The sequence below is a fragment of the Priestia sp. TRM10 genome, assembly GCF_057808375.1.
Window position 1 is genome coordinate 746,536 of the sequence record NZ_JBJZOT010000015.1, and the last position, 57,671, is coordinate 804,206.

Here is a 57,671-nt window from a genome sequence, read left to right on the forward strand (position 1 = left end):
GCTTTCTCGTAATAAGAGATGAGCTGTTTTTCTTAGAAGCTCCCCCGCTCATTGATCCCCCCGGATTTACAACGTCTCCTTCTAATGTTACAAATCGATAGCGATGTGAAACAAGACGAGCAAGCTCATTAGCTCCTCGTAAATCTTTGGTCACAATGACGGTCCCAAGCAAGTTTGAAACAATGTTTTCATACTTTTGCTCATATGAAATGAGATCACGGGCTACTCCAACGAAAGAAGGAGATCCTTGCATGGTTTCAATAACAGACTGAGGAATACTTTTTCCTTTAATCGTAGAAAGAGGTAAAAATGTGGCACGACCGCTACCTCGCTTCTTTAAATAAGCAATCGCTTTTCTTGCTTGTTCTTCTGCTGAAACAACTATATGCTGCATTGCCCCGCCAAGCGCTGTTTCAAGCGCTATTTCTACCTCTTTTGGAACTGTAATAAGCTCTGCCACTGCCCCTTCAATTCCTGTTAAGGCGCTTTCGCGGGCTTTTAACACTTCTTTTACGCCTTGAAAATAGCCTGTGTACCCATCTTGCATATCTTCCATCATGCTGCGTTTTGACTTTGTTTGTTCAACATATTGATATGCTTGATATAGAAGCGATTCTTTTTTTCTATATTTTTCTGTTAAAGCTTCAACATCTCGTTTTAATGTTAGGTTTTCATTAACTGCTTTATCAAATTCCTCTTTCGCAGCAGAAACTTCTCCATCAAGCCTTTTATGCTCCCCTTCAAGTTTCTGATGTTCGCTAAATAGCTCTTTGTTCGCTTCTTTTAAACGATTTTGTCTTTCACTATTTTGCTCGATTTGTTTCACTAAAAACTGACGTTCATTGCGAAGTGCCGTTTCTTGCTGTGCTTTTTCGAAATAGTCACTTTTCAAATTTTCGAGCTTTTCATCCAGATCTTCACTATAACTTTCAAAAAGAGACTGCTTTTCTGAAAGCTCTTTTTTTAGTCTATAAACATTTTGTTCATATGTTTTGAGAAGTTCTGATGCTTCCTCTTTACTTTTAGCTAAGAAGGCTACTTGTTCCTCAAGGTGTTCTGTACTTTCCTCAAGCTCGCTTTGCGTTTTTGAAGCATGTTTCTTCCTTTCAATAAGCACTTGCTTTCGCCCTTGAATTTTCTCAAGCTCTTCACTAACGTTTAATAAAACCGTTTGCAACTCTTCTAGGGATTGCTCTAGCGCATTCATATTTTTCTGAGCTTCATCAATATGACTTTCTTTCTTAGCAATAGACTCACTTAACGTTCTAGAAAGTTCTTTATGATGATCATGTTCAAGCTTTAATTTCTCCCATTTTTTATGAAGTTCTTCAATTTCATAAACAGTCAAAGAGATGTCGTAATTTTTTAGCTCCGCCTTTTTCTCTAAATAGTCTTTCGCCATAGAAGCTTGTATTTTTAAAGGTTCAAGGCCTGACTCAATCTCATATAAAATGTCGCTCACCCGGTTTAAATTATCCTGTGTTTCAACAAGCTTAAGCTCTGCTTTCTTCTTGCGTAGCTTATACTTTAAAACACCTGCTGCTTCCTCAAAAATCTTTCTTCGTTCATCAGATTTTGAGCTGAGCACTTCCTCAACGCGCCCTTGGCCAATGATAGAAAATGATTCCCGCCCTAGACCGGAGTCCATAAATAGATCAATAATGTCTTTTAAACGACAGTGCTGATTATTAATAAAGAATTCACTTTCTCCTGAGCGAAAGACACGTCTTGTAATGCTTACCTCGTGATACTCAATAGGAAGAAACTGTTCGCTGTTCTCAAGCGTTAACGTTACTTCCGCTACGTTTAATGCTTTTCTCGTATCACTGCCAGCAAAAATAACATCTTCCATCTTTGAACCGCGCAAAGAGCGGGCAGATTGTTCTCCAAGCACCCATCTAATGCTATCTGTGATATTGCTTTTTCCGCTTCCATTCGGTCCGACTACAGCTGTCATTCCTTGAACAAAATCAACAGAAATTTTGTCGGCAAAAGACTTAAATCCCGCCACGTCTAGTCGTTTGAGGAACATCTTACTTCCTCCTTACTTTTGTTAAAGTTGTATATCATAGATTTATTGTTCTTTCAAAAGTGTTAAAGCAGTAATAGCTACTTGTGCAGCTTTTTGCTCTGCTTCTTTTTTTGATCTACCAACACCAGTACCAAGTTCTGATCCGTTTAGAAGCACTCGTGAAATAAACTCGCGGTTATGTGCTGGGCCTTTTTCTTGAAGAATTTGATATTGTAAAAGCCCTTGACTGTCACGCTGAACAAGCTCTTGCAGCTGACTTTTAAAATCCATTGCATACGTAAAATTACCATCGTCAATTTTAGGAAATACGGTTTGGGCTAGCAATTTTTCGACCACTTCAAGCCCTTGATCAAGATAAAGAGCACCGATAAATGCTTCAAACACGTCGGCTAAAAGAGCAGGTCTTTGGCGTCCACCTGTCATCTCTTCTCCTTTTCCAAGCAAAACGTAATTGCCAAACTGAAGCTCGTTTGCAAACTTCACAAGAGATGGTTCACATACAACAGCAGCACGAAGCTTCGTAAGTTCCCCTTCGCTCATTGCTGGATATTTGTTAAATAAAAATTTTGATACTGTTAGTTCAAGAACAGCATCACCTAAAAATTCCAAGCGTTCATTATCTTCATACGGTTTTTTGCGATGTTCATTTACATATGAAGAATGAGTAAATGCTTGTGTTAACAGTTTTTCGTTGTCAAATAAAATACCCATTTTCTCTTGAAGTTCCTGAAACTGTTTTTTAATTTTTTCTTGTAATTTTTGATTTTTAGGGTAATAACGATGTCTTGCCATAAATACCTCCAATGGTTTCTTCCGTTTTCAAATTTCCATCTCTTTCTCCAGAAAGGGAGGTTTTCGTCATAATAAGTTGTCTCCAATTGTACTGAAGCCCTTTCACATCTTTAAATTTTCGCAGTAAATCAAAAACTTAAAGGTATGATGGAGAAGATGTTCGATAAAAGTAGAGAAAGCCCCGTTATATAAACGGGACTCTTCTAAAAGTAAGGACAGCTTATTGCTTGTTCTGTATGTAAGTAACAGCGTCACCAACTGTCGCAATTTTCTCAGCATCTTCATCTGAAATTTCTAATTCGAACTCATCTTCAAGTTCCATAACTAGTTCAACTACGTCAAGGGAATCAGCGCCAAGGTCCTCTTTGAAAGAAGCCTCAAGTTTCACTTCCTCTTCCTTTACGCCAAGGCGATCAACGATGATACTCGTTACGCGCTCTAATACGTCTGACATACTATCACCTCCCCTCAAGTCATTATAGTGGATTCCTCAACAAATTACTAGAACTTCAGAAAGAAAATTCAAAAGCTCTTTTACATTACCATTCCGCCATCAACATGGAGTGTTTGGCCTGTCATATATTTGCTTCCTTCTGATGCTAGGAATGCAACAACTTTGGCAACATCTGCAACTTCACCAAATTTTGCAAGTGGTACTTGTGATAGAATACCGTTTTTCACTTCTTCAGAAAGCTCATCTGTCATATCTGTTGCAATGAAGCCCGGTGCAATAGCGTTAACCGTAATTCCTCGAGCTGCTAATTCCTGCGCACTCGTTTTTGTTAATCCGATTACGCCTGCCTTTGCAGCTACGTAGTTCGCTTGTCCAGCATTTCCGCTTACACCTACAATAGAAGAAATATTAATAATGCGTCCGCTGCGCTGCTTCATCATCTGGCGAGAAACAGCTTTTGTGCATAGAAATACTCCTTTTAAGTTTGTCGCAATTACGCTATCCCATTCATCTTCTTTCATTCTCATTAATAAATTATCACGTGTAATGCCCGCATTGTTCACAAGAATATCTAAAGAACCAAATGTTTCAATCACTTCTTTGATCATAGCTTGAACTTCTTCGCTGTTAGCTACGTCTGCTTTGATTTTGATAGCTTCGCCACCCATAGCTTTGATTTCTTCAACTACTTCTTGAGCTTTTCCTTCGCTTCCTGCATAGTTTACAGCAACTTTTGCTCCTAATGAAGCAAGTTCAAGCGCTGTTGCACGACCAATACCGCGTGAGCCACCTGTAACAAGAGCTACTTTATCTTTTAACATCCTCATTCACCATCTTTCAAAGATTGAACTGTTTTTTGTAATGATTCCATATCGTATACCGCATGAACGGTTGCACGACGATTCACTTTTTTCACTAATCCAGACAGTACTTTTCCTGCCCCAATTTCAATAAATGTATCAACACCGTCATTCAGCATTCTTTCAACTGATTCATGGAAGCGAACAGGTGAATAAAGCTGTTCAACTAGACGCTCGCTAATTTCTTTCGCCTCTGTCATTGGTTCTGCTGTTACATTTGCTACAACAGGAACGCTCGCATTTGAAATTGTAATGTTAGCTAACACATTTTTAAATTCTTCTGCTGCTGGCTTCATAAGAGCAGAATGGAATGGACCGCTTACGTTAAGAGGCAATACACGTTTTGCTCCGCGCTCTTTTGCAAGTGCTCCTGCTCTTTCAACTCCTGCAACAGTACCTGAAATAACAATTTGTCCTGGACAGTTAATATTTGCAAGTTGTACAACATCACCATTCTCGCTAATCTCAGCTGTTACTTTTTCAAGTTCTTCTGCATCAAGGCCAAGCACAGCTGCCATTGTTCCTTCACCAGCTGGAACTGCTTTATTCATCAATTGACCACGTGTATGAACCGTTTTTACTCCGTCAATGTACGAAATAGAGCCTGCTGCAACAAGTGCACTGTATTCTCCTAGACTATGTCCTGCTACATAGTCTGGCTTGATCCCTTCTTTTGTTAACTCATTTAAAAGCACTGCGCTTGCTGTTAATAAAGCAGGCTGTGCGTGATATGTTAATGTTAGGTCTTCTGCTGGTCCTTCAAACATTAAGTTTGATAGTGAGAAGCCAAGCGCCTCATTTCCTTCATCAATCATCTTTTTCACGTCTTCTGATGCCGCGTATACATCTTGTAACATCCCAACAGCTTGTGAGCCTTGTCCTGGAAAAACAAATGCAATTTTGCTCATGCTTATTCCTTCCTTTCACTTTCTATGGTTTGTTCTTGTTTTTTATTCTGCGCAGCGATTTGCTCAGCGATTGTTTTAGGCACGCTTTGTTCTACCATTAATACCGCTTGTCTCACAGCATTAAAAATAGCGTTATCGTCTGAAGAACCGTGAGCTTTAATAACAGGTGCCTTAAGTCCAAAAAGACCTGCTCCACCATACTCTGTATAGTCCATCTGCGTTTTAAGCTTTTTTAATTGCGGCTTTAGAATCCCTGCTGCGACCTTACTCTTAAATGAACTTGTTAGCGTCTCTTTCAGCATTGAAAATATAGAAAGTGCTGTTCCTTCAATCGATTTTAACGCAATGTTTCCTGTAAAACCATCTGTTACAACAACATCTGCAACACCTTCTAATAAGTCTCTTCCCTCAACGTTTCCAATGAAGTTAATATCGGCATCTTGAAGAAGTGGAAATGTTTGTTTTGTTAAGTCGCTCCCTTTTTTCTCCTCTGTTCCTACATTTAACAGCCCAACGCGAGGAGATTCCATACCAAATACACTTTTAGCATAAATGCTTCCCATAATAGCATATTGAAGAAGATGATTTGGCTTTGCATCTGGATTTGCGCCTGCATCCAATAGTAAAAATCCATTTCCTGTACGAGTCGGTAGTGTTGGAGCTAAAGCTGGACGTTCAATCCCTTGAATGCGTCCGATAATAAATAAACCTGCTGCCATAAGAGCACCTGTATTTCCTGCTGAAATACAAGCATCTGCTTCCCCGTCCGCAATTTGTTGAGCAGCGAGCACCATTGAAGCCTTTTTCTTACGACGCACTGCCCGAACAGGTTCGTCCGTTGCTTCAATAACTTCTTCCGTATGTAAAACTGTTATTCGTTCTTTATTCTTCAAGTGTGGATGAATAAGGTTTTCATCCCCAACTAAAATGATATGTAAATCAGGGAAATGAGCAATTGCTCGCTCTGCTCCTTCAATTATCGCTTTTGGGGCATGATCACCGCCCATAGCATCAATTGTGATTTTCATTGTGATCCCCCTCTCCTGCTCTATTTGAATGATACATCTCAAATAGACCGGAAAATACTAGCGTTTGTCCAACGTAGCTTAATACTTCAACAGTTGTTCGTTCTTTTTTTGCACTTTTTTCTTTCACTTTTGCTTTCGCTACAACACGTTCCGCTAGCTTAACAGGCTGGTGGAACTGAATGGATGAATTAGCCGTCAACGCCAATTCATCATTGATAACAGCAACAGCAAGTGAATTGGCCTGTGCAAAAAGGTGGTGACCACGTGCAATATGATTACGCTTAAAAACGTGTTCTTCTTTTACATCAAAAATAGAAATCGCTGATTGATCAAGATTCAAGTCAATCACTTCACCAATAACCTCTTCAATTGGTAAAGAACGGACTTTATTTTCTAGCTGTGTTGAGGCAACATGCCGAATACGTTCACGAAGTTCAGGAATCGACAATTCCAAGCGATCTAACCGAATGGTTTGTACGCTAACAGAGAAACGTTCAGCTAACTCTTCATCCGTTACAAACGGGTTTTGATCAATTGTTTCTTGTAACTGCTTTTTCCGTTCCTTTTTATTTAATCTCATGCTCCACCATCCGCTTTTTAATACTAGGTACTAATAGCAGTATATAATCAAATGATAGGCTTTGCAACCTTTTTTCCATGAAGAAAAGAGCTGTTCGTCTTGAACAGCTCTGGCTTTATTCTATTAATCTAGCTTTTCTGTTGTTAAAGCACCCGTTTCTTCAAGATGCGTTAACAACGGAGTGAATTCCTTATCTCTCCAAAGTTGTTCACTATTAACAATCTTTGTGGCATCATCACGAGCCGTTTCAAGCGCTCTATAATCATGCACCATATCAGCAACTTTAAAATCAGGAAGACCGCTTTGTTTCTTTCCAAAAAAGTCACCAGGACCGCGAAGTTCTAAGTCTTTCTCAGAAAGAACAAATCCATCGTTCGTTTCCGTCATAATCTTCATTCTTTCTTTCCCAACTTCTGATTTTGGATCCGCAAGCAATACACAGTATGACTGCTCACTTCCCCTTCCGACACGGCCGCGAAGCTGATGAAGCTGAGAAAGACCAAATCGTTCTGCATCATAAATAACCATCATTGTGGCATTCGGAACGTTTACTCCTACTTCAACAACAGTTGTTGAAACTAAAATTTGAGTCTTATTTTCGCTAAACTCTCGCATCACTTCATCTTTTTCATCTGGATGAAGCTTTCCGTGCATAAGACCTACATTCCATTTATCCTCAAAGTATTGCTGAAGTGTTGCATGAACGTCAATAGCATTTTGTACATCGAGCTTTTCTGACTCTTCAATGAGCGGGCAAATTACATATGCCTGTCTTCCTTTCACAAGCTCTTTTTGCACGAACTGCAAAATTCTTTCAAGCATATCATGCTTTACCCAATACGTTTCAATCGCTTTTCTTCCTGCAGGCATCTCGTCAATAACAGAGACGTCCATTTCTCCAAAAGCCGTAATTGCAAGCGTTCTAGGAATTGGAGTTGCTGTCATAAATAAAACGTCTGGAAATTCACCTTTTTCGCGCAATGTTCGACGCTGGTTTACACCAAATCGATGCTGCTCATCTGTAATAACAAGCCCAAGCTTTTTAAACATTACTTCACCTTGAATAAGAGCATGCGTTCCAACTAAAACATCCACTTCGCCGCTTTCTACCTTTTCTAAGAGCTCACGACGACGTTTTCCTTTTACAGAGCTTGTTAAAAGTTCCACTGTAATACCAACACGACCTAAGAGTTCTTTTAACGATGAAACATGCTGTTCAGCTAATATTTCAGTTGGTACCATAAGCGCCCCTTGATAACCTGCTTTTACCGTACCAAAAAGTGCAATAGCTGCTACAACTGTTTTTCCTGATCCAACATCCCCTTGAAGAAGTCTGTTCATTCTATACGGCGACTTCATATCAGCAAATATTTCATTTACAACACGCTTTTGTGCTCCTGTTAAGGGAAACGGCAGCTGTTTTGTAAACTCTACAATATCCTTTGCTTGAATATGTTGACTCATCCCTTTTGTACCTTCTCGTTCTCTTTTTCTAAGCACCTGCATTTTTAGTTGAAAGAGAAGAAACTCCTCGTATACAAAGCGCCGTCTTGCATATTTAAGTTCCTCGTGCGTTTTCGGAAGATGAATCACTTTCAATGCCTCTTTACGCTCTAGGAGACGATATTTGTCTAAAAGGGATTTTGGTAAAAGCTCAGCTACTTCTTCACCATATTCGCTAAGCGCTTGACGAATAAAACGTCGAAGTGCCTTAACGGTTAAGTTTCCTTTTACAGAGTAGACAGGCTCAATTTCTTGTTGAGCTTTAAATGGGCCAACTTTCAATTCTTTTAATGAGATTGTTTGACGATTTTTATCCCATTTTCCCGTTACTGTTACCGTTTCATTTAGCTGTAATTTATTTTTCAAAAAACCGCGATTGAACGCGGTTACGTTTACTGCATATCTTCCGACAAGCATGCGAAAAGTTAACCGTGACTTTTTCTTTCCATAAAACATCACATTTGGGGGACCATGTACTATCCCTTCTACTGTTACCGTTTCTTCATGTTTAACTTCCGCTAAATCACGAAGACGGTAATCTTCATAACGATACGGAAAATATTCAATAAGATCACCTACAGATAGAATACCAAGCGAATTTAGCGATGCATTCGTTTCTGCTCCGATCCCTTTTAAAGCTGTAATAGATAATTGCTGTAATTTATTCACTTTTCGTAAGCGAACTACCAAAGATCTTTTCCTGAAGTTTGCGACCTGTTGGTGTTGCCGCCAACCCTCCTTGCGCAGTTTCTTTTAGCGCGACAGGCATTGTTTGACCTATTTTGAACATAGCTTCAATGACCTCATCACAAGGAATTCGGCTTGTAATTCCAGCAAGCGCCATATCCGCTGCCACCATCGCGTTGCTAGCTCCCATTGCATTTCGTTTAACACACGGTACTTCAACTAGACCTGCAACAGGGTCACATACTAAGCCTAACATATTTTTCAGTGTAATCGCCATTGCTTCAGCTGATTGTTGGGGTGTTCCACCTGCCATCTCTACAATAGCAGCAGCTGCCATCCCACTTGCAGAACCAACCTCTGCTTGACAGCCTCCTGCAGCTCCTGAAATAGAAGCATTGTTAGCCACAACAAATCCGAATGCACCTGCTGTAAGAAGAAACTCAACCATTTCTTCTCGAGAGGGATGGAGCTTGTTTTGAACAGCAAAAAGTGTACCAGGAACAACCCCTGCACTTCCTGCCGTTGGTGTTGCACAAATTGTTCCCATTGCAGCATTCACTTCATTTGTCGCAACAGCCTTACTCACAGCATCAAGCAAAAGGTCCCCTGAAAGTGATTTCCCTGTTTTAATATAATTCTGTAGGAGAACAGCGTCTCCTCCAGTTAAACCTGTGACAGATTGAACACCATTTAAGCCACGCTCAACTGCTTCTTCCATTACTGTTAAATTGCGACTCATCTTCTCTAAAATTTCTTCTTTTGTTAATCCTGTTACTTCACATTCTTGTTCAAGCATAATGTGTGAAATCTTTTTACCTTGTGTTTCGGCAAGCTCCACTAATTCTGCTACATTACGAAACATATCGTTTCCCCCATCTCTTTAATCTATCATTCTTGTAACTTGTAACACGTTTGGAAGTCCTTTAATTTCTTCAATCACTTCATCATTAATATTTTCATCTGTTTCAATAGCCATTAGCGCCACTTTTCCTTTTTCTTTGCGCGATACTTCCATATGGCCAATATTGACATGATATTTAGTAAGTAAATTTGTAACTCCTGCAATGGAACCGTAACGATCGTTGTGCACAACAAGAATAGCAGGGTTCATTCCAGATAAATTGAGTTTAAAACCGTTTAGCTCTACAATTTGAATTGTTCCGCCACCGATTGAAATCCCCACAATCTCCATTTCCTTCTCACCTGCTTTTAAAAATAAGCGAGCGGTGTTTGGATGATCGCTAAGTGCTTCTTCTTCAATAAACGTAACATCCATTTTAGCTGCTTTAGCCAAGTTTAAGCTCAGCGGAATACGAGTATCTGACGTATCAAAATCAAGCAAACCGCCAACAAGTGCTACATCTGTTCCATGGCCTTTATATGTTTCAGCAAAAGAACCGTATAACGAAATGATAACGCTCTCAGGTTGAACCCCAAAAATTGTTCGCGCTACTCTTCCAATGCGGGCTGCTCCTGCCGTATGGGAACTAGATGGACCAATCATAACAGGACCAATAATATCGAATACAGATTTAAATCTCATAAACTCTCTCCTCTGCATACTGAAGTTTTTTTATTTCTCAAAAAGAGACAGCATATAGTACTATATGCTGTCTACTTGCTTCTCTACGCTGCTTCATGTCTTGTTCCGCGGACTTCCTCTTCACGTGTAATTTTAAAGTTTTTAAATACGTATGAACCGAGAAATCCACATATAATGCCAATTGCTCCGCAGATCAACACGCAAATCGTTACTTTAATAGGGTCATTAAATCCATACATGACAACAAGTCCTGCGACAACGGTTGCAGTTCCTGTTGCATTATTAATAAGGCCAAACATGGCAACAACAGCCCCTGATATAGCTCCTCCAACAAAATTTGTTACATAAATAGGAATCGGATTTGCAGCAACAAGGTCTGCCTGTGTTAATGGTTCAATGGTCATCGCAATAGTTGTTCTTTTTGAACCAAACTTAAGGCGATCAAACAGTACATAATTTAAAAAAGCTGACCCAACAATAGCAACCGCTGAAATTCCCATTGGGAGACCAACTAGTCCAAGCATGGCTGTTAGGGCCATTGAGCTTAAAGGAGAAGTTGCTACAACTGTAATAATTCCCCCTAATATAACCCCCATCAAAAGAGGACTTGATGATGTTACTTGGTCAATAATGCCACCAATTTTAAGAAGCGTAGCGTCTACTAATGGGGTAACCTCTACTGCAATAAACCGAGCAAGCGGTGCAGCAATAATAACTGAACCTAATAAATCAAGTCCAGCCGGAAAACGTTTTTCAATTACTTTTACTAAAAAAGCAATCATATATCCAGCAAAAAAGCCTGGAAGAAGTCCCATTTCAGCACAAGCTACGCCCATCATTAAAGAATATACGGGAGAAACGCCAAGAGCCAAACAAACAAGTGAAGCGGCGGCTACTCCTGCCATTCCGTCTGCAAGATGTCCTAGCTCACCAAGAAACGAAATTCCAAAAATATCGCCGCCAATATATTTTTGAAAAGCTTCTAGTAAATACGATGTTACCGCTGCATTTGCTAAAGCACCCATTGCTTTCATTCCATAAGGCGCTTTATAGCTAAATGCCGTAAAAAACACCAGAACAATAATCAGTAACATTGTTCCAATTAAAATATCCATAGTAATCCCTCTCTAAGCTGAAAATAAAATTACTATACTATATATAACAAACTTAGCCAAGACTCGTAAATGATTATGCACTTAAAAAAGGGTTATGCAAGCAACAATAATGTACCTCAGATACGCTGACACTACAACCCTTATTACACTTTTTTAGCAAAAAAATTTTTCCACACAAATAAAAGTACTCAACAAAAATGTTGAGTACCCTTTCTATTCCACGGCTACAATATAATGGTATACAGGCTGCTTTCCTTCATGAATTTCAAACTCTGCATCTTCAAAGTTTTCTGTGACATGTTGCTCAAGCTTTTTAATGTCTTCCTCATTTACATCTGCTCCGTAAAGAACAGTTACAATTTCATCATCTTCGTCAATCATTTTAGCTAACAAAAGCTGAAGAGCTTCTAAAGAGCTATGTGCTTTTGTCACAATCTCCCCCTCAGAAATACCAATAAAATCATCCTTTTTCACTTCAATCCCGTCAATTGTCGTGTCACGAACCGCATATGTGACCTGTCCTGATTTTACATTTTCTAAAGCACTTGTCATTTCTTGTTGATTTTGAGCTAAATTACGCTCACCATTAAAAGAGAGCAGTGCTGTCATTCCTTGTGGTACTGTTTTAGAGGGAACAACAACTACATCCTTTCCTACGACCTCTGCTGCTTGTTCAGCTGTCATCACAATATTGCTATTGTTTGGTAAGATAATGACTTTTTTAGCATTTGTATCTTCAATCGCTTTAACAAGGTCTTCCGTACTTGGATTCATTGTTTGTCCACCTTGAAGTACTACTGTTGCGCCAATGCTCTCTAGAAGAGCTGACACTCCTTGTCCCATTGCAACCGTTACAATCCCGTACTCTTTTTGTTTCTTTGGTAAAGAAGGCTTTTCTGTTTTTTGAACAATCGTGCTGTGCTGTTCGCGCATATTCTCGATTTTTAGATTAATCAAGCTTCCATAGCGCTGTCCGTATGTAAGAACTTCACCAGGCTGTTCAGCGTGAATATGAACTTTCACAAGATCATCATCTGCTACAACAAGAAGAGAATCTCCAAATTCACTTAAATCATTGCGAAATGCTTCTTCAGAGAATGGAGACGAGGCTAGCTTATTATCATCAAATTTCACCATAAATTCTGTACAGTAGCCAAACTTAATATCTTCCGTATTCATATGTCCTTGTGCACTTTTATGGTGCTCAGCATTCACAAGTTCGTTCATAGATGGCTGAACTTCCGTCACATTTGGCAAGTTTTTTCCTTCAAGCGAAGCTAAAAATCCTTCATAAATAATGACAAGACCTTGTCCACCACTATCAACAACCCCTACTTCCTTTAGGACAGGAAGTAGATCTGGAGTTCGTTTTAAAGAAGCTTTTGCTTCTTCTAAAATAGCCTTCATTACAAGCGTTACATCTTTTTCCGTCTTTGCAATATTAAGCGCGTTTTCGGCTGCTTCTTTTGCAACTGTTAATATTGTTCCTTCAATTGGTTTCATGACTGCCTTATAAGCTGTCTCAACTCCAGCTTGAAATGCAGCAGCAAATTCTTCGCTATCTACCACTGTTTTTCCTTCAATTGATTTTGCGAATCCTCGGAAAAGCTGAGATAAGATAACACCTGAATTCCCTCTTGCCCCCATCAATAAGCCACGAGCAAGAAGTTGTCCAACTTCGCCGATATTTTCAGTTTCTTTTGTGCCAACTTCCTTAGCTCCTGAACTCATAGATAAGTTCATGTTTGTTCCTGTATCACCATCTGGCACAGGAAATACGTTCAGAGCATCCACAAACTCTACATTATTTTGTAGATTTTGAGCACCACTCTGAATCATCCTTGCAAAATGCTTTCCGTCTAACGTTGTTATTGACACAACATTTCCTCCTAACTTACACGTTAACTACTCGAACGCCTTGAACATAAATATTAACAGACTCTACTGTTAAACCTACTGTTTGTTCTAGCGTATATTTCACCTTTGTTTGAACATTATGAGCGATTTCAGAAATTTTAGTTCCATAGCTCACAATAATGTACATATCAATATGAATTTCATCTTCGAGCTGTCTTACAACAACACCTCTTGTAAAGTTTTCTTTTCTTAAGATCTCGGAAATCCCATCTTTGATTTGATTTTTAGATGCCATTCCAATAATACCGTAACAATCTACAGCAGCCCCACCAGCAATCGTTGCGACAACATCTGTTGAAATATCAATTTGACCATACTGTGTTTTCATTTCAATGGACATAGTATTGGGTCTCCCTTCTTCCGTTAGATTAACGCTATTTTACTATACCTGAAGTCTTTTTGAAAGTTTAACTCCTATTGTGTTATTAATCGCTTTCTTTATCATTTCGTCAACTTAGACTTATTTCCTGTTTTTATAGACTGTCAAGGAAATTTTCTTGAAAGGTTAAGCTCGCACTATTGCATTATAAAAGTACGTATGGTAAAGTAATATAGTATTTTTGATAATTGTCAATGATGTTAGTTATGTAAGGAGGAACTCAATATGGCTCGTAAATGTGTAATCACTGGTCGTAAAACTCGTACAGGTAATGCACGTTCTCACGCTATGAATGCTAATAAGCGTACTTGGGGTGCTAACCTTCAAAAAGTTCGTATTTTAGTTGACGGTAAACCAAAGCGTGTTTACGTTTCTGCTCGTGCTCTTAAATCTGGTAAAGTTGAGCGCGTTTAATAAAAAAAGCACCATATAATGGTGCTTTTTTTATTCCCCTTTTTTCATCGAATTGAGCATCGCCTTCACAATTCCTCCAAGAAACTTCGGAAGTTTGATTGTATAAAATTTCATTTTTTCCCCTCCTACTCGTCACCGCGAGACGAAATAAGATTCAACAACCGTATATTCTATTCATTATGAGCTTTATTATGACACTAGCTAAGCAACTTAATCATTGCTTCTTATCATCATTAATATGCCCTTTGTAAACGAAAAAGTACCGTTTTGTTGAATAAGTTCGTTGCTAATACAAAGCGTCGAACCAACGGGAACACATCTTTTATGTAATGGATACTTAAAACCCTTTAATGTCAGGTTTTCAACCTCAAGGGAAAAAGGGACAAATGAAATATATTTATAGAGGGAATGAGCTTTAATGTTATATGTTCCTTCCTTATACATTGTTAAAGTATTTTGTTTATCAATAAGACGAACACGTACATTCTTCTGAAGAGCTTTATAAATAAGGCTAATTCCACCAAACATATGATCAAGACGACCACCTGTTGCTCCGTATATATCAATTTCTTCAATTTCTTGGTTAAGAGCCCAATTTACCGCAATTTCTAAATCTGTTTCATCTTTTTCAGCTGGATACACTTTTAATTCGGGAAAAACATCTTGAATATGTTTAAGCTCCAGCTCTGTTAATGAATCAAAATCTCCGAACGCTTGGATAGGCATGATGCCTTGCTCCATTAATGTATATACACCGCGGTCAACACCAATCCATTTTGTTTCACTGTCTTGAAGGGGCGGTATTGTTGACTGTGGAGCTCCTGCTAATATATTAATTTTCATGTTAACTCCCCTTTCTTTATAAAAAAAGACCAAACAAAAGTTTGATCTTTTAGTAACTCTCCCGAAGTGCATTGATAGCTCCTGCACGATCTTCTTCATTATAAATCGCAGAACCAGCTACGAGAACATTTGCTCCTGCCTCTCTACAAAGCTTTGCAGTTTGTGTATTTACTCCGCCATCAACTTCAATTTCAATATCTAAACCACGAATTTCAATCAGTTGGGCAATCTGCTCAATTTTCGGAAGAACGCTCTTAATAAATGTTTGGCCTCCAAATCCAGGATTCACCGTCATTAAAAGAACAAGATCAATTTCTTCAAGAATATGCTTAATAGAATCAATTGGTGTTGCAGGGTTTAGTACAACACCAGCTTTTACTCCTTGTTCTTTAATAAGGCTAATTGTACGATGCAAGTGTGGACATGCTTCTACATGAACAGAAATAATGTCAGCACCTGCTCTTGCAAAGGCAGGAATGTACTGATCTGGATTTTCAATCATTAAATGAACATCAAGCGGCAAGCTTGTAATTGGACGAATTGCTTCAACAACAAGCGGACCAATCGTAATATTAGGAACAAATTTCCCGTCCATAACGTCAACATGGATATAGTCAGCTCCCGCTGTTTCCACTTCTTTAATTTCTTTTCCTAACTCACTAAAATTAGCAGATAAAATAGAAGGTGCAATTTTCATTATTCTAATACCTCGGCTTTCTCTGTTTAATTTCATCTAAAAAGTTTAAATAGTGGTCGTAGCGATAAGACGGAATCTCTCCATTTTCTACCGCTTCCTTAACGGCACACTTTGGTTCTTTCACATGCAAGCAACCTCTAAACTTACATCCTTCGCTCACCCGAACCATTTCAGGGAAGCAATATGGTAATTCCTCTGCTTCAAGCTCTGTAAATTCAAGAGAGCTAAAACCAGGTGTATCCGCCACAAATCCTCCTCCAATAGATAAGAGTTCAACATGTCTTGTTGTATGTTTTCCACGCCCAAGCGATGTTGAAATGTCATCTGTTTTTAAGGAAAGGCTCGGATCTAACACATTTAATAAAGAAGATTTACCAACACCAGACTGTCCTGCTACAACCGTTACTTTATCTTCTAAATATGGAAGAAGCATCTGAACACTATTTTCATCTAATGTTGATGTCAAAAGAACTTCGTATCCCATTTCACGGTAATCTGAAACAAAAACGTCAAGCTCTTTTTTCTGCTCTTCTAAAAGCAAATCAAGTTTTGTAATACAGATAATTGGCTCAATGTCATGTGACTCAACAAGCACTAAAAAACGATCAAGCAATGTAGTACTAAACGTTGGCTCAACAGCTGAAAAGACTAGAATAGCTTGATCTACATTAGCAATAGGAGGGCGAACAAGTGAGTTCTTGCGATCCTCTAGTCCGAGCACATATCCCTCTTTATCATTTTCAGCTTGAAACGTTACCTCATCTCCAACAAGAGGGGTTACTTTTTGTTTGCGAAATACCCCTCTCCCTCGACACTGAATCGTTTCATCTCCACTTAAAACGTAGTAAAACCCGCTAAGTGCTTTAATAATTTTGCCTTCTGGCATAACGTCACTCCTTGTTTATTCATCATCTTCATAAGGAACTGTCTCCTCTTGAAGAACTTTATCGTCTCTCACAATTTTATAGCTTGCTGTCTCACCCTGTTTCACTGTAAGGGTATACGTTTTAACTGTATCCTCTATGATTGTGAATGATTCAAATGGAACATTGCTATCATGATTTGCATCATCAATATATACATCGACTTTTTGTGGCAGTTGTTGAAGATTTGGATTCACTTCATTTTCAGATTCAGGTTCAGAAGGTTCGTAAGGAATCGTAACTTCCACCGTATGTTCCTTCGGAGGTTTAGGCTCTTCTCCTTTAGAAACGATGATATTAATCGTTGTTCCTTGCTCAACTTGAGTACCAGGAGTTGGGGTTTGAGACACAACAAGTCCTTTTGCCGTTTCATCTGAATACTCTTCTTTGGTCGATACTTTTAATCCATTTGCTGTAGCAAAGTCACGAACACTCTTTTCCTGCCATCCTTCGTAGTTCTGTAAAACGATAGCAGGAGGTCCGCTGCTCACTTTTAAGTTTACTTCAGTATCTTCCGCAATAACCTCATCGTTTTCATCTGGATCGTGTTCAATAACGGTACCTTTTGGTTCTTCACTTTCTTCTTCTTCAACATTAATATTTTTAAATCCGCGCTGCTCTAATAATTTTTTTACTTCATCTATATCTCGTCCTGTATAGTCATCAAACACTGTTTTTTTCTTTCCAGAACTTTGATATAGAGTAATTTGGTCACCTTCTTTAACAGTGCTGCCTTCCTTTGGATCTGTACGAATAATCTTTCCTTCTTCAATTGTTTCACTTGATTGAGCAATTGGAGAATTCACGTCAAATCCTTTTGAAATAAGAAGCTTTAACGCTTCTTCATATTCTTTCCCCGCAACTTCAGGAATCTTAACATCTTTTGGAGCTAAAAATGATGGAACAAGCGTTATTGCAGCAAGTCCTGCTCCAGCTAGAAAAAGCAGCGTTAAAAATGTAATAAGAAAGATTTTACCCTTTCGCTTTTTAGGTTTCTTCTTGTCCTGGGGGACGTTTTCAGTCGGCGCTTGCGTGCTTTCTTTATGATGAACAAGCGTATGCTCATCCTCTTCTATATCATCTTCTTTGATGATTGGAATGGCTTTTGTAACTTCTTCATCATCTGGAACTTGAAATTTTTCTTCGTTGAGCTTGTCTGGATTTAATGCAACAGACAGAGCATATTCCATTTCCTCTACAGAATCATAGCGATAAAAAGGGTCTTTGGCTGTTGCCTTTAACACAATATTTTCAACACTCTGCGGGATATAAGGATTCCACCGCTTAGGTGATGGCGTATTTGTTTGTAAATGTTTCAGTGCAACGGAAACAGCAGATTCACCTGAAAAAGGAACCCTTCCTGTCAAAAGCTCAAAAAGTAAAATACCGAGTGAATATATATCTGATTTCTTAGTAGCAAGTCCTCCTCTTGCTTGTTCTGGAGACAAGTAATGAACAGTGCCTAGTACAGAATTGGTTTGAGTAATTGTTGTTGATGAACTAAGGGCAAGCGCAATTCCAAAATCCGTTACTTTTACACGATCATCGTGATCAATTAAGATATTTTGAGGTTTTAGGTCTCTATGTATAATGCCGAATTCATGAGCGTGAGCAATAGCAGATGTAATTTGCTTCATAATATCAAGAGCTTTTTCAATATGAAGTGGACTATGTTCCCCAATATATTCTTTTAAGGTTTGACCTGGTACATATTCCATGACAATGTAATAAATTTCGTCTTCCTCGTCAACATCATAAATACTTACGATATTTGGATGATCTATGCTTGCTGCTGACTGGGCCTCTCGATGAAAGCGTTTAATGAATGATTCATCGTTTGCATAGTCAAAGCGCAGCACTTTAATCGCGACATCTCTTTCTAAAATGACGTCGCGCGCTAAATAAACATTAGCCATCCCTCCCCCGCCAATAGGGTTTAGGATTTTGTATCGCCCGCCTAATCTTCTACCTATAAGCATTGGAATCACTCGCTTTCATGCTCAAACTCTACAATGATTAGCGTAATGTTATCTTCTCCACCTAATTCATTTGCTACATCAACAAGAGATTTTGCTTTAGCTTCAATGCTTGTTTCACTCGTAAGAATCTCTTTTAGCTTCTCATCTGATAGTTTATTTGATAATCCATCAGAACATAAAAGTAAAAAATCTCCCTTTTCTACTTCAACCGTTTTAACATCTATTTCAATATTTTTCTCAGTGCCTAAAGCTCTGAGGAGAATATTTTTTCTTGGATGATGCTCGGCATCTTCCTTTGAAATCTGACCGTTGCGAACAAGCTCATTGACAAGAGAATGATCTTCTGTAAGTTGTGAAAAACCGCTTTCGTTTAAAAGATAACATCGACTGTCTCCAACATGAGCGACTGTACAAAAAGAAGATGTGCAAAGCGCTCCAACAAAAGTGGTTCCCATTCCTTTACACTCTTCATGATTTTCGGCATATAGAAGAAGCTGTTTGTTAACTTTATGTATTGTGTCTAAGAACCATTGTTCAGCTTCTGCTGGTGAATGAAAAGGTGCTTTATCTTCCCAAAAAGTATGGAGCTGTTCAACTGTCATTGAACTAGCAATGTCGCCTGCACGATGGCCTCCCATTCCGTCGGCAATCACCGCAATTTTCTCTCCATGCTTATTTTCAAAAACGCCTCCAGAATCTTCGTTATGAAGACGAACTTTACCTTGGTCTGTTAAATAAACGGCTCCCATAGTTCCACCTCAGTTCATTTTCATAGCTCTTGATGATTTTCTAAAAAAGGAATCTACCACCTTTTTTAGAAAATCACTTTATGCTACTTCCCATATTTTACACTTTCTTGCGAAAACAAGCTATATAAAACCCATCTGTGCCAAAATCACTTGGCAAAATTTGCAGTGTTCCATTTTCTATTTTACCAGCTACTTTAGCAGGCATTCTATCTTTAAACTGTGGATGAAGCTCAAAATCTTCATGAGCCTCTAAAAATGCTTGAACAACATCCCCATTCTCCTCACGATCGATTGTACATGTGCTGTATACTAAAACACCATCTTTCTTCAAAAGCGGAGCAACAGCTGATAAAATTTCAATCTGAATCTGCTGAAGTTTCATTACATCTTCTTCTGTTTTAGTATATTTGATATCCGGTTTTCTTCTAATAACACCGAAGCCAGAACAAGGTGCATCAACAAGAATTCGATTAAAGCTCTCTCTTTCAAATAAGCTCCCCGCTTTTCTTGCATCACATACTTTTGCATCCACATTTTCTAAGCGAAGACGCTCTGCCTGTCCTTCAATAAGCAATGCTTTATGATTATGAATATCAAGAGCCGTCACTTTGCCGTCTTGAATCATTTGAGCAATGTGCGTAGTCTTTCCACCTGGTGCTGCACAGCTATCTAAAATATGATCACCATCTTGTGGATCTAGAGCATGTGCAACAAGCATTGAACTTTCATCTTGTACAGTAAAGAGCCCATCCTTGAAAGCTTGAGTATTTGCAGCATTTCCTTTTTTTACTTCTGCTGCTTCGGCAAGCAAATCAGATTTTTCAGCTTCAATACCCTGTTCTTTTAAACGCAAAAGCACTTCATCACGCTTATAGTATTTTGTATTTACACGAATCGTTTGTTTTGGAGGCTGTAGGTTTGCTTCACAAATGGCTTTTGCTTTATCAAATCCAAACTGATCGCTCCACCTTTTCACAAGCCATTTTGGATGACTTGTTTCAGTAGCAAGTCTGTCCAACTTATGATCAATCTCTTCAGTTGATGCTAAACCTTCACGCTGAAGGTTACGAAGCACGGCATTCACCATTGAAGAAATACCGCGATGACCGCGTTTTTTGGCAATTTCAACTGCTTCATGAATAATAGCATGTGACGGAATACGATCAAGATAGATCATTTGGTAAGCCGATAAACGAAGCAATACAATAACCCATGTTTGCATTTTTTTCGGTTTTTTTAGAAATGGTGCTAGATAATAATCAATTGTCAACTTGCGTTGCACTGTTCCATATACAATCTCAGTTAAAAGACCTGCATCAAGATTTGAAAGCTTATGATGTTTAATTTGATGATTTAAAGTTAAGTTGCTGTACGCTTGATTTTGTTCAATTGCAATTAACACGTCAAGCGCAATTTGTCTCACGTTGTAGTTACTCATAATCGTCCCCTAGCTTTATTCCATTCTCAATTAGTGATCCTTGAAGAACTTGAGCAGCCGTCATACGTTTTTTCCCTGCAGGCTGAAGTTCCGTTATTTTAATAGCTGTACTGTTTCCTGTCGCTACGATAAAACCATCTTTTTCAATCTTAATAACCGTACCAGGAGCTTCGTTTTTCTCTGACTCCACTTTTTCTCCCCACCATACTTTTAACACGTCACCATGTAGTGTGGTATAAGCAACAGGCCAAGGATGTAAACCGCGAATATGGTTATAAATTTCTTCCCCGTCTTTTGTCCAGACGATTTTTTCCTGCTCTCGCTTAATATTTGAAGCAAATGTTGCTTTGCTGTCGTCTTGAGCAATAGGTGTTAATTCACCGTTTAAAAGCTGTGGAATAGTTTCCTTTAAAAGAGATGCTCCTGCTTCACTCAATTTGTCATGAAGTGTGCCAACATGATCTTTTTCTTCAATGGCTACTTCCACTTTTGTTAAGATATCTCCTGCATCAAGCTTTGGCACCATATACATAATTGTCACACCAGTCTTCTTTTCCCCTTGAAGAATGGCATAATGAATTGGTGCTCCACCACGCAGCTCTGGTAAAAGTGAAGCATGTACATTAATGCAGCCATACTTTGGCGCATCTAAAATTGAGGAAGGCAAGATTTGGCCAAATGCTGCTGTTACAATTAGATCTGGTTCATACGAAAGTACTTTTTGGTATTCTTCTTCAACGCTAATCTTTTCGGGTTGAAGTACTGGAATGCCGTGCTTTTCTGCCTCTACTTTTACAGGAGGGGGTGTTAGAACACGCTTTCTCCCTTTTGGTCGATCAGGCTGTGTTACAACCGCTACAACGTTATATTCTTCTTCTATTAATGTTTTTAATACCGGAACTGAAAAATCCGGTGTTCCCATAAATACGACTTTTGTCAATTCATTCACTGCCTTTCTTTTGTTCGCACTTAACTCCGCATCCGCTTATTTTCATTACTACATTGTACCACTTTTATAAAACAAATAAAAAGGTCCAAAAAACTAAAATAGCTCTTTGAACCTTTCACATCTATTTTTTTATCTATTTTTCCCCTTACATCATAACATAAGGGTTCAAATCAACGTTTATCGTTAAATTTTGCTTTTGCATTTTCCCTTTGTACTGCTCTAATAAAAAGTGCAGAGAAGAAAAAAGGTCTGGTTCGTTTCTATATTTTATCATGCATTGATAACGATATCTATCCTTAATTTTCGCAATGGGAGATGGCACAGCGCCAAGAATGATAGCATTAGAAGACAGCTTGTTTTGTAAAAAGGATGCGATTTTATCCGTTTCTCCCATTGCAACAGCCATATTTTCATGTGCTACTGTCACAAGTGCCAAATAATAAAACGGCGGATACTTCAGCATCTTCCGCATGATCATCTCTTTTTTATAAAAAGCATCATAGTCATGATGACTCGCAAGATCAATGCTGTAATGTTCAGGCGTATACGTTTGAATAACAACCTCTCCTGGCAGGGAGTGACGCCCTGCTCTTCCGCTTACTTGAGTCAGAAGCTGAAACGTTTTTTCAGATGCTCTGAAGTCTGGAAGGTGAAGCATTGTATCTGCTGAGAGAACACCAACGAGCGTTACATTTTCAAAATCAAGACCTTTTGCAATCATTTGGGTACCAAGTAAGATTTGGGCTTGGCCACTTTCAAATTTAGCAAGTAGTTTTTCATGTGAGCCTTTGCGGCTCGTTGTATCAACATCCATTCTCACAACAGATGCCTCTGGAATCACCTTAGTAAGCTCTTCTTCTACTTTTTGAGTACCTGTTCCAAAATAGCGGATATGATCGCTTTCACATTCAGGACATTTTGTTGCAAGTTGCTCTTGATGTCCACAGTAATGGCATTTCATCAAATTCTGATGTCTATGATACGTTAACGAAATTTCACAATGTGGACAAGTAGGCACAAAACCACAGTCTCTGCACATGATAAAAGAAGAATGACCGCGCTTATTTAACATAAGCACAATTTGCTCTCCTTTTGCTAATCGATCCTTCATTTTTTCAAACAAAACGGTCGAGAACATAGAACGGTTTCCATTACGAAGTTCTTCTCTCATGTCCACTTTTTCAACTCCGGGCATTTGAGCATTATTCATGCGCTTAGAAAGTGTTAAAAGAGTATAATTCCCTTTACTTCCTCTCGCAAATGACTCAAGTGTTGGCGTTGCACTTCCGAGAACAACAGGACAATTGTGATACTCCCCTCGATAAATGGCAACATCTCTTGCATGATAGCGTGGGTTTTCTTCCTGTTTATAGCTTGATTCATGTTCTTCATCAATAATAATAATGCCCAAGTTTTTAAATGGTGCAAAGATAGCGGAGCGAGCTCCAACAACAACTGACACTTCTCCTCGCTGAATTTTGCGCCACTCATCGTATTTTTCTCCTGCTGAAAGTCCACTGTGGAGAACAGCGACTTTTGAACCAAATCGTCCTTTAAATCTTGTAACCATTTGAGGTGTGAGCGAAATTTCAGGAACAAGAACAATCGCTTCTTCCCCTTTTTCAAGAACACGCTGAATAGACTGGAGGTATACCTCTGTCTTTCCGCTTCCTGTTACCCCATACAAAAGAAATACGTTATGCTTATCTTCTTCAATACTTGTATGAATTGGTTTAATAACTTTACTTTGCTCTTCTGTAAGAGAAAGTGCGCTTGTTTTTTGAAACTCTCTTTTTGCAAACGGATTTCTATACAGCTCAATCTCAATCTTTTCTAAGAAACCTTTTGAGATAAGTGACTTAATAGGAGCATCTGTAATCCCAAGCTCGTCCTTCAAGTGCTTTACGCTCATCTTTTCCTTTTGGGCGAGCAAATATTGAAGAACAATCTTTTGCTTTTCACCTTTTTTGCCCAGTCCATCCCTATACTTTTCAATGTCTTCTTGTTTCATAGAAGGAGAGAGCATAACGCCTCTCATCATTTTTTTATTCACTCTATTTTTAACAATATACGTGACATCTAAAAAGTTCTTACTTATGTCTTTTAAAAGATAAGGAGCGGCAGGATGGTTTTTCACATCGCTGAACCTAATGCTCCCTTTTGAAAAAAGAGGGCGCACACTTTCATGAAGTTGATGCTTTACCTCTTCAGAAGGAAGCGAGATTTCTTTATCGTACTTCGCTTTCATTGCTGCAGGAAGCATCGCTTGAAAAGCTGACATTGCATAACATAGGGTTTCTTCTGTCAACCATTTCCCAAGGCTAAGCAGCTCCTCTGTTAAAACAGGCTGAAGGTCAACCATCTCGTCAATTTCTTTTAAGCGAGCAACATCTGAACTTTCTTTTATGTTAATCACAAATCCTTGAATCTTACGAGGACCGAATGGAACAATAACACGCATTCCTTTTACAACAACGTCTTCTAGACTTTGTGGAATAATGTAGTCAAAAGGGCGATCCGTTCCTTTTGCTAAAACATCTACAATAATACTTGCTACTTTCATTTTGACCGTTCCTTTAATAAGTTCACAACTTCATTCATAATTCTTTCGCTCACATCTTTTTTCGAAAGCAGTGGAAGGTCTTGATGATGTCCATCTTTATAGAAGAGTGTCACTATATTTGTATCTCCCCCAAAGCCTGCACCTTCTGTTGAAATATTATTAGCGACAATAAGGTCAGCATTTTTTGTTTGAAGCTTTTTCATAGCATATTCTTCAACATGCTCTGTTTCTGCTGCGAATCCAATTAACAACTGACCAGCTTTCTTTTGCCCAAGCGTTTTTAAAATATCTGTTGTTCGTTCCATTTCGATCGCTAAATCTCCGTCTTTCTTTTTCATTTTCTGTCCAAAAGTTACTTTTGGATGATAATCAGCTACAGCAGCTGATTTAATGACAACAGAAGCATCGTTAAAAACGTTCATAACGGCGTCAAGCATGTTTGCAGCACTTTCAACTTCCACAAATGTAACACCTGTTGGAGGCGTTAAGTTTGTGGGGCCGCTAATAAGGGTAACGTCCGCTCCAAGATCTTTAGCAGCCTGCGCTAAAGCGTAGCCCATTTTACCTGTTGAACGGTTTGAAAAAAAGCGTACGGGATCTATGTTTTCACGTGTTGGCCCTGCCGTAATCACAATTTTTTCTCCAACGAGGAGCTGTTCTTTTTTCGGCGCAAAGTGCTCTTTTACAAGCTCGACAATTTTCTCTGGCTCTTCAAGTCTTCCTCTACCAATATATCCACAGGCAAGATATCCTGCTGATGGTTCAATAAAGCGATAGCCATCGTTATAAAGCGTCATAATATTACGCTGAACAGCTGTGTTATCATACATATGCACGTTCATCGCAGGAGCAATCCAAACAGGAGCCGTTGTAGCTAAAAGTGTTGTTGTAAGCATATCATCTCCAAGACCATTCGCTAATTTTCCGATCGTATTAGCCGTTGCTGGAGCTACAATAATCAAGTCTGCCCAATCTGCAACATCAATGTGTGAAATAACGGTTGGATCTTTTTCTAAAAAAGTATCTGTATAAACGTGATTTCGTGACAGTGCCTGAAATGTGAGGGGTGTAATAAACTTTGTTGCTGACTCTGTCATTATCACTCTTACTTCTGCTCCACTCTGAATGAGCTTACTTGTTAAAGCAGCTGCTTTATAAGCGGCAATTCCTCCGCTTACTCCTAATACAATACGTTTTCCTTCCAACGTTCTTCTCCCACCTTTTATATTTATCTTTTAAAAAAATAACAACCTAATCATAATAGGTTGTTATTCTACGTTCATTTTAGTTTTCCGATTTTTCAAAATGTAGAACACCTGCATTGATTTCTTCAAGCGCACATCCTACAAACTTGTCTGATACTGGATTTTCAACCATAAGGTCGTTATATTCCTGTAAGCTACGAGCACGTTTTGCTGCAACTGTTACAAGCGTATATTTTGAATCAAGCTTTGTCATAAGTGTGTCAATTGATGGATATAACATCATTCAACCTCCAGTAATTTTTTATAGCGAGGAGCTACTCGTGAACGTTTGCAATGTTCTGCCGTTACGATTGCTTTAATTTTATCACAAGCATGCTCGACTTTGTCATTTTCAACTACATAATCATAAGAATCCATCATTTCGATTTCTTCTTTTGCAGCTGTTAAGCGGTTATGAATAAGGTCTTCAGATTCAGTTCCTCTTGTTACAATACGATTGCGAAGCTCTGAAAGGCTTGGTGGAGCTAAAAAGATGAAAAGTCCTTCAGGAAATGCTTTCTTAACTTGCATTGCCCCTTGTACTTCAATTTCTAAAAATACGTCTTTTCCTTCATCAAGCGTTTTTTGAACATATTCAACAGGCGTTCCGTAATAGTTTCCTACGTATTCTGCCCATTCAAGCAGTTGATCATTTTTGATCATTTCTTCAAATTCCACGCGCTCTTTGAACAAGTAATCCACACCATGTACTTCTCCTTCACGTGGCTTACGAGTTGTTGCTGAAATAGAATATTGAAGAGAAAGTTCTTCCTCTGAAAATAATGCTTTACGTACCGTACCTTTTCCAACACCTGATGGCCCTGAAAGGACGATTAAAATTCCTTTTTCTTTCATTATAATTGCTACACCTTACCCTTCCGTCAGTTGTTCACCTTTTGATTCAAGTCGTTGTGAAATGGTTTCTGGTTGAACAGGAGCTAAAATAACATGTTCACTGTCCATAATAATAACTGATCGTGTTTTACGACCAAGCGTTGCATCAATAAGTGTACTTCTTTCTTTTGCATCTTGAATCATTCTTTTGATCGGGGCTGATTCAGGGTGCACAACAGAAATAATTCGCCCTGATGATACAAAATTTCCAAAACCAACATTAATAAACTTGCTGTTCATCAACAAGCCTCCTCAGCTTCCACACTCTATTTTTCACCATTTATGAATGATAACATTGTAGACTTTTTTTCTTGTTTTAAACCCTATGTATCAAAAGTCCCTGCTTCATTTATATATGAACGCTGTACTTTTGACAAGGGGCTATTCAATATTTTGCACTTGCTCTTTAATTCGTTCTAGATTTGTCTTTATATCAATCACTAAACTAGCAATGCTGCTGCTATGAGCTTTTGCTCCTATTGTGTTGCCTTCCCTGTTTAATTCTTGGACAAGAAAGTCAAGTTTACGCCCCATTTGAGCGCCACTTTCAAGCGTTTCCTTAAATTCTCTAATATGGCTATTAATGCGCGTAATCTCTTCACTGATGTCTGCTTTCTCTGCAAAAATCGCAACTTCTGTCAGCACACGCTGCTCGTCAAATGAGTCACCAAGATGCTCCTGAAGCTTTTTCTGAATCCGCTCTCGGTACTGTTCTGAAACAGTTGGAGCAAGCTTCGCGATTTCCTCGCAGCTCTTTTCAATTTGACAAATACGATTCATCAAATCTTCTTTTAGCCGTTCTCCTTCATTTTGACGCATTTTATAAAGTTCTGAAACCGCTTTTCTTGCCGCTTCTTGTACAAGTTCTTTAACTTCTGCATTGTCTCCCTCTTCATCATGCGTTGTGAAAACACCTTCCATTCCTAAGATGTCTTGGAACGAAAGAGATTGAGGAGGTAAATTTTGCTCTTTCTCAATCGTTTTTAACGCTTCAACGTATTGTTGAAGAAGTGAATAATCAGTTTGAAGACTTTTTGTACTCGAACGCTCTCCAGAGACCGTGACAAATACTTCAATTCTTCCTCTTTTAATAGATTCGCCAACAATTTTCTTAAGCTTGTCTTCAACATCAACAAGCTGTCTTGGCATACGAACCATCACTTCACAAAACCGGTGGTTAACAGACTTCATCTCAACTGTTACCGCGTTTTTTTCACTTTCGGCTTTTCCTCGCCCGAAACCAGTCATACTAACTACCATGTTATCACATCCATTGCTTCCCTTTATCTTAAAACCTTGCATATGTGCTTTTCATGTTTTAAGCATTACTACGTAACTTTTTCGTTAAATTATTTAATTATTCATTATAAAACACTTTATTATAAAAGGAAATCTCCCTTTATAACCCTTTGCATTATACCATAAAAAAAGACACGACAAAACAATAACTCCCCTGTTTTGTCGTGTCTTTTCTTTCCTTTTTTACTTCTTCTTCCTTGTTAAAAATGAGCCTGCAAGTAAAAATGTTGGGATGCTCGCCATTGCGATGATGAGCAACCAATCGCGTCCAATGATTGGCACCGTGTGGAAAATCGCTTGAAGCGGTTCAACATAAATTACAATTGCCATAAGCAGAATAGAAGATAATACTGCTCCGATAAGGTACATGTTTCCGAATGGATTTCGATCAAAAATAGATTTCTCGCTTCGGCAATCAAAGACATGAATAAGCTGTGCAAGCACGAGCGTTGCAAAAGCAACTGTTTGAGCATACGCCAAGTTCCCTTTTTGCTCGTCATATACAATAATAAACGCTAAGAGTGTCGCAATTCCGATTAAAAACCCTCGACTGATTACTTTCCATCCAAGGCCTCTAGAAAATATACCTTCTTTTGGATGTCTTGGACCTCTTTTCATCACATCATCTTCTGGTTTATCAAGTCCAAGGGCCATTGCTGGAAGTCCGTCTGTCACAAGGTTTACCCATAGAATTTGAATCGGAACGAGCGGGAGTGGCAACGCCAAAAGCATTGCAAAGAGCATAACTAGAATTTCGCCAACGTTCGAAGCAAGCAGATAGCGTACAAATTTCCGGATATTTTCATAGATGTTACGCCCCTCTTTAATAGCCGACTTAATTGTGGCAAAGTTATCATCAAGAAGAACAAGAGAAGACGCTTCTTTGGCGACATCTGTTCCCGTAATTCCCATAGCAATCCCGATGTCCGCTGATTTAATGGCAGGAGCATCGTTCACTCCGTCTCCTGTCATTGCGACAACATGCCCTTTTGCTTGCAGTGCTTTTACGATTTTCAGCTTATGCTCTGGAGAGACACGAGCATAGACGTCAACATCTTCTACAATCTCTTCAAGTTCTTCTTTAGACATTGACGTAATGTCTGTTCCTTGAAGAACTTTTCCATTTTTCGTTAAAATACCAAGCTCTTTTGCAATTGCTTGAGCTGTAATAACATGATCACCTGTAATCATCACTGTTTTAATCCCTGCTTCTTTACATTCTTTCACAGCTTCTTTTACTTCTGTGCGAGGCGGATCAATCATTCCTTGCAAGCCAAGAAAGGTAAGATTTGATTCCGCTTCTTTTTCGGTTAGTTTATTATGATTTGAAAGTGGCTTATAAGCAATCGCAATCGTACGAAGAGCTCGCGCTGCTAAATCCTCAACAGCTTTGTGCACTTCGTTGTAGCGAGAAACAGAAAGCGATTCAAGTCGTTCTTTCCATAATATTTGAGAGCTTGTTGTTAATAAAACATCAGGAGCCCCTTTTGTAACAACATAGCGCTTGCCTTCTTTGTCTTGAATAATAACGCTCATCATTTTACGAGTTGAATCAAATGGAAATTCTTCTACGATTGTAAACTGCTTTAGCATTTCTTCTCTTTCTAATCCAGCTTTTCGAGCTGCTACCACAAGAGCTGCCTCAGTTGGATCTCCATCAAGAACATACTCTTTTTTCCTCTGCAAAATATTTGTGTTGTTACACAACAATCCGAAAAGAAGAACTTGAGAAAGCTCTCTTGACTTTTGAGGATTTACATCGCGATCATCAAGCCTGAATTTCCCCTCTGGTGCATATCCTGTTCCTGTGACTCCCCATGTTGTTCCTCCTGCCCAAACATGAGTTACCGTCATTTTATTTTGCGTAAGCGTCCCTGTTTTGTCTGAACAGATAACAGAGGCACACCCTAGCGTTTCAACGGCTGGAAGCTTACGAACAATTGCTTTTTTTCTAATCATTCGCTGTACACCGAGCGATAGCGCAACGGTTACAATAGCAGGTAATCCCTCTGGAATAGCTGCAACAGCTAAACTTACACCAGCTAAAAACATGCTGTATACGTCATGGCCTTGCAATACACCAACAAACACAACGAGTGCTGTCAAAATAAGCGCAATGATAATTAAAATTTTCCCAAGCTGTGCAAGCTTTCGCTGCAGCGGAGTTGTTACTGTTTCAGCATTTTGAAGAAGATCTGCAATTTGTCCCATTGCAGTATTCATTCCAGTTCCAACAACAACGCCGATTCCACTCCCTCTTGTCACAAGCGTTCCCATAAATGCCATGTTTGTTTGATCACCAAGGGGAAGATTTTCATCATGAAGCGGGGTCGTCTCCTTTACAGCAGGAACAGACTCTCCTGTTAAAGCAGATTCTTCAATTTCAAGTGCTTTCGCTTCAATAATCCGTATATCAGCCCCTATTCTATCTCCTGTCGAAAATTTAATGATATCTCCTCTCACAAGTTCTTTTGAGGGCACTTTACTCCATTTTTCATTTCGTAACACATTTACTTTTGGTGCTGAAAGTTCTTTTAAAGCATCAAGTGACTTTTCGGCTTTCCGTTCTTGAAAGAAACCTAAGACACCGTTAATCAAAACGATGGCAATAATAGCGATAGCATCAATATATTCCCCTAAGAAACCTGAAACAAGAGTTGCTCCTAATAAAACAAGGACCATAAAATCTTTAAACTGAGCAAGAAACACAAGCAATGCAGACGGTTTGGACGCTTCTTTTAACTCATTGTAGCCTTGTTCTCTTATTCGACCTTTTGCTTCTTTTTCATCTAGTCCTTTTTCTTTGTTTGTTTGTGCTGTGTGCAGGACAGTATTCTCACTCATTTCATGCCACTTCATGACACACGTTCACACCCTTTGCCTTTTAATCTCTTCTAAGGTAAGCTTATTCAGACTCGTCCAAAAAAATGCTATACTTTACATTAGAAAGAAAGAGACGAAAGTTTTTTAAATAGGGGTTAAGGAAGTGTTAAAATGTCATTTGACGGAATGTTTACATATGCAATGAAAGAAGAGTTAGTAGAGAAGTTACAAAGCGGACGCATAACAAAAGTGTATCAACCTTTTACAAATGAGCTCATTCTTGGTGTACGTGCGGGAGGAACAAACTATAAACTTCTTCTTTCTGCGCACCCAAGCTACGCGCGTGTTCACTTAACAAATGAAAGCTATGAGAATCCAAGTACGCCACCGATGTTTTGCATGTTGCTTCGCAAACATTTAGAAGGCGGTATTATTGATTCTATTGAACAAATTGAGCTTGATCGCATCTTAAAAATTGAAGTTCGGGGCCGTGACGAACTTGGTGATGTTACGCATAAAGCTCTTTATATTGAAATTATGAACCGCCATAGTAACATTATTTTAGTTGATCATAAAAAAGAGACGATTATTGACAGCATTAAGCACCTTTCACCATCTGTGAACAGTCATCGCACTGTTCTTCCTGGTCATTCTTACGTTTTTCCGCCTGCTCAAAATAAGGAAAATCCATTCCAAGCAGACGAGGAAACAGTGTTACGAAAAGTGGACTTCAACAGCGGCAAACTAGACGGTCAGCTTGTTAGTGCATTTGAAGGAGTTTCGCCTCTTTTAGCGAGAGAAGTTATTCACACATCTGGTCTTGCTAATCGCACAACAGTACCGAAAGCTTTTGTTGAGCTTATGGCTAAGATTAAAGAGAAAGAGTTCACTCCGCAGATTATTAGAAATGAAGGAAAAGAAGCGTTTTATATGATTCCTCTTACACATCTAGAAGGTGAAGTTTCTACCTTTTCTTTGTTAAGTGAAGCGCTTGACCGTTTTTATTATGGAAAAGCAGAACGAGATCGTGTAAAGCAGCAAGCACATGACCTCCTGCAATTTATGAACACAGAAAAAAAGAAAAATGAAAAGAAAATTAAAAAGCTCAAAACAACGCTTGATGATGCTGAAAAAGCGAAGAAATTTCAATTGTACGGCGAGCTTCTAACATCAAACCTTTTTGCGATTAAGCAAGGAGATAAGAAAGCAGAAGTTATCAACTACTATGATGAAAACGCGGGAACAGTGATAATTGAGCTTGATCCGCAAAAGACGCCATCTCAAAACGCACAGCATTACTTCCATCGCTATCAAAAAGCGAAAAACTCGGTTACTGTTGTACAGGAACAAATTCAAAAAGCAACAGAAGAAATTCAATACTTTGAAACGCTGATCCAACAAATGGAATCTGCGACACATAGAGATATTGCTGAAATTCGTCAGGAGCTAACAGAGGAAGGCTATTTGAAGAAAAAGAAAGAAACGAAAGTGTCTAAAAAACAAAAGAATCAAACACCTCAGCTTGAAGCATACGAATCAAGCGACGGGTATTCCATTCTCGTTGGCAAAAACAATAAACAAAATGACTATTTAACAAATCGAGTAGCAGGACGAGATGAGCTTTGGTTTCATACAAAAGATATTCCAGGATCGCACGTTGTGATTCGCGATACAAATCCTTCAGAAGAAGCGATTAGAGAAGCTGCTCATTTAGCAGCGTATTTTAGCAAAGCAAAACAATCCAGTTCTGTTCCTGTTGATTATACAAAGGTTAGACATGTTAAAAAGCCTAGTGGTTCGAAACCAGGGTTTGTGATTTATGAGCAGCAGCAAACTGTGTTTGTAACGCCAAGCGAAGAACTTGTTTTAAAACTAAGAAAATAAGACTTTTAAAAAAGACCGTTCATCACTTTTATTGACGAACGGTCTTTTTATTGTAATGTTCCTTTTTTCAAAATATAAAAAGCCAACTAGATTCCTAGTTGACTCTTTTTATCACCTTTATACAAGTGAAAGCCATTCTGTTGAAGAAGGATCTTTCTTCCACTCTTTCAGTTTTTCTAAATCCGTTTCTGTGATGCTACCTTTTTCACGCGCTACTTCAATTAGAGTAGAATAGTTAGAAAGAGATTTTAACGTAACATTCGCTTCTTTGAAAGCTTCTTCTGCTTTTGAAAGCTCGTAAGTGAAGATCGAAACAACTCCAAGTACTTCACAGCCTTGTTCTTCGAGTGCTTCCACAACTTTCAGTACGCTTCCACCTGTTGAAATTAAGTCTTCTACAACAACAATTTTATCTCCTTTTGCCACTCGTCCTTCAATCTGATTCCCACGGCCGTGTTCTTTTGCTTTGCTACGAACATAGCACATTGGTAGGCTAAGCACATCGCTAACAAATGCTGCATGTGGAATACCTGCTGTTGCCGTACCTGCAATAACGTCTACTTCTTTGAAATTTTCTCGAATGAGACTTGCAAGCCCTTGCGCAATATCCTGACGCACTTCAGGATATGAAAGAGTGAGGCGATTGTCGCAGTAAATCGGTGACTTAATCCCTGATGCCCATGTAAATGGGTCGTTAGGTTGTAAACATACAGCTTCAATTGTTAATAAATGTTGTGCAATTTTCTTTTTCATGATGTTATCCCTCTCCACTCTTTTTGAACTTTTTCATATGCTTCAACAGGATTTTCTGCTCTTGTAATAGAGCGTCCTACAACGATAAAGTTTGAGCCTTTTTCGCGTGCAATAGCTGGTGTTGCAACTCGATGCTGATCATGAGCATTGTCTCCTAAAAGACGAATACCAGGCGTTACAGTAAGAAAATCAGGGCGAACAAGCTTATGAATTCTCTCTACTTCGTGAACAGAGCAAACAACTCCATCAAGTCCTGCTTCGTTCGTTAGCCCTGCTAAATGTTCAACACTTTGCTGCAATGAGACAGAACCAAGCTGTTCAGTTCTGACCATCTCCTCTGTTGAGCTTGTAAGCTGTGTTACAGCAATACATTTTGGACGAGCTTTACCACTTCTTGTTCCAGCTTCAAGCCCTTCAAGCGCTCCTTCCATCATTGCTTTTCCACCTAGAGCGTGCACATTGACTAGATCCACTTCAAGAGAAGCAAGAGAACTCATTGCTCTTTTGACGGTTACTGGAATATCATGAAGTTTTAAATCTAGAAAAATATGGTGACCCATACTTTTAATTTCTTCAATCATTCTTGGTCCTTCTTTATAAAAAAGCTCCATTCCAACTTTTACAAACAGTTTTTCATCCCCAAAAGGAGTTAAAAACGTATGAACTTCTTCTTTGTTTGGAAAATCAAGAGCTAAGATGAGCGAATCCTTCACGTTTCTTCCAACTCCTTCCGATGCATTCTTCAATATGTGAAAATCCATACTCTGAAAGTACTTCAGGCAATTCTTCAATAATTTGTGGACAAACGTATGGATCAACAAAGTTGGCTGTTCCGACCGCTACTGCACTTGCCCCAGCATATAAAAATTCTAAAACGTCGCTTGCGTTTGTCACACCGCCCATACCGATAATTGGAATCTCAACTCTCTGACTCACTTCATACACCATGCGAATCGCAACAGGCTTAATGGAAGGACCAGAGAGCCCCCCTGTTTTGTTCGCTAAAATCGGTTGTCCTGTTTTTAAATCAAGTCGCATACCAAGCAACGTGTTAATCATTGTTAATCCATCTGCTCCTGCTTTTTCAACAGCTAAAGCCATTTCAACGATGTTCGTCACATTTGGAGAAAGTTTGACGTAAACAGGAACTTCTGACACTTCTTTTACTTTTCTTGTTAATTCAGCTGCAAGAGTTGGATCAACACCGAATGTAATGCCTCCTGCTTTTACATTCGGACAAGAAATATTAAGCTCTAACGCATGAACATTTTGGGCTTTAGAAATTTCTCTTGCAACAATCACATAATCTTCTTCTGTTGCTCCTGCTACATTTGCAATAAGAGGTACATCGTACTGTTCAAGCCATTTTACTTTCTTTTCGATCACTTGCTCGAGCCCTGGATTTTGCAAACCGATGGCGTTTAACATCCCAGCAGGTGTTTCAGCAACACGCGGGGTCGGATTTCCAAATCTCGCTTGGGGTGTTGTTGCTTTAATCATAATCGCACCAAGCTGACTTAAATCATACAGTCCTGCATACTCTTCTCCAAACCCAAAGCAACCTGAAGCAGGCATAATAGGGTTTTTCAAATCTAAACCTGGCAATTTTGTTGAAAGCATGTTCATAGTAAAATCTCTCCCCCTTTAAAGACCGGACCATCACTGCACACTTTTTTATAATCTGTAGAGTTTTCACTTACTCGACAAACACATGCAAAACAAGCCCCAATGCCACAGCCCATTCTTTCCTCAAGTGAAAGATACACATCTTTGTGACCATGCTCCTCTTGCAAGGCTTTTAACATCATTGTTGGCCCGCATGAGAAGAGATGATCAAAATCTAAATTATACTTTCTAATAACATCTGTAACAAATCCCTTTTCACCGTAGGATCCATCAGCTGTTGCAATATACGTTGTTCCAAGCTCTGCAAATTCGCTTTCATAAAACACCGTTTCTTTATCTTGGAAACCAAGCACATGGATAACATTTATTCCTTTTGCTTTTAATTCTTTTGAAAGCTGATAAAGTGGTGGAACACCAATGCCACCGCCAACAAGCAAGGCTGTTTTCTTCAAAGCCATTTCTTTAATTTTAAAACCATTACCAAGAGGCCCTAATACATCAAGCGTTTCACCTACTATTTTTTTAGAAAGAAGCTCTGTTCCCATTCCTTCTGCCCGATAAATTAGCGTACATTCGTTTTTTTCTTTATTGATAGATGAAATGCTGATTGGACGGCGTAATAAAGGAAGGTAGGAATTGTTTACCCGAACATGAACGAACTGTCCAGGTTCGTTCATGTTACGGACAAGATCTCCTTTTAGCGTTAGTTCAAAGATGTTTTTAGCTATATTACGCTGTGAAACAATCGTCATATCACCTTTTTTATTCATGAAAGAACAGCCTCCTGTGCTTTTTCATTTTTGTTCATTGGTGCTGTTTGGAATCCCATTGATTCTAGTACTCTTAAAATAGCGTTCGCTGTATCAAGTGATGTTAAACATGGAATGCCATTTTCAACTGCTTCACGGCGAATGCGGAAGCCATCACGTGCTGGCTGTTTACCTTTTGTAAGAGTATTAACAACAATTTTCGCTTCACCGCTACGAATAAGTCCAAGCAGGTTTTCTTCATGTGATTGGCTAATTTTCTTCACAGCTTCAACTGGAATGTTTGCATTTTTAATGTTTTCTGCTGTTCCTTCTGTTGCATAAATTTTATAGCCAAGTGCATGGAAACGACGAGCAAGCTCTAGTGCTTCTTCTTTATCACCGTCAGATACTGTCATAAGCACAGATCCATGCTGTTGGATGTTCATTCCCGCTGCAATAAATCCTTTATAAAGAGCCTTTTCAAACGTTAAGTCTTTCCCCATTACTTCTCCTGTAGATTTCATCTCAGGTCCAAGCGTAATGTCAACGCGACGCAGTTTAGCGAAGGAGAAGACAGGAACTTTCACGTAAACTCCTTGTTTTACAGGGCATAATCCTGTTTCATAGCCAAGCTCTTTTAATGAAGCTCCAACAACAACTTTTGTTGCAATGTTTGCCATTGGAACATTCGTGATTTTGCTTAAGAACGGGACTGTACGGCTTGAGCGTGGATTAACTTCTAACACATACACCTCACCTTTTGAGTAGACAAACTGAATGTTTAGTAGACCGATAATGTTTAATCCTTTTGCAAGGCGAATCGTATAATCTACAATTTTATCTTGGATGTCCTGTGGTAATGTTTGCGGCGGATATACAGCAATTGAGTCTCCTGAGTGAACGCCTGCACGCTCTACATGTTCCATAATTCCCGGAATGACTACTGTTTCCCCATCACAAATCGCATCAACTTCGATTTCTTGACCTGTTAAATAGCGATCAATTAATACTGGATGATCCGGATGTGCTTTCACCGCATTTTCCATGTAGTATAGAAGTTCTTCTTCTTTATATACAATTTCCATTGCTCTTCCACCAAGAACATATGAAGGGCGAACAAGCACCGGATAGCCGATTTCACGAGCAATATTTACAGCTTGCTCTGTTGATGTTGCCGTTTTGCCAAGCGGCTGTGGTACACCAAGACGTGCTAATGCTTTTTCGAATTTATCACGGTCTTCCGCTGTGTCTAAGCTTTCAAGTGATGTTCCTAGAATCTTAACACCGCGTGCTTCAAGCTCTTCTGCAAGGTTAATCGCTGTTTGTCCACCAAACTGAACAACAACACCTTTTGGTTTTTCATGTTCAATAACGTGCATAACATCCTCAATTGTTAGTGGTTCAAAATACAGTTTGTCAGATGTACTAAAGTCTGTTGAAACTGTTTCTGGGTTGTTATTGACGATAATTGCTTCATATCCTGCTTCTTGGATAGCCCATACAGAGTGCACTGTTGCATAGTCAAATTCGATTCCTTGTCCGATACGAATTGGTCCTGATCCAAGTACAACAATACTTTCTTTTTCCGTTATTTCTGACTCGTTTTCTTCTTCGTACGTACCGTAGAAGTATGGTGTTTGTGATTCGAACTCTGCTGCACATGTGTCTACTGTTTTATAGACTGGGAAAAGTTTGTTTTCTTTGCGGAACTCATAGACGTCACGCTCACTCGTCTCCCAAAGTTTCGCAATTTCCTTATCACTAAAGCCCATTTCTTTTGCTTTTTTCAATACTGTATAGTCATTTTGGTTTTCTTGTACTTCTTTTTCGAACTTGATAATGTTCTCCATTTTCTTTAAGAAGAAAAGATCTATCTTACTAAACTCGTGAATTTGATCAATTGTGTAGCCGCGGCGAAGTGCTTCTCCAACGTAGAACAAGCGCTCATCACCTGCCGTACAAATACGTTTTTCTAACAGTTCATTATCAATGTTTTCTGCTTCGTTTAATGTAAGATGATAAACCTTTGATTCAAGTGAACGCACTGCTTTTAGCAACGATTCTTCAAATGTTCGACCAATTGACATTACTTCACCAGTTGCCTTCATTTGCGTTCCAAGCTTACGGTTTGCTGATTCAAACTTATCAAATGGAAAGCGAGGAATTTTCGTTACAATATAGTCTAGTGCTGGTTCAAAGCATGCATATGTTCTTCCTGTTACAGGGTTTTTCATTTCAGCAAGTGTTAAGCCTACAGCAATTTTGGCTGCAAGTTTCGCAATCGGATAACCTGTTGCTTTAGACGCTAGCGCAGATGAACGGCTTACACGTGGGTTTACTTCAATGATGTAATAGTTGAAGCTATATGGATCAAGGGCAAGCTGAACGTTACAGCCTCCTTCAATTTTTAACGCACGAATAATCTTTAGAGATGCATTCCTTAGAAGCTGGTATTCTCTATCGCTTAACGTTTGACTTGGTGCTACTACAATAGAATCTCCTGTATGAATTCCAACAGGATCGATGTTTTCCATGTTACAAACAACAATTGCGTTATCGTTGCTATCACGCATTACTTCATACTCTACTTCTTTAAAGCCTGCAATGCTTTTCTCAAGAAGACACTGAGTAACAGGACTTAACTTCAATCCGCTTGTCACAATTTCGTTTAGTTCTTCGTCATTATGACAAATTCCTCCACCTGTTCCACCAAGCGTGTATGCTGGACGCACAATAACAGGGAAACCTACGCTTTCAACAAACGTATACGCTTCTTCCAGCGTGTGAATAATCTCACTATCTGGTACAGGTTCACCAAGCTCGTTCATAAGAGAACGGAATTGCTCACGATCTTCCGCTTGTTCAATTGCCTGTAAGTTTGTTCCAAGCACTTCAACACCAAGCTCTTCTAGAATGCCTGCTTTTGATAATTCCATTGCAAGGTTTAAGCCTGTTTGCCCCCCAAGCGTTGGAAGAATAGCATCTGGGCGTTCTTTACGTAAGATAGATGCTAAAAAGTCAAATGTAAGCGGCTCTAAATATACTTTGTCAGCCATTTCTGTATCTGTCATAATTGTTGCTGGATTCGAGTTCACAAGAATAACGTTATAGCCTTCTTCTTTTAGAGCTAAACACGCCTGTGCTCCCGCATAGTCAAATTCTGCTGCTTGCCCGATGATGATTGGTCCTGATCCGATTACTAAGATTGTTTCAATGTCTACGCGTTTTGGCATGTAAGATTCCCCGCTTTCTTTTCTTCTTCCATCATTGTGATAAATTGTTCAAATAAACTGTTTGCATCTTCAGGTCCTGGAGACGCTTCTGGGTGGAACTGAACTGTAAAAGCACGATATTTCGTATGTTTTAATCCTTCTACACTATCATCATTTAGTGCAATGTGCGTAATCTCAAGATCTGTATTTTTTACACTTTCTTCTCGAACTGCATAGCCGTGATTTTGAGAAGTAATCATTACTTGCTTTGTTTCAACATTTTGCACTGGATGATTTGCACCACGGTGACCGAATTTCATTTTTTCAGTATCTGCTCCACATGTTAAAGCGAAAAGCTGATGTCCAAGGCAGATTCCAAACAAAGGAATTTTTCCAAGTACTCCTTTAATCATTTCCTGTGCTTCTGGTACATCTTTTGGATCTCCAGGTCCATTTGTTAGCATAATGCCGTCTGGATTTAAGCGTAGAATTTCTTCTGCTGTTGTGTTGTACGGTACAACGATAACATCACAGTGACGCTCTGTTAGCTCTCTTAAAATACCGTGCTTCATTCCAAAATCGACAACAACTACTTTAAAACCGCGACCAGGGCTTGGATATGGTTTCATTGTAGAAACTCGACTCACTTGATCCGTTGCAAAATCTGTTCCGCGAAGCGCTGCTGCTACTTCTTCTGGATTTTCATCCATTCCACAAATTTTCCCTTTCATTGCTCCAACCGTACGAATCTTACGTGTAAGCTTTCTTGTATCAATACCAGAAAGTCCTGGAATTCCTTTCTCTTCTAGGAACGTATGAAGTGAGTATTCACTGCGGAAGTTTGATGGAAAATCGCATGTTTCTTTAACGATAAATCCTTTCACAGCTGGTGTAATTGACTCAAAATCATCTCGGTTAATTCCATAGTTTCCGATCAATGGATATGTCATTGTAACGATTTGGTCACAGTAAGAAGGATCTGAAAGAACTTCTTGATAGCCTGTCATTCCTGTGTTAAATACAACTTCCCCCATCATTTCTTTAGTGCTACCAAATCCTTCTCCAATAAATACTGTTCCATCTTCTAAAATTAACTGACGTTTCATACTGTTACACTCCCTTTTTCCCATACGCGTTTTCCATTTGCAACTGTCATAACAGGCCATCCTTTACATGTCCAGTCTTTGAATGGTGTGTTGCGACCTTTTGATAAAAACTCATTTGGATCAATTTTTTCTTCTTCTGTTAAGTTCACAAGCGTAAGATCTGCTATTGCTCCTTCTTCTAATGTTCCATATGGTAAGTTAAAGACTGAAGCAACTTTTTCCGTCAAAAACTCAACAAGCTGTGCTAATGTTAGAACATTTTTTTCAACAAGGTTTGTATAAAGAAGCGGGAATGCTGTTTCAAGTCCTACAATCCCAAATGGTGCACGCTCCATTCCAACGCTCTTTTCTTCTTCTGTATGTGGTGCATGATCTGTTGCGATGAAATCAATTGTTCCATCTAAAAGTCCTTCAATAAGAGCTTGTTGATCTTCTTTTGCTCGTAGTGGTGGGTTCATTTTAAATGACGTGTCTTGTCCTTTTATATCGTCTTCACTTAGAAGAAGATGATGTGGCGTAACTTCTGCTGTTACGTTAATTCCTGCTTTTTTTGCATCGCGGATAACGCGAACAGATTCTTTTGTACTCACATGACAAACGTGGTAATGACAACCCGCCGCTTCTGCAAGAAGAACGTCTCTTGCAATATGTACGGCTTCACAAACAGATGGAATTCCGTTTAATCCTTGCTCACGAGAGTATTTCCCGTCATGAACAGAGCCTTTATAAATCAATGTATTATCTTCACAGTGCGCAACAATTGGAATGTTGAGTGCTGCTGCTTTTTTCATTGCTTCATACATCATGCCTGCAGATTGAACACCAACTCCGTCATCTGTCAGCGCAAATGCACCTGCTTCTTTTAATCCTTCAAAATCTGTTAGTTCTTTTCCAGCTTGGCGAATTGTAATGGATCCGTACGGTAAAACACGGACATGTCCTTTTTCTTCAATACGATTAACAAGCCATGTCATTCCTTCTTTTGTATCTGGAACAGGTCTTGTGTTTGGCATTGCTGCAACAGTTGTGAAGCCCCCTCTTGCTGCTGCAAGCGTTCCTGTCTCAATCGTTTCTTTATGCTCGCCGCCTGGCTCACGAAGGTGGATATGAGCATCAATGAATCCTGGTAAAAGAAGCTGACCTTTTCCATCTATAATTTCAGCAGCTTCGCTTGAAATATTTTTGCTCACCTTAACAATTTTGTTTTCTTCAATGAGAACTTCTTTTTCCTCTAGTTGACCGTTATTTGTTAGTACCTTTACGTTTTTAATGAGCAATTGCATATTTCATTCCCCTTTCAGTCATTTGTAAAGAACGCGCAAGCACGCTCATTCGAATATAAACGCCGTTTTCCATTTGTTTAAAAATACGTGAGCGCGAACATTCCACAAGCTCATCGGCGATTTCAACTCCTCTATTTACTGGAGCTGGATGCATAATAATGCTTCCTTTTTTCATGTTCTTTTCTCGCTCGATTGTTAGCCCGTATTGTTCATGGTAAGCACGTAGGTCTTCGTCCTTTTCATGTCTTTCAAGCTGAATGCGCAGAAGCATAACAACATCCGCTTTTTTAACTGCTTCATCAACTGTTACATATGTGCCTTCTAGTGAAGAATCTTTCCACTCTTCAGGCCCTGCTAGAAGAATGTTTGCTCCTAGTTTTCCTAATATTTCGACATTGCTTCTTGCAACCCGGCTATGGCGTAAGTCACCTATGATGGCTACGTTCAGTCCTTCAAAAACGCCAAACTCCTCTTTAATTGTCATAAGATCAAGCAAACATTGGGTTGGATGCTGACCACATCCGTCTCCTGCATTTATGACCGGAATTGAAATCTTTCCGATGAGATCTTTGTAATACTCATCTTCTGTATGACGAATGACAACTGCTTCTACTCCAATAGATGATAAAGTTTGCACAGTGTCATAGAGAGTTTCGCCTTTTTGAACGCTTGACGTTGTTACATCAAATGGAATAACGTCAAGTCCTAGTCTTCTTTCTGCTACTTCAAAGCTTGATTTTGTGCGCGTGCTTGGTTCAAAAAATAAATTCGCAACGAAGGTTTGCTTTGGAAGCTGTGTTGCATACTTACCTTGTTTCATTTTTTCTGCATTTTCAAGAAGATCTAAAATTTCCTCAACTGATAAGTCAGCCATTGATACTAAATTCTTCATATTTCTCCTCCTATTCTTTTGGAGGTGAGGAGGTTTGCTAACAAAAAACCCTCTCCATTCACAAGATTGTGTAAGGAAAGGGTGTTTTTAGGCTATAGCAAACCTACACACCCTTTTAAGTCTCACAGGACTTTAGTTTAAAAGGTGTAACTTTATACAATATTTTTTTCAATTTCAATAACTTCTGCTCTTTGTGCTTCTTGCTTTTTTTTCTCTTTTGGTAGTACAAGGTTTAAAACAACTCCGATAATCGCCGCAAGCGTCATCCCATCAAGCTCAAGCTGATGTGTAATTTTAAGCGTTGTACCTCCAACTCCGATTACAAGGATAATAGATGAAATCACAAGGTTACGCTTATCGCTTAAATCGACTTTCTTATCAATCATCATTTGCAATCCGGATGAAGCGATAATTCCAAAGAGTAAAATTGATACGCCTCCCATTACTGGTGATGGAATGCTTGAGATAAGAGCTGAAACCTTTCCAACGAATCCGAACAAGATTGCAATCACAGCTGCTCCTCCGATAACGAACACGCTAAACACTCTTGTAATCGCCAGCACGCCGATGTTTTCTCCATATGTTGTGCTTGGAGGTCCACCAATTAACCCAGCAATCATTGTTGCCACTCCATCTCCTAAGATTGAGCGATGAAGACCCGGCTTTTTGATAAAGTCTTTTTCAACTACTTTGTTCAGTACAAACAAGTGACCAATATGTTCTGACAGCGTCACAATCGCAATCGGAATCATGATAAGAGCCACATTCCAAGAAAATGAAGGTGTATAAGATAGAAACGGGATAGAAAAGTCTGGCATCGCAATCCAACTTGCTTCTTGTACTTGTTTGAAATCAACCAAACCTTGTGTTAAAGCGAAGATATAGCCAGCAGCAAGACCGATAAGAACCGGGATTAAGCCTAGAAAGCCTTTAAAGTAAGTTGAAGCAATGACTGTCACTCCCAATGTGACAAGGGCTACAAGTAAAAACTTGCCGTTGTAGTTTCCATCGCTATCATTCATTGCCATGTTCACTGCTGAGCCAGCTAAGCTAAGGCCGATTACCATAATTACTGGGCCTACAACCACAGGTGGTAAAAGCTTCATAATCCAATTTACGCCTGTTTTTTTAATAAGAAGAGCAACAATAGCATAAATTACACCAGCTAAAAATGTCCCAAACATCGCTCCTTGAATCCCGTCGCTTGCTTGAGCCGCAATGAGAGGCGCGATAAAGGCAAACGATGAACCAAGATATGCGGGAATTTGCCCTTTTGTGATAAGCAAAAATGTCAGTGTTCCAATTCCGCTTGAGATCAGCGCTATTGAAGGGCTTAGCCCAACAAGGAATGGTACAAGTACCGTTGCTCCAAACATCGCGAACAAATGCTGTAAGCTGAGGGGCAACCATTTGCTTAAAGGTGGTTTTTCCTGTACACCAATCGTTTGTTTTTCCATCTTTTTCTCTCCTTAAATAAAAAACCTCTTTACACCGGAGGGCATAAAGAGGCGATGATAGACGTATCCTATCACACCACCTTTATGAGCCTCACAGGACTCCGTTTAAAAGGAGGTTTTTTACGTTTATTATTTTTCCATAATTGTTACTTCATCAAGTTCGTCTACTTCTTTCAGCTTGACCGTTACTTTTTCATTCTTAGATGTTGGAATGTTCTTCCCAACATAGTCAGCGCGGATCGGAAGCTCTCTATGGCCTCGATCAGCGAGCACAGCAAGTTGAATTTGAGATGGTCGACCAATATCCACAAGTGCATCCATTGCAGCTCGCACTGTTCGACCTGTATAAAGGACATCATCTACAACAACAACAGTCTTGTTTGACACTTCTACAGGGATGTCAGAACCTTTTACAAGCGGTTCATTTGTTTCTGTTGCTTTTGATAAATCATCACGGTAAAGAGTAATATCAAGCTCTCCTACTGGAATCGGCTTTCCTTCGATTTGTTCAATTCGTTCAGCAAGCCTATTTGCAAGGTAAATGCCTCGTGTTTTAATGCCAACAAGAACGCATTCTTGAATGCCTTTATTTCTTTCAATAATTTCATGAGCAATACGTGTCAAAGCTCTTCTGATTGCTTGCTCATCTAGTACGTTTGCTTTAATTCCCACCTGCGTTCACCTCACTTCTTCATTCCATAAAAAAAGCATCCTCTTTGTCCGTGACTGAGAGGATGCCGGGTATAGTAAGCTTGCAGACGCCTGCTGCATCTGCGGTCCGTTTCCTTCTCAGCCTCACAGGACTGATGTTAAAGGGTCTTATTTAACTACTTAAGATTATGTCACCAATATAAGAGTTTGTCAACTTCTTTTTGCTAATAAATCAAGTAAGTCGCTGAACTCTTTAGGAAGCGGTGCTTCAAACTCTTTGTATTCTCCTGTACGTGGATGATCAAATCCTAAAATGCCCGCATGTAACGCTTGTCCATCAATATCAAGCGTCTTTTTTGGTCCGTATTTTGGATCTCCAGCAAGTGGGAAGCCAATATATTTCATATGAACACGAATTTGATGTGTACGACCTGTTTCAAGCTGACATTCTACAAAAGTAAAATCTTTAAATCTTTCGAGCACTTTGAAATGTGTAACAGCATCACGGCTGTTTTCATTTGTAACTGTCATGCTTTGACGATCTTTCTTATCACGCCCAATTGGTGCATCAATTGTGCCGTTTTCATGAGCAATTTCTCCATGAACAATTGCTTTATATCGTCTTGTTACCGTTTTAGCAACAAGCTGACTTACTAATGACTCGTGTGCTAAATCATTTTTAGCAACCATTAAAAGGCCTGACGTATCTTTATCAATGCGATGAACGATACCTGGGCGCATAACGCCATTAATACCTGAAAGGTCTTTACAATGAGCCATAAGCCCATTTACAAGCGTTCCTGATACATGACCAGGCGCAGGATGTACAACCATGCCACGCGGTTTATTTACAACAAGCACGTCTTCATCTTCATAATAAATATCTAAATCCATTTCTTCTGGAACAACATCAAGAGGCTCTGGCTCTGGAATTTCAATAACAATCGTATCATTTACTTTTACTTTGTAGTTTCCTTTAGCTTTGCTTTCATTTACTTTGACGTTTCCATCTTTAATCCACTGCTGAATTTGCGTTCTTGATCCTTCAATAGCAGAAGAAAGTACTTTATCAAGCCTTTGTCCTGCTTGACTTTCTTCCATACTTAACGTAATAACTTCCATTTATTTTGACTCCTTCTTTCCATCAAATAAAGTAAACACACATACAAGAATAACCCCTATCACAAGTGCAGAATCTGCAATGTTGAAGATTGGATAGTTGTAAGAAAAAATGTATGTATCAATAAAATCGACAACTTCTTTACGTACGAGACGGTCGATAAAGTTTCCAATAGCTCCTCCAAGCATAAAAGCAAGTGCTACTTTAAGACGCGCTTCTTTTTTGCCTAGTTTTTGTATATAAACAATGATTGCTCCAATCACGATAATCGTGATGAGGTAAAAAAACCACATCTTCCCTTCTAGTATTCCCCATGCTGCTCCTCTGTTGCGATGGGATGTAATGTAAAAGAAATTTTCAATTACCGTAATGCTTTCTCCATACTCCATTTTTTGAACGACAATCCATTTTGTTAATTGATCAAGCGCAATAACAAATAGAGCAATCAAATAGTACCACACAGCCGCTCCTCCTTCTCTAGTTACCTTTTCACCCTTCCTAAAAATAAGAAGAACCCTACTTCAAACGATAGGGAAAAAGGAAAAGGCTTTTCTCTGCCAGTATTTTGACGAATTTATTACCATTATGAATTTTAGCACAAGTTGGCCTCTATTTGAAATTCAAATTTAAAAGTGACCTTTTTTAACCCATTAAAAAAAGTTAGAAGCTTAAGTGCTACTTCTAACTCTTTTATCGCCATTTTAATGATATATAATTTCTTCCTCTGTGCGGGCCGTTGGCAGAGCTGAAAGCTTATGATAAGGAATTTGTGCTCCTGTGCTCTCATCAACACCAAAAACACCAATTTCCAACTTTAAAAGCGCTCGTTCAACATCATCTAAATCATCTTGGATATACTGTCTAACTTGTGGGTTCGTACTAGCGGTATTTCGGTATAAACTCTGCCTAAGCTCATCACGCATTACAAGTAATTCATGTCTAATGCTCTCATACATGCTATCCCCCATCCCTGCTGTTAAAGTTGTTGTTAAGAGTAGTTATAGTGTGACCGGTTGGGACGTAAAATGTGCAACACAACTTTTTCCTTAAAGACAGTAAAAAAAGCCTTTTATCCATAAAAAAACCTCCGCATAGAAACGGAGGTTTTTTATCATTATGCTTCTTTAATTTCCATATTGTCTACAATGCTTGCGCAGCGTGTGCAAAGTGTTGGATGATTTTTGTTTTCTCCAACTTCTTTTGTCACTGTCCAGCAGCGTTCGCATGTTTCACCTTCGGCTTTTTCTACTGTGATCGCTACTTCATCAAAACGAGCTGCATTTTCAGGAGCTTCGTCTTTATTTCCAGCAATCTCAAGATCTGAAACGATGAAAATTTGTTTCAAGTCTTCTTTAATAGAAGAAAGAAGCTCTTTTGTTGTTTCGCTTGGATATAGTGTTACTTTAGCTGTTAATGATTTACCAATCACTTTTTCATTACGAGCTACTTCAAGTGCTTTTAACACATCATCACGAAGCGTTAAGAAACTGCTCCATTTTGTTAAAAGCTCCTCTGCACCTTGTACAACAAACTCTTCTGGCATATCTGTTAGCTGTACGCTTTCTTCTTCCACAGCTGGGATATGTGCCCACACTTCGTCAGCTGTATGAGCTAAAATTGGAGATACAAGTTTTGTTAGAGCAACAAGAGAATCATACAGAACGGTTTGAATTGCACGACGATTATGGCTGCTTTCTTCTTCAATATAAAGAATATCTTTTGCAAAATCTAGGTAGAATGAGCTCATATCAATTGTGCAGAAGTTATGAACAGCTTGGTAAACAGAAGCAAATTCATAGTTATCGTAGCCTGCTTTTACGTTTTTGATGAGCTCATTTAATTTCGCCATCATGTAGCGATCAACTTCACGCAAGTTTTCCATCTCAACGCGATGTTCACTTGGATTAAAGTCTGCTAAGTTTCCTAAAAGGAAGCGGAACGTATTGCGGATTTTACGATATACTTCAGCAACTTGTTTTAGAATCTCATCTGAAACGCGTACGTCTGCTTGATAGTCAACAGATGCAACCCATAGGCGGAGAATATCTGCTCCAAGCTGCTTCATGACTTTTGCAGGAACAACAACGTTTCCGATTGATTTACTCATTTTACGTCCTTGACCATCTAGAGCAAATCCGTGGCTTAATACGCCTTTATATGGAGCTTTTCCTGTTACAGCAACAGCTGTTGAAAGAGATGAGTTGAACCAACCGCGATACTGGTCAGAACCTTCTAAGTAAAGGTCTGCTGGGCGCACAAGGTCTTCTCTTTCTTCAAGAACAGCTTGATGTGATGAACCTGAGTCAAACCAAACGTCCATGATATCTTGTTCTTTTGTAAATTCACCGTTCGGGCTTCCTGGGTGTGTAAATCCTTCTGGCAGAAGTTCTTTTGCTGTACGTTCAAACCATACATTTGAACCATGTTCTCTAAATAAGTTTGATACGTGTTCAATTGTTTCATCGGTAATAATAGAGTCACCGTTTTCTGCGTAGAACACAGGAATTGGAACACCCCATGCACGCTGACGAGAAATACACCAGTCACCACGGTCACGCACCATGTTATGAAGACGGGTTTCTCCCCATTTTGGCGTCCATTCTGTTTCTTTAATTGCATCTAGTAATTCGCTGCGGAAGTCTTTAATTGATGCAAACCATTGTGCCGTTGCTCTAAAGATTGTTGGTTTCTTCGTACGCCAGTCATGCGGATATGAGTGGGTAATGAACGATAATTTTACGAGTGCTCCAACTTCTTCAAGTTTATCAACGATTGGTTTGTTCGCTTTATCATAGAATAATCCAGCAAACTCGCCTGCTTCTTCTGTCATAACCCCTTTTGCATCAACAGGGCATAGTACTTCAAGTCCGTATTTTTGACTTACGATAAAGTCATCTTCCCCGTGTCCTGGTGCTGTATGAACGCATCCAGTACCAGCATCAGTTGTCACGTGCTCACCTAGCATGATGAGGGAATCACGGCCATATAGTGGATGTGCAGCAGTGATGTTTTCAAGCTCTGTTCCTTTTAGAGTGCGCACAACTTTGTACTCATCCCACTCTACTTCTTTTGTAAACGATTCAACAAGGTCTGAAGCAATAACATATTTGCTACCATTTGCTTCAACAATGCTGTACTCAAGCGCTGGGTGAACTGAAATTCCAAGGTTAGCTGGCATTGTCCAAGGAGTTGTTGTCCAGATGACAAACTTCTCATCTGTTAGAACGCCTTTTCCGTCTTTTACATCAAAAGCGACATAGATAGATGGGGAACGTTTGTCTTGATATTCGATTTCTGCTTCCGCTAGTGCTGATTCACTTGAAGGAGACCAGTATACAGGCTTAAGACCTTTATAAATGTAGCCTTTTTTCGCCATTTCACCGAAAACACGAATTTGCTGTGCTTCATACTGCGGCTCAAGCGTTACATATGGATTTTCCCAATCACCGCGAACCCCAAGTGCTTTAAATTGTTCACGCTGTCCATCGATTTGCTGCCAAGCATATTCTTCACAAAGCTTGCGGAACTCAGCAATGCTCATCTCTTTACGATTTACACCTTTTTTCGTTAGAGCTGTCTCAATTGGTAAACCGTGCGTATCCCAACCAGGTACGTATGGAGCGTGGAAACCCGCCATTGATTTATAGCGTACAATAAAGTCTTTTAATACTTTATTTAACGCATGCCCCATATGAATATCTCCGTTTGCATATGGAGGTCCATCATGTAAAACGAAGAACGGACGACCTTTTGTACGTTCCTGTACTTTTTCGTAAATACTCATTTCTTCCCATTTCTTCTGCATTTCCGGCTCGCGTTTTGGAAGATTACCACGCATTGGAAACTCTGTTTTCGGCATTAAAAGCGTTTGTTTATATTCCATTTCCTTACCTCCACCTTCTAGTCATTTCCTATAAACGCTCGTTACGGCATAAAAAAAGAAACCAACTCATCCCCATGAAGGGGCGAGAAGGTTTCCCGCGGTACCACCCTAATTGATTCGTTGACGATAGAAAAAAGTCAGCTCATCCTCTTTCACATTCTTAACGCGAATGAAACGCCATTGTTTACTATAAGTTCAACATGGAACTCCAGGGTGATGTTCATTTCTTTTTTGATATCAGGCTTGCACCATCCCTGACTCGCTTGATCATAATTGAAAAGAAATTACTGTCCCTTTCTTCGTCTGTAGGGTAATCGAGCATTTTATTGAGTATTATATGATAATTCTCCTTGAGATGTCAAGATTTCTTCATAAGAAAGGGCGTTATTCGCCTTTCTCTCCGTCAACATCCTCACCAGCTGCAACCATTTGGTAATCCATCATATGATCCCAGTCATCATTATCCAGCATCTCAAGCTGTGCTTCAATAAGCATACGGAATCTTGTACGATATACTTTTGATTGTTTTTTCAGCTCTTCAATATCAAGCATAATTTTGCGAGATTTAGCTAGAGACTCATTAATAATACGATCCGCATTTTTCTCTGCTTCTTTAATGATAAGCTTTCCTTCTTTTTGAGCATTGCGTTTAACGTCTTCTGCTGTTTCCTGCGCAATTAAAATTGATTTGTTTAGCGTTTCTTCAATGTTTGTAAAATGACCAAGCTTTTCTGTTAGTTCATGAACTCGTTCTTCAATTTCTTTTTTCTCTCGAATAACTTGCTCATAGTCTTTAATAATTTGATCTAAAAATTCGTTTACTTCGTCTTCATCATATCCACGAAATCCTCTGTTGAATTCTTTATTGTGAATATCTAAAGGTGTTAAAGGCACAAGAGCCACCTCCATCAATTAAGTTCATAGTTAAATTTGTATATTTCACTACAGCGTTTTCGCTGTTACCAAATAAGGCTATCTAAACTACACATTGTCATATTCAACATTTTACATCACATTCCTGCCTTATTTAACAATTATTTTAGTTTACCAACCGTTATTCGCCATTTTTCTTTCTTTGTCTTTCCGTTAATGCTAACAACACGAGCTCGTCCATGCCCTTTTAAAGAAAGAGTATCTCCTTCATTACATTCAAAAGAAGGTTGTTCAAGTGTTTTCCAGTTCACTTTAGCATGTCCACCATTAATAAGAGTTTGAACTTTTTGCCGAGATATGTTGTGGATGGACGAAAGAACCGCATCAAGGCGAAGTGATGAAACTGTCGTTTCTTTCAGTTCTAATTCTTCTTTATTGTCCATTACACTGTTTAGCGGTTTGGTTTGTAACGATACAGACGTTTTTCCCATTTTTGAAATGTTCATTTTCACAAAGGAAGACATCTCCCGAGCTACAATAAACTGAATCCGCTCTTCTCCAGCAATAATATCTCCATACTTTGAACGTCTAAGGCCAACAGACATTAGAGTGCCAAGTACGTGCCGATGCTCTAGTGTAACAAACTTTGACGCGTACTTGACTTCAAAAAGTTCAAGCTCATAGTCTTCTTCACTTGGCTCATAATAGCTTGGAAATAAAAGAGCACGCTTTCTTTCTGCCCCTTCATAGCCACCAAAAAAAGAAACTTTTACGTCCCCTTCACTTCCGATAAGTGTATGCACAATATCCTGTTCACGGGGATCTAAAAAGTCTGTGAGCTTTGGGCTATATTGATTTAATACTTGCCCTTGCCACTCTAACACAGCGTCAACGAACTCGTGCTCTTCTTTTCTGAAATGCTGATAAAGTTCTGTCATTATACCACTCTGCTTGCTTTAAAATTTATAAAAACATCATAAACACTTGGTGCAATCCAATGCGAGCTAAATTTAGAACGAAAAACGCTACAATTGGTGAAATATCAATCATTCCAAGCGGTGGAATGATGCGTCTAAACACTTCTAAATATGGCTCACAAATGCGCCCTAAAAACTGACCAATGGCATTTTCTCTCAAATTAGGAACCCATGACATTAATACATAAATGATTAAAGCCCATGTGTAGATTTGAATCACATTATCTAAAATATTTAATATTAACAGAGCTACCACCTCTTATTATTGGTTACTTGTTCTTCACCTACGTCACTAATTGCTCCTGTAACGTCAACGTTGTCTGGTGTACATAGGAAAATATTCGTTCCTACTTTTTGAATATCTCCGCCTAATGCATAAACTGTTCCACTTAAAAAGTCTACAATGCGCACGCCTTGATCGCGGGAAATGCGCTGCAAGTTTACTACAACTGCTTTTCGATTTTTTAAATGATCTGTAATATCCTGTGCTTCTGCATACATTCTTGGCTCAAAAAGCACCACTTTTGAAGATTTTTGTACGCTTTGAAGACTGATAACATTTTGATTTTGGTTTTGAGTTTGCGTTTGCTGTTTCATCTCTCTTGGCTCTTGCTCCCTTGGTTCCTCTTCATATCTTCTTTGCTCATATTCTTCCTCTACATATTCATCTTCTTCAAGAGCAAAAAAGTTTTTGAACTTACTTTTCATTCCCATTGTTCTACCTCTCCTTCTTAAAATTCTTTTCCAACAAGCGAGGTTCCGATACGAACAAAAGTTGCGCCTTCTTCAACAGCTATCTCATAGTCATTGCTCATGCCCATTGATAGCTCTGTGCAAGGTGCGGATGGAAGATTTAGAGCTGTAATTTTTTCTTTTAACAGTCGAAGTTCATAAAAGTAGTGTCTTAGCTTCTCTTGATCTTCAATGTGCGGAGCCATTGTCATGAGGCCTATCACTTCAATATTTTGAAAGTCTGACAGCTTTTGCACGAATGGAATAACCTCTTCTTTTTTTAAACCGTGCTTTGTTTCCTCATTTGATACATTGACTTGAATAAAACATTTTACAGGGTGTTCCGCTCGTTTTTCTATTTCTTTCGCAAGAGACAAACGATCCAAAGAGTGAAGATAATCGATTTTATTAATAACATCTCTCACTTTACGCGTCTGCAGAGAACCAATAAAGTGCCAGACAGCTTCTTCACCAAGCGTCTCATATTTGTCCAGAAATCCTTCATTGCGGTTTTCTCCTAAATGAACCACGCCAGCGTCTAACGCTTTTTGAGCTGTTTCTTTTGAAACATACTTTGTCACAGCAACGAGTTTTACTTCGTCAATGTTACGATTAGCGCGCTCACACGCTGCCTTTATTTTGCTATGTATATGTGCGGCATTTTGTGCAACGTTCACAGGTTGACACTCTCCTTATATCCAATAAAACTAAACATTCTTCCTGTTTTTCCTTCATTACGGCGATGTGAAAAAAATGTTTCACTTTCACAGCTTGTACAGCGTGAGGAAAGAAGAATATTTTCTTCTGCAATTCCTGCTTGTAAAAGCAGATGCTTGTTCACTTTTTGCAAGTTCAGTGTATACTGACCTTTTTCAACTTCATTATACGCACTTCCTGACCTATCATCTAGCACCGTTTTTACTAAATCAATAACTTCATCATTTACAATATAGCAACATTCGCCAATTGATGGTCCGATAGTAACAAAAGTCTCACTCTCTCGTATTCCTTCACTTTTAAAAGCGGAAATCATCTCTCCTGCAATGTTTCCAACTGTGCCACGCCATCCTGCATGAGCAAGACCAATACAGTGATAATTCGGAGCTATAAAATATAGCGGCACACAGTCTGCGAAACAAAGCGAAAGTAAAACTGATGGATCTGTTGTATAAATACCATCACATTTTGCGATGCCATCACTGTAGCTTTGTGTTCCTTTACCTTTATCATTCATCGTTACTTTCTGAATATTTGTGCCATGAACTTGTTCTGCACATACCCAGCTTTCGAGTGGAAATGACAATTGTTCTGCTACAATATGACGATTTTCAACAACGTCTTTTGCACTATCATTCACATGTAGACCAAGATTTAAGCTCTCATAAGGGGGAGAACTTACTCCACCCTTTTTTGTTGTAAATCCAGCCGTTAAGTTGGCATACTTACTTTCCCACGGCTCTAACGATAAAAGGGTTTCTTTCTTACTTTTTACAAACGGTTCCATTTATTATCAATCCACACTTCCCCTTATTATAAGCATAGCTTTTTCTCATTGTAACACAGTTTGTTATCATCTGTTGACTAAAAAGTGTGCTCTATTCACTAGGAAATTCAGAGGCTTTTTTATAGCGAACTAAAATAACATCTGAGCCAATTTTTACTATACTTCGCCATGGAATAACAATTTCCTCTTCTTTTGTAAACATACTTAACATTCGATTTGAACCTTGAATAATAATCGAATAGATTTTTCCTGTTGAAACGTCAATATCCACATCCCCAATGTTCCCTAACCGCTTCCCATCTGATACGTTCACAACGTCTTTTGCCTGAAATTCTGAGATTCGAATCATCTCTTTCTCCCCTTTATACACTTTTTACTATATATATGGGACGCGTTGTAAAAACAGAAGTTAATCCGATAAAAAAAGCGGTTAAGACTAGTCTTAACCGCTTTTTTGCACTTAGTTCTGAATATTTTTGTTCATTTGTTTAATAGCTGCTTTTTCGAGCCTTGAAACTTGAGCTTGTGAGATCCCAATTTCCTCAGCAACTTCCATTTGAGTTTTCCCTTGAAAAAACCGCTTGCGCAAAATCAATTTTTCACGCTCGTTTAATCTTCTCATTCCTTCTTTAAGGGCAATTTCTTCAATCCAGCTTGTATCTTTATTACGGTCATCACTAAGTTGATCCATTACATAGATTGGGTCGCCCCCATCGTTATAAATTGGCTCAAATAGCGAGACAGGATCTTGAATCGCGTCAAGGGCAAAAACAATTTCTTCGTGTGAAACATCGAGCACTTTTGCAATTTCTTCTGCTGTTGGTTCTTTAGAAGTTTCACCAATGATTTTCTCTCTCACTTGCAACGCTTTATACGCAATATCACGCAGTGATCTTGAAACCCGTATCGGATTGTTATCGCGCAAGTAGCGACGAATCTCCCCGATAATCATCGGTACGGCATATGTGGAAAACTTAACGTTTTGGCTAAGATCAAAATTATCAATAGATTTCATGAGACCGATGCATCCAACTTGAAACAAATCGTCGACATATTCACCACGATTATTAAACCGTTGAATGACGCTTAGCACAAGACGCAAATTTCCGTTTACGAGCGTTTCTCTAGCGCTAGTATCACCGCTTTGCATGCTTTTAAAAAGCTTGCGCATTTCTTCATTTTTTAGTACAGGTAGTTTTGCAGTATCAACGCCGCATATTTCTACTTTGTTTCTTGCCAATGGTGACCCTCCTATCAGGAGATGATGTTCAAAATTCAGTATCTCCTTGAAAGGAAAAAATATGCACGTAGGGATGCCACGAAAAATGAGAACAAAGAGCAAAAGGGCATTATATATACGTTTCACTGTTTTTATTTCTAAATTTCGAAATATTAAAAGAAAAGCGAGAAGGCTTAATTCCTTCTCGCTACACCATTTTATTAAATTCTTTTTGCAATCTTTTAATTATTCGCTTCTCAAGTCTTGAAATATAAGACTGTGAAATTCCCAGCATATCAGCAACATCTTTTTGGGTTTTCTCTTCATCTCCTCTTAAACCAAAGCGAAGTTCCATAATTTGTTTCTCTCGATCTGTTAATTGATGAAGAGCTTTTAAAAGCAGTTTCCGATCAACTGTTGCTTCCAAATCCTTTGTAATAATATCGTCTTCTGTTCCTAAAATATCAGAGAGAAGAAGCTCATTACCGTCCCAATCAATATTTAACGGTTCATCAAACGATACTTCTGAACGAAGCTTATTATTGCGTCGTAAATACATAAGGATCTCGTTTTCAATACAGCGCGAAGCATATGTGGCAAGCTTAATTTTCTTTTCCGGATTAAATGTGTTAACTGCTTTAATAAGGCCAATTGTCCCAATGCTTATTAAGTCTTCAATATTTATCCCCGTGTTTTCAAATTTACGAGCGATATACACAACAAGCCGCAAATTACGTTCAATAAGAATCGAACGGGCTGCTTCATCTCCATTCGGAAGCTTTGTAAGCAAAACAGCTTCTTCTTCCTTAGAAAGCGGAGGCGGTAGTGCTTCGCTTCCTCCAATATAGTATACTTCATCCGTTTTTAAACCAAGCTTAATTAAGAGTTTGTACCACCATAATCGCAAGCGAATTTTATATGTAGCCATTTTTCTGCCCCTTTCTTCTCTCAAATTAAGAAACGTTTGATACAACAATCATTTTTGGATGAACAATACATTCGTACGCTTTTTCAGGTGAAAGTTCGACAGGACTTATGCCAACGAGAACTCGTTTTACTTTCATTTCTTCATCTTGATATTGAAATGTTACGAAGTCAGGCTTCAAAGCTAACAACAGCTGACTCGAACTGCCAACACTTCTGTATGGAACAAAGCGAATACGGTTTGTCCATTCTACAGGTAGTTCATCATAAAGATGATCTTCATCAAGACTTGATGTTAACTCAAGAAGCTTTGAAGGTACGATTTCACTCATTAGCTCTTTTACAGCAATCATAACAGGCGTTTTTGTCAACGGCTCTGTAAGCTGGTTTCCGCTGTCAATCAGCCCTTTTGCCTCTACTCTTTGTCCATTAATATGAATTGTCACTGGAATCAATTCATCATAAAGCACTTTTCTCGTTTGCAATCCTTCCACTCTCTTTTTAGAAAAATAAAAAAGAACAGGAAATGTGAGAACAATAAAAACCCAACTTACAGGATCTCCAAAGCTTGCTGAGTGAGGAGCTGCAGCAGCTTGGAAAATAAGCGTGTCTGAGAACATAAAGTGAAGACCCATCAGTCCTCCTCCAACTGTAAAAGTAGCAAAATAGAATGTTAATAAACTCTCAATCAAGTAGCGGAGGCGAACAAAACCAAAAGCCACAAGGACCATTACAACCGAAAAAGTGAGTTTTCCTCCATAGTGTTCTACAAAAGGAGCTGCATCTGTAAATAAAAGAATGACAATCAATGATCCAATAAAAGCTCCAAGAAGCAGTCTCCACCATTTAAAAGACCTCTTTAAAAGAACCGCACAAAGCAGCAGAAGTAGCGCGTCAAATAGAAAGTTTAGTAGCCATATTAAATCAAGATAAATGGCCAACTCTGTTCCACTCCTCCCTCTTATTCTTCTTTTGTTATGAATTAGTATAAAACACTGTCCCACCAAAGTCTGTCAGTTCATGATGAGAGAAAGAAGTAATTTTGACGTTTTTTTGCTCATTTTGTTTTCTTCTTAAATAAAAAAATCCCGAGAGGATTTCCTCTCGGGATTTTTTTATATTATGCTTAACGACGACGATTACGGTTTCGTAAGAATGTCGGAATATCTAGCGCATCATCAGATTGAGATGGCTGTGAAGAAGGACGGCTGTACTCCTGTTGAGAAGTTGGCTGTTCTTCACGCTTTGGCGCAGGCTCGCGTTTTAAAGGCTCACGCTTTGGCTGTTCACGCTCATATTTTTGAGATAGTGGTGGACGTGATTGCTGTGCTGCTTTTGTAAGATTTGAATCATCAAACCCTGTTGCAATAACTGTAACAACAATCTCATCTTTTAAATTTTCATTGATAACTGATCCGAAGATCATGTTTACTTCTTGATCTGATGCAGAAGCAACAATATCAGCAGATTCTTGGACTTCATAAAGGCTTAAGTTTGTTCCACCTGTAATGTTCATAAGAACCCCTTGCGCTCCATCAATAGATGTTTCAAGAAGCGGACTTGAAATCGCTTTTTTCGCTGCTTCCGCTGCACGATTTTCTCCTGTTGCAATTCCAATACCCATTAAAGCAGATCCTCTGTTAGACATAATTGTTTTTACGTCTGCAAAGTCTAAGTTGATAAGACCAGGAACAGCGATTAAATCCGAGATACCTTGTACACCTTGACGAAGTACGTTATCTGCTTCACGGAATGCTTCAAGCATTGGCGTGTTTTTATCAACGATTTCAAGAAGACGGTCATTTGGAATAACAATTAGCGTATCTACCGCTTCTTTCATTGATTGAATACCGCCTGCAGCTTGTGTTGCACGTTTTTTTCCTTCAAACGTAAATGGACGTGTTACAACACCAACTGTTAAAGCACCTTCTTCTTTTGCGATTTGAGCGATAACAGGAGCAGCACCTGTTCCTGTTCCACCGCCCATACCAGCTGTAACAAATACCATGTCAGCGCCTCTTAACGCTTCTTGAATTTGCTCTTTGCTTTCTTCCGCTGCTTTTTTACCAACTTCAGGATTAGCCCCAGCTCCTAATCCTCTCGTTAACTTTGCACCAATTTGCATTTTCACTTCTGCTTTTGATAGATTTAAGGCTTGAGAATCCGTGTTAACAGCAATAAATTCTACACCTTGTACACCGTGTTCAATCATG

General features: G+C 39.0%; 55 protein-coding genes and 1 other annotated feature (2 of these 56 only partly in view). Of the genes, 2 read left to right on the forward strand and 53 right to left on the reverse strand.

Translation table 11 applies throughout. From position 1 onward, the window contains the following. The 13 genes from smc to ACK3CR_RS20615 form a co-directional block, all read right to left on the reverse strand. On the reverse strand, positions 1–2,032 hold the 5' portion of the coding sequence (gene smc / locus ACK3CR_RS20555) for a chromosome segregation protein SMC (protein WP_488976068.1). 1,529 nt of this gene lie to the left of the window's left edge; 2,032 of the gene's 3,561 nt are visible here — the first part of the coding sequence; its start codon is at positions 2,030–2,032; its stop codon lies off the left edge, out of view. Between the two features lie 42 nt (positions 2,033–2,074). After that, complete coding sequence (gene rnc, locus ACK3CR_RS20560; protein ID WP_124049408.1) at positions 2,075–2,824, reverse strand: ribonuclease III; 750 nt, start codon at positions 2,822–2,824, stop codon at positions 2,075–2,077. 220 nt (positions 2,825–3,044) lie between these two features. Further along, on the reverse strand, positions 3,045–3,278 hold the full coding sequence (gene acpP, locus ACK3CR_RS20565; protein ID WP_019391784.1) for an acyl carrier protein: 234 nt from the start codon (positions 3,276–3,278) through the stop codon (positions 3,045–3,047). Between the two features lie 80 nt (positions 3,279–3,358). Next, on the reverse strand, positions 3,359–4,099 hold the full coding sequence (gene fabG / locus ACK3CR_RS20570) for a 3-oxoacyl-[acyl-carrier-protein] reductase (RefSeq protein ID WP_124049409.1): 741 nt from the start codon (positions 4,097–4,099) through the stop codon (positions 3,359–3,361). 2 nt (positions 4,100–4,101) lie between these two features. Beyond that, complete coding sequence (fabD, locus tag ACK3CR_RS20575; protein ID WP_488976069.1) at positions 4,102–5,046, reverse strand: ACP S-malonyltransferase; 945 nt, start codon at positions 5,044–5,046, stop codon at positions 4,102–4,104. A 2-nt stretch (positions 5,047–5,048) separates the two neighbouring features. Next, positions 5,049–6,074, reverse strand: a complete 1,026-nt coding sequence (gene plsX / locus ACK3CR_RS20580; protein ID WP_243518154.1) for a phosphate acyltransferase PlsX — start codon at positions 6,072–6,074, stop codon at positions 5,049–5,051. Continuing rightward, on the reverse strand, positions 6,058–6,654 hold the full coding sequence (gene fapR, locus ACK3CR_RS20585) for a transcription factor FapR (protein WP_019391780.1): 597 nt from the start codon (positions 6,652–6,654) through the stop codon (positions 6,058–6,060). Before fapR ends, plsX begins: the two co-directional genes overlap by 17 nt. 123 nt (positions 6,655–6,777) lie before the next feature. After that, positions 6,778–8,826, reverse strand: coding sequence for an ATP-dependent DNA helicase RecG (gene recG, locus ACK3CR_RS20590; RefSeq protein ID WP_430238040.1), 2,049 nt, complete (start codon positions 8,824–8,826; stop codon positions 6,778–6,780). After that, positions 8,819–9,706: an L-serine ammonia-lyase, iron-sulfur-dependent, subunit alpha gene (gene sdaAA / locus ACK3CR_RS20595; RefSeq protein ID WP_243518152.1), complete on the reverse strand. Its 888-nt coding sequence runs from the start codon at positions 9,704–9,706 to the stop codon at positions 8,819–8,821. The genes recG and sdaAA overlap by 8 nt, the downstream gene beginning before the upstream one ends. Before the next feature lie 18 nt (positions 9,707–9,724). Further along, positions 9,725–10,387, reverse strand: a complete 663-nt coding sequence (sdaAB, locus tag ACK3CR_RS20600; protein ID WP_243518150.1) for an L-serine ammonia-lyase, iron-sulfur-dependent subunit beta — start codon at positions 10,385–10,387, stop codon at positions 9,725–9,727. 83 nt (positions 10,388–10,470) lie between these two features. Continuing rightward, the gene (locus tag ACK3CR_RS20605) at positions 10,471–11,502 is read right to left on the reverse strand and encodes a PTS sugar transporter subunit IIC (protein WP_243518148.1); all 1,032 of its coding nucleotides are present in this window, start codon (positions 11,500–11,502) and stop codon (positions 10,471–10,473) included. Positions 11,503–11,715: 213 nt separating this feature from the next. Next, complete coding sequence (locus ACK3CR_RS20610) at positions 11,716–13,380, reverse strand: DAK2 domain-containing protein (protein ID WP_488976070.1); 1,665 nt, start codon at positions 13,378–13,380, stop codon at positions 11,716–11,718. A 16-nt stretch (positions 13,381–13,396) separates the two neighbouring features. After that, complete coding sequence (locus ACK3CR_RS20615; RefSeq protein WP_019391774.1) at positions 13,397–13,759, reverse strand: Asp23/Gls24 family envelope stress response protein; 363 nt, start codon at positions 13,757–13,759, stop codon at positions 13,397–13,399. 264 nt (positions 13,760–14,023) lie between these two features. Between ACK3CR_RS20615 and rpmB the strand changes: the two genes are divergently transcribed. Then, positions 14,024–14,212: a 50S ribosomal protein L28 gene (gene rpmB / locus ACK3CR_RS20620; RefSeq protein ID WP_019391773.1), complete on the forward strand. Its 189-nt coding sequence runs from the start codon at positions 14,024–14,026 to the stop codon at positions 14,210–14,212. 30 nt (positions 14,213–14,242) lie between these two features. On the opposite strand, the gene spoVM is transcribed toward rpmB, so the two are convergent. The 15 genes from spoVM to ACK3CR_RS20695 form a co-directional block, all read right to left on the reverse strand. Further along, positions 14,243–14,326 carry a stage V sporulation protein SpoVM gene (gene spoVM, locus ACK3CR_RS20625; RefSeq protein WP_019391772.1) on the reverse strand — a complete coding sequence of 28 codons (84 nt, stop codon included), beginning with the start codon at positions 14,324–14,326 and terminating at the stop codon, positions 14,243–14,245. Between the two features lie 96 nt (positions 14,327–14,422). Next, a complete protein-coding gene (locus ACK3CR_RS20630) occupies positions 14,423–15,055 on the reverse strand; it encodes a thiamine diphosphokinase (protein ID WP_243518146.1) in 633 nt (210 codons plus the stop codon). A 49-nt stretch (positions 15,056–15,104) separates the two neighbouring features. Continuing rightward, the gene (gene rpe, locus ACK3CR_RS20635) at positions 15,105–15,755 is read right to left on the reverse strand and encodes a ribulose-phosphate 3-epimerase (RefSeq protein WP_061802313.1); all 651 of its coding nucleotides are present in this window, start codon (positions 15,753–15,755) and stop codon (positions 15,105–15,107) included. 1 nt (position 15,756) lies between these two features. Continuing rightward, positions 15,757–16,638, reverse strand: a complete 882-nt coding sequence (gene rsgA / locus ACK3CR_RS20640) for a ribosome small subunit-dependent GTPase A (RefSeq protein WP_243518144.1) — start codon at positions 16,636–16,638, stop codon at positions 15,757–15,759. A gap of 15 nt (positions 16,639–16,653) precedes the next feature. After that, positions 16,654–18,654, reverse strand: a complete 2,001-nt coding sequence (gene pknB / locus ACK3CR_RS20645; RefSeq protein WP_243518142.1) for a Stk1 family PASTA domain-containing Ser/Thr kinase — start codon at positions 18,652–18,654, stop codon at positions 16,654–16,656. Between the two features lie 5 nt (positions 18,655–18,659). After that, positions 18,660–19,403 carry a Stp1/IreP family PP2C-type Ser/Thr phosphatase gene (locus ACK3CR_RS20650; RefSeq protein ID WP_243518140.1) on the reverse strand — a complete coding sequence of 248 codons (744 nt, stop codon included), beginning with the start codon at positions 19,401–19,403 and terminating at the stop codon, positions 18,660–18,662. Between the two features lie 97 nt (positions 19,404–19,500). Next, on the reverse strand, positions 19,501–20,841 hold the full coding sequence (gene rsmB, locus ACK3CR_RS20655; RefSeq protein ID WP_243518138.1) for a 16S rRNA (cytosine(967)-C(5))-methyltransferase RsmB: 1,341 nt from the start codon (positions 20,839–20,841) through the stop codon (positions 19,501–19,503). Further along, on the reverse strand, positions 20,834–21,781 hold the full coding sequence (gene fmt / locus ACK3CR_RS20660; RefSeq protein WP_243518135.1) for a methionyl-tRNA formyltransferase: 948 nt from the start codon (positions 21,779–21,781) through the stop codon (positions 20,834–20,836). Before fmt ends, rsmB begins: the two co-directional genes overlap by 8 nt. A 154-nt stretch (positions 21,782–21,935) precedes the next feature. Next, a complete protein-coding gene (gene priA, locus ACK3CR_RS20665; protein WP_243518132.1) occupies positions 21,936–24,353 on the reverse strand; it encodes a primosomal protein N' in 2,418 nt (805 codons plus the stop codon). Beyond that, positions 24,350–25,558 carry a bifunctional phosphopantothenoylcysteine decarboxylase/phosphopantothenate--cysteine ligase CoaBC gene (gene coaBC / locus ACK3CR_RS20670; RefSeq protein ID WP_243518127.1) on the reverse strand — a complete coding sequence of 403 codons (1,209 nt, stop codon included), beginning with the start codon at positions 25,556–25,558 and terminating at the stop codon, positions 24,350–24,352. The genes priA and coaBC overlap by 4 nt, the downstream gene beginning before the upstream one ends. A gap of 79 nt (positions 25,559–25,637) precedes the next feature. Next, entirely contained in the window at positions 25,638–25,838 is a 201-nt protein-coding gene (rpoZ, locus tag ACK3CR_RS20675) for a DNA-directed RNA polymerase subunit omega (protein ID WP_019391762.1), read from the reverse strand. Further along, positions 25,838–26,452 carry a guanylate kinase gene (gene gmk, locus ACK3CR_RS20680; RefSeq protein ID WP_019391761.1) on the reverse strand — a complete coding sequence of 205 codons (615 nt, stop codon included), beginning with the start codon at positions 26,450–26,452 and terminating at the stop codon, positions 25,838–25,840. The genes rpoZ and gmk overlap by 1 nt, the downstream gene beginning before the upstream one ends. Positions 26,453–26,467: 15 nt before the next feature. After that, positions 26,468–26,731, reverse strand: coding sequence for a DUF370 domain-containing protein (locus ACK3CR_RS20685; RefSeq protein WP_019391760.1), 264 nt, complete (start codon positions 26,729–26,731; stop codon positions 26,468–26,470). A gap of 141 nt (positions 26,732–26,872) precedes the next feature. Further along, on the reverse strand, positions 26,873–27,751 hold the full coding sequence (locus ACK3CR_RS20690; RefSeq protein WP_243518124.1) for a YicC/YloC family endoribonuclease: 879 nt from the start codon (positions 27,749–27,751) through the stop codon (positions 26,873–26,875). Between the two features lie 222 nt (positions 27,752–27,973). Continuing rightward, a complete protein-coding gene (locus ACK3CR_RS20695; RefSeq protein ID WP_480380510.1) occupies positions 27,974–30,649 on the reverse strand; it encodes a calcium-translocating P-type ATPase, SERCA-type in 2,676 nt (891 codons plus the stop codon). A gap of 135 nt (positions 30,650–30,784) precedes the next feature. Here ACK3CR_RS20695 and ACK3CR_RS20700 point away from each other — a divergent pair, with 135 nt between their 5' ends. Continuing rightward, on the forward strand, positions 30,785–32,497 hold the full coding sequence (locus ACK3CR_RS20700; RefSeq protein WP_243518117.1) for an Rqc2 family fibronectin-binding protein: 1,713 nt from the start codon (positions 30,785–30,787) through the stop codon (positions 32,495–32,497). A gap of 117 nt (positions 32,498–32,614) precedes the next feature. Here ACK3CR_RS20700 and pyrE read toward each other — a convergent pair whose 3' ends face one another. The 25 genes from pyrE to ftsZ form a co-directional block, all read right to left on the reverse strand. Continuing rightward, complete coding sequence (gene pyrE / locus ACK3CR_RS20705) at positions 32,615–33,250, reverse strand: orotate phosphoribosyltransferase (protein ID WP_243518115.1); 636 nt, start codon at positions 33,248–33,250, stop codon at positions 32,615–32,617. After that, the gene (pyrF, locus tag ACK3CR_RS20710; protein WP_488976071.1) at positions 33,247–33,963 is read right to left on the reverse strand and encodes an orotidine-5'-phosphate decarboxylase; all 717 of its coding nucleotides are present in this window, start codon (positions 33,961–33,963) and stop codon (positions 33,247–33,249) included. Before pyrF ends, pyrE begins: the two co-directional genes overlap by 4 nt. Continuing rightward, on the reverse strand, positions 33,935–34,870 hold the full coding sequence (locus ACK3CR_RS20715) for a dihydroorotate dehydrogenase (protein ID WP_328122521.1): 936 nt from the start codon (positions 34,868–34,870) through the stop codon (positions 33,935–33,937). Before ACK3CR_RS20715 ends, pyrF begins: the two co-directional genes overlap by 29 nt. A gap of 2 nt (positions 34,871–34,872) precedes the next feature. Next, positions 34,873–35,646, reverse strand: a complete 774-nt coding sequence (locus tag ACK3CR_RS20720) for a dihydroorotate dehydrogenase electron transfer subunit (protein ID WP_243518109.1) — start codon at positions 35,644–35,646, stop codon at positions 34,873–34,875. Then, entirely contained in the window at positions 35,643–38,858 is a 3,216-nt protein-coding gene (gene carB, locus ACK3CR_RS20725) for a carbamoyl-phosphate synthase large subunit (RefSeq protein ID WP_328122282.1), read from the reverse strand. The genes ACK3CR_RS20720 and carB overlap by 4 nt, the downstream gene beginning before the upstream one ends. Continuing rightward, the gene (locus ACK3CR_RS20730) at positions 38,843–39,943 is read right to left on the reverse strand and encodes a carbamoyl phosphate synthase small subunit (protein WP_488976072.1); all 1,101 of its coding nucleotides are present in this window, start codon (positions 39,941–39,943) and stop codon (positions 38,843–38,845) included. The genes carB and ACK3CR_RS20730 overlap by 16 nt, the downstream gene beginning before the upstream one ends. Next, positions 39,940–41,226, reverse strand: a complete 1,287-nt coding sequence (gene pyrC, locus ACK3CR_RS20735) for a dihydroorotase (protein ID WP_243518102.1) — start codon at positions 41,224–41,226, stop codon at positions 39,940–39,942. Before pyrC ends, ACK3CR_RS20730 begins: the two co-directional genes overlap by 4 nt. After that, positions 41,210–42,118, reverse strand: a complete 909-nt coding sequence (locus ACK3CR_RS20740; protein ID WP_243518099.1) for an aspartate carbamoyltransferase catalytic subunit — start codon at positions 42,116–42,118, stop codon at positions 41,210–41,212. The genes pyrC and ACK3CR_RS20740 overlap by 17 nt, the downstream gene beginning before the upstream one ends. A 152-nt stretch (positions 42,119–42,270) precedes the next feature. Beyond that, on the reverse strand, positions 42,271–43,575 hold the full coding sequence (uraA, locus tag ACK3CR_RS20745; protein WP_488976073.1) for a uracil permease: 1,305 nt from the start codon (positions 43,573–43,575) through the stop codon (positions 42,271–42,273). A gap of 129 nt (positions 43,576–43,704) precedes the next feature. After that, a complete protein-coding gene (gene pyrR, locus ACK3CR_RS20750) occupies positions 43,705–44,247 on the reverse strand; it encodes a bifunctional pyr operon transcriptional regulator/uracil phosphoribosyltransferase PyrR (protein WP_488976075.1) in 543 nt (180 codons plus the stop codon). A gap of 189 nt (positions 44,248–44,436) precedes the next feature. Further along, complete coding sequence (locus tag ACK3CR_RS20755) at positions 44,437–45,327, reverse strand: RluA family pseudouridine synthase (protein ID WP_410914110.1); 891 nt, start codon at positions 45,325–45,327, stop codon at positions 44,437–44,439. Positions 45,328–45,348: 21 nt separating this feature from the next. Next, positions 45,349–45,807 carry a signal peptidase II gene (gene lspA, locus ACK3CR_RS20760; RefSeq protein ID WP_124049430.1) on the reverse strand — a complete coding sequence of 153 codons (459 nt, stop codon included), beginning with the start codon at positions 45,805–45,807 and terminating at the stop codon, positions 45,349–45,351. Positions 45,808–46,047: 240 nt separating this feature from the next. Further along, positions 46,048–46,302 (reverse strand): TraR/DksA C4-type zinc finger protein, encoded by a 255-nt coding sequence (locus tag ACK3CR_RS20765; RefSeq protein ID WP_040056691.1) that lies wholly within the window; start codon positions 46,300–46,302, stop codon positions 46,048–46,050. Between the two features lie 158 nt (positions 46,303–46,460). After that, entirely contained in the window at positions 46,461–49,229 is a 2,769-nt protein-coding gene (gene ileS, locus ACK3CR_RS20770) for an isoleucine--tRNA ligase (protein ID WP_243518089.1), read from the reverse strand. Between the two features lie 75 nt (positions 49,230–49,304). Then, positions 49,305–49,538, reverse strand: a binding site (T-box leader). Positions 49,539–49,613: 75 nt separating this feature from the next. Next, positions 49,614–50,123: a DivIVA domain-containing protein gene (locus ACK3CR_RS20775; RefSeq protein ID WP_019391742.1), complete on the reverse strand. Its 510-nt coding sequence runs from the start codon at positions 50,121–50,123 to the stop codon at positions 49,614–49,616. Positions 50,124–50,263: 140 nt separating this feature from the next. Further along, positions 50,264–51,040, reverse strand: a complete 777-nt coding sequence (locus tag ACK3CR_RS20780) for a YlmH family RNA-binding protein (RefSeq protein WP_243518087.1) — start codon at positions 51,038–51,040, stop codon at positions 50,264–50,266. 25 nt (positions 51,041–51,065) lie between these two features. Continuing rightward, a complete protein-coding gene (locus ACK3CR_RS20785; protein ID WP_124049923.1) occupies positions 51,066–51,326 on the reverse strand; it encodes a YggT family protein in 261 nt (86 codons plus the stop codon). A gap of 2 nt (positions 51,327–51,328) precedes the next feature. Next, a complete protein-coding gene (locus ACK3CR_RS20790; protein ID WP_243518084.1) occupies positions 51,329–51,793 on the reverse strand; it encodes a cell division protein SepF in 465 nt (154 codons plus the stop codon). Positions 51,794–51,810: 17 nt separating this feature from the next. Beyond that, a complete protein-coding gene (locus ACK3CR_RS20795) occupies positions 51,811–52,488 on the reverse strand; it encodes a YggS family pyridoxal phosphate-dependent enzyme (RefSeq protein WP_243518081.1) in 678 nt (225 codons plus the stop codon). After that, positions 52,485–53,315 carry a peptidoglycan editing factor PgeF gene (gene pgeF / locus ACK3CR_RS20800; RefSeq protein ID WP_488976076.1) on the reverse strand — a complete coding sequence of 277 codons (831 nt, stop codon included), beginning with the start codon at positions 53,313–53,315 and terminating at the stop codon, positions 52,485–52,487. Before pgeF ends, ACK3CR_RS20795 begins: the two co-directional genes overlap by 4 nt. Before the next feature lie 91 nt (positions 53,316–53,406). Further along, positions 53,407–53,664, reverse strand: coding sequence for a YlmC/YmxH family sporulation protein (locus ACK3CR_RS20805; protein ID WP_243518072.1), 258 nt, complete (start codon positions 53,662–53,664; stop codon positions 53,407–53,409). 111 nt (positions 53,665–53,775) lie between these two features. Beyond that, complete coding sequence (gene sigG / locus ACK3CR_RS20810; protein ID WP_372450208.1) at positions 53,776–54,597, reverse strand: RNA polymerase sporulation sigma factor SigG; 822 nt, start codon at positions 54,595–54,597, stop codon at positions 53,776–53,778. A gap of 145 nt (positions 54,598–54,742) precedes the next feature. Next, positions 54,743–55,462 carry an RNA polymerase sporulation sigma factor SigE gene (sigE, locus tag ACK3CR_RS20815; RefSeq protein ID WP_019391734.1) on the reverse strand — a complete coding sequence of 240 codons (720 nt, stop codon included), beginning with the start codon at positions 55,460–55,462 and terminating at the stop codon, positions 54,743–54,745. A gap of 25 nt (positions 55,463–55,487) precedes the next feature. Beyond that, complete coding sequence (gene spoIIGA / locus ACK3CR_RS20820) at positions 55,488–56,399, reverse strand: sigma-E processing peptidase SpoIIGA (RefSeq protein ID WP_019391733.1); 912 nt, start codon at positions 56,397–56,399, stop codon at positions 55,488–55,490. Positions 56,400–56,584: 185 nt separating this feature from the next. Beyond that, positions 56,585–57,671 carry the 3' portion of a cell division protein FtsZ gene (gene ftsZ / locus ACK3CR_RS20825; protein ID WP_268584431.1) on the reverse strand. Its footprint extends 86 nt past the window's final position, so the window shows 1,087 of its 1,173 coding nt (coding positions 87–1,173); the start codon falls outside the window, past its right edge; its stop codon occupies positions 56,585–56,587.

Bases quoted from the DNA above. Each gene is read 5' to 3' on its own strand.
- pyrC (WP_243518102.1), bottom strand. From the start codon at position 41,226: ATGCAATTGCTCATTAAAAACGTAAAGGTACTAACAAATAACGGTCAA.
- pknB (WP_243518142.1), bottom strand. From the start codon at position 18,654: ATGCTTATAGGTAGAAGATTAGGCGGGCGATACAAAATCCTAAACCCT.
- ACK3CR_RS20605 (WP_243518148.1), bottom strand. From the start codon at position 11,502: ATGGATATTTTAATTGGAACAATGTTACTGATTATTGTTCTGGTGTTT.
- fabG (WP_124049409.1), bottom strand. From the start codon at position 4,099: ATGTTAAAAGATAAAGTAGCTCTTGTTACAGGTGGCTCACGCGGTATT.
- carB (WP_328122282.1), bottom strand. From the start codon at position 38,858: ATGCCAAAACGCGTAGACATTGAAACAATCTTAGTAATCGGATCAGGA.
- ACK3CR_RS20740 (WP_243518099.1), bottom strand. From the start codon at position 42,118: ATGAAGAATTTAGTATCAATGGCTGACTTATCAGTTGAGGAAATTTTA.
- ACK3CR_RS20630 (WP_243518146.1), bottom strand. From the start codon at position 15,055: ATGAAAATTAATATATTAGCAGGAGCTCCACAGTCAACAATACCGCCC.
- ACK3CR_RS20685 (WP_019391760.1), bottom strand. From the start codon at position 26,731: ATGAACAGCAAGTTTATTAATGTTGGTTTTGGAAATTTTGTATCATCA.
- acpP (WP_019391784.1), bottom strand. From the start codon at position 3,278: ATGTCAGACGTATTAGAGCGCGTAACGAGTATCATCGTTGATCGCCTT.
- ACK3CR_RS20720 (WP_243518109.1), bottom strand. From the start codon at position 35,646: ATGAATAAAAAAGGTGATATGACGATTGTTTCACAGCGTAATATAGCT.
- fapR (WP_019391780.1), bottom strand. From the start codon at position 6,654: ATGAGATTAAATAAAAAGGAACGGAAAAAGCAGTTACAAGAAACAATT.
- ACK3CR_RS20730 (WP_488976072.1), bottom strand. From the start codon at position 39,943: ATGAAACGTCAGTTAATTTTAGAAGATGGAACAGTATTTATTGGAGAA.
- sdaAB (WP_243518150.1), bottom strand. From the start codon at position 10,387: ATGAGATTTAAATCTGTATTCGATATTATTGGTCCTGTTATGATTGGT.
- spoVM (WP_019391772.1), bottom strand. From the start codon at position 14,326: ATGAAATTTTATACAATCAAACTTCCGAAGTTTCTTGGAGGAATTGTG.
- ACK3CR_RS20790 (WP_243518084.1), bottom strand. From the start codon at position 51,793: ATGGGAATGAAAAGTAAGTTCAAAAACTTTTTTGCTCTTGAAGAAGAT.
- uraA (WP_488976073.1), bottom strand. From the start codon at position 43,575: ATGGAAAAACAAACGATTGGTGTACAGGAAAAACCACCTTTAAGCAAA.
- pyrE (WP_243518115.1), bottom strand. From the start codon at position 33,250: ATGAAAAAGAAAATTGCACAACATTTATTAACAATTGAAGCTGTATGT.
- sigE (WP_019391734.1), bottom strand. From the start codon at position 55,462: ATGGCTACATATAAAATTCGCTTGCGATTATGGTGGTACAAACTCTTA.
- rpmB (WP_019391773.1), top strand. From the start codon at position 14,024: ATGGCTCGTAAATGTGTAATCACTGGTCGTAAAACTCGTACAGGTAAT.
- rsgA (WP_243518144.1), bottom strand. From the start codon at position 16,638: ATGCCAGAAGGCAAAATTATTAAAGCACTTAGCGGGTTTTACTACGTT.
- ACK3CR_RS20695 (WP_480380510.1), bottom strand. From the start codon at position 30,649: ATGAAGTGGCATGAAATGAGTGAGAATACTGTCCTGCACACAGCACAA.
- ACK3CR_RS20650 (WP_243518140.1), bottom strand. From the start codon at position 19,403: ATGGGAGCCGTTTATTTAACAGACCAAGGTAAAGTTCGTCTTCATAAC.
- ACK3CR_RS20615 (WP_019391774.1), bottom strand. From the start codon at position 13,759: ATGTCCATTGAAATGAAAACACAGTATGGTCAAATTGATATTTCAACA.
- priA (WP_243518132.1), bottom strand. From the start codon at position 24,353: ATGAAAGTAGCAAGTATTATTGTAGATGTTTTAGCAAAAGGAACGGAT.
- ACK3CR_RS20755 (WP_410914110.1), bottom strand. From the start codon at position 45,327: ATGGAAGAAAGTCAAGCAGGACAAAGGCTTGATAAAGTACTTTCTTCT.
- ACK3CR_RS20690 (WP_243518124.1), bottom strand. From the start codon at position 27,751: ATGGTAGTTAGTATGACTGGTTTCGGGCGAGGAAAAGCCGAAAGTGAA.
- ACK3CR_RS20805 (WP_243518072.1), bottom strand. From the start codon at position 53,664: ATGATTCGAATCTCAGAATTTCAGGCAAAAGACGTTGTGAACGTATCA.
- gmk (WP_019391761.1), bottom strand. From the start codon at position 26,452: ATGAAAGAAAAAGGAATTTTAATCGTCCTTTCAGGGCCATCAGGTGTT.
- pgeF (WP_488976076.1), bottom strand. From the start codon at position 53,315: ATGGAACCGTTTGTAAAAAGTAAGAAAGAAACCCTTTTATCGTTAGAG.
- sdaAA (WP_243518152.1), bottom strand. From the start codon at position 9,706: ATGTTTCGTAATGTAGCAGAATTAGTGGAGCTTGCCGAAACACAAGGT.
- ACK3CR_RS20715 (WP_328122521.1), bottom strand. From the start codon at position 34,870: ATGCTTTCAACAAAATTGCCAGGTTTAGATTTGAAAAACCCTATTATG.
- fabD (WP_488976069.1), bottom strand. From the start codon at position 5,046: ATGAGCAAAATTGCATTTGTTTTTCCAGGACAAGGCTCACAAGCTGTT.
- ACK3CR_RS20700 (WP_243518117.1), top strand. From the start codon at position 30,785: ATGTCATTTGACGGAATGTTTACATATGCAATGAAAGAAGAGTTAGTA.
- rnc (WP_124049408.1), bottom strand. From the start codon at position 2,824: ATGGCAAGACATCGTTATTACCCTAAAAATCAAAAATTACAAGAAAAA.
- rsmB (WP_243518138.1), bottom strand. From the start codon at position 20,841: ATGAGTAACTACAACGTGAGACAAATTGCGCTTGACGTGTTAATTGCA.
- ACK3CR_RS20780 (WP_243518087.1), bottom strand. From the start codon at position 51,040: ATGACAGAACTTTATCAGCATTTCAGAAAAGAAGAGCACGAGTTCGTT.
- ACK3CR_RS20765 (WP_040056691.1), bottom strand. From the start codon at position 46,302: ATGTATGAGAGCATTAGACATGAATTACTTGTAATGCGTGATGAGCTT.
- rpoZ (WP_019391762.1), bottom strand. From the start codon at position 25,838: ATGTTATATCCATCAATTGACACACTTATGACAAAGCTTGATTCAAAA.
- plsX (WP_243518154.1), bottom strand. From the start codon at position 6,074: ATGAAAATCACAATTGATGCTATGGGCGGTGATCATGCCCCAAAAGCG.
- ileS (WP_243518089.1), bottom strand. From the start codon at position 49,229: ATGGAATATAAACAAACGCTTTTAATGCCGAAAACAGAGTTTCCAATG.